This window comes from Pseudomonas sp. HC1(2025) (genome assembly GCF_058742075.1).
This window is the reverse complement of record NZ_CP196017.1, coordinates 1,439,334-1,493,950: the sequence shown is the minus strand read 5'-3', so window position 1 is coordinate 1,493,950 and position 54,617 is coordinate 1,439,334. Positions and strand designations below refer to the sequence as shown.

54 protein-coding genes, 4 tRNA genes, 3 rRNA genes and 1 pseudogene (2 of these 62 cut by a window edge) are annotated in these 54,617 nt (G+C 60.3%); 31 read left to right on the top strand and 31 right to left on the bottom strand.

The features are described 5' to 3' along the window. Together ACSSVH_RS06635 and ACSSVH_RS06630 are read left to right on the top strand one after the other, a co-directional pair. A protein-coding gene (locus ACSSVH_RS06635) for a CynX/NimT family MFS transporter (protein WP_492634244.1) crosses the window boundary here: on the top strand, positions 1 to 963 show its 3' portion. Its footprint begins 225 nt before the window's first position; only the last 963 of its 1,188 coding nucleotides appear in the window; the start codon falls outside the window, past its left edge; its stop codon occupies positions 961 to 963. Between the two features lie 137 nt (positions 964 to 1,100). Further along, positions 1,101 to 2,057, top strand: a complete 957-nt coding sequence (locus ACSSVH_RS06630) for a LysR family transcriptional regulator (RefSeq protein ID WP_169955545.1) — start codon at positions 1,101 to 1,103, stop codon at positions 2,055 to 2,057. A gap of 10 nt (positions 2,058 to 2,067) precedes the next feature. Here the strand turns inward: ACSSVH_RS06630 and ACSSVH_RS06625 are convergent, their stop codons facing one another. Further along, on the bottom strand, positions 2,068 to 2,970 hold the full coding sequence (locus ACSSVH_RS06625; protein ID WP_169955544.1) for a LysR substrate-binding domain-containing protein: 903 nt from the start codon (positions 2,968 to 2,970) through the stop codon (positions 2,068 to 2,070). 108 nt (positions 2,971 to 3,078) lie between these two features. On the opposite strand from ACSSVH_RS06625, the gene ACSSVH_RS06620 reads away from it, so the two are divergent. Together ACSSVH_RS06620 and ACSSVH_RS06615 are read left to right on the top strand one after the other, a co-directional pair. Then, positions 3,079 to 3,285, top strand: coding sequence for a hypothetical protein (locus ACSSVH_RS06620; protein WP_178121219.1), 207 nt, complete (start codon positions 3,079 to 3,081; stop codon positions 3,283 to 3,285). A 57-nt stretch (positions 3,286 to 3,342) separates the two neighbouring features. Next, positions 3,343 to 3,735 carry a VOC family protein gene (locus ACSSVH_RS06615; protein ID WP_492634243.1) on the top strand — a complete coding sequence of 131 codons (393 nt, stop codon included), beginning with the start codon at positions 3,343 to 3,345 and terminating at the stop codon, positions 3,733 to 3,735. Between the two features lie 76 nt (positions 3,736 to 3,811). Here ACSSVH_RS06615 and ACSSVH_RS06610 read toward each other — a convergent pair whose 3' ends face one another. The 11 genes from ACSSVH_RS06610 to dapA all read right to left on the bottom strand — a co-directional run bounded on the left by ACSSVH_RS06610 (position 3,812) and on the right by dapA (position 13,553). Then, positions 3,812 to 3,958, bottom strand: coding sequence for a hypothetical protein (locus ACSSVH_RS06610; protein ID WP_169955542.1), 147 nt, complete (start codon positions 3,956 to 3,958; stop codon positions 3,812 to 3,814). A gap of 163 nt (positions 3,959 to 4,121) precedes the next feature. Next, positions 4,122 to 4,237 (bottom strand): 5S ribosomal RNA (gene rrf / locus ACSSVH_RS06605). Positions 4,238 to 4,391: 154 nt separating this feature from the next. Next, positions 4,392 to 7,285 (bottom strand): 23S ribosomal RNA (locus ACSSVH_RS06600). 248 nt (positions 7,286 to 7,533) lie between these two features. Beyond that, a tRNA-Ala gene (locus tag ACSSVH_RS06595) sits at positions 7,534 to 7,609 on the bottom strand. Between the two features lie 30 nt (positions 7,610 to 7,639). Then, positions 7,640 to 7,716, bottom strand: a tRNA-Ile gene (locus tag ACSSVH_RS06590). An 82-nt stretch (positions 7,717 to 7,798) separates the two neighbouring features. Beyond that, positions 7,799 to 9,335, bottom strand: a 16S ribosomal RNA gene (locus tag ACSSVH_RS06585). The 16S, 23S and 5S rRNA genes sit together here with 2 tRNA genes alongside, the layout of an rRNA operon. Before the next feature lie 528 nt (positions 9,336 to 9,863). Beyond that, positions 9,864 to 9,953: transfer RNA gene (locus ACSSVH_RS06580), tRNA-Ser, on the bottom strand. A gap of 83 nt (positions 9,954 to 10,036) precedes the next feature. Then, complete coding sequence (gene purC, locus ACSSVH_RS06575; protein WP_003211975.1) at positions 10,037 to 10,750, bottom strand: phosphoribosylaminoimidazolesuccinocarboxamide synthase; 714 nt, start codon at positions 10,748 to 10,750, stop codon at positions 10,037 to 10,039. 28 nt (positions 10,751 to 10,778) lie between these two features. Continuing rightward, positions 10,779 to 11,537: an MBL fold metallo-hydrolase gene (locus ACSSVH_RS06570; protein WP_492634242.1), complete on the bottom strand. Its 759-nt coding sequence runs from the start codon at positions 11,535 to 11,537 to the stop codon at positions 10,779 to 10,781. A gap of 4 nt (positions 11,538 to 11,541) precedes the next feature. Next, entirely contained in the window at positions 11,542 to 12,657 is a 1,116-nt protein-coding gene (bamC, locus tag ACSSVH_RS06565; RefSeq protein WP_169956702.1) for an NlpB/DapX family lipoprotein, read from the bottom strand. A gap of 17 nt (positions 12,658 to 12,674) precedes the next feature. Next, positions 12,675 to 13,553, bottom strand: coding sequence for a 4-hydroxy-tetrahydrodipicolinate synthase (gene dapA, locus ACSSVH_RS06560; protein ID WP_169956704.1), 879 nt, complete (start codon positions 13,551 to 13,553; stop codon positions 12,675 to 12,677). 260 nt (positions 13,554 to 13,813) lie between these two features. On the opposite strand from dapA, the gene ACSSVH_RS06555 reads away from it, so the two are divergent. Both ACSSVH_RS06555 and ACSSVH_RS06550 read left to right on the top strand, forming a co-directional pair. Continuing rightward, the gene (locus ACSSVH_RS06555) at positions 13,814 to 14,374 is read left to right on the top strand and encodes a glycine cleavage system transcriptional repressor (protein ID WP_169956706.1); all 561 of its coding nucleotides are present in this window, start codon (positions 13,814 to 13,816) and stop codon (positions 14,372 to 14,374) included. 11 nt (positions 14,375 to 14,385) lie between these two features. Continuing rightward, positions 14,386 to 14,859, top strand: a complete 474-nt coding sequence (locus ACSSVH_RS06550) for a peroxiredoxin (protein WP_169956708.1) — start codon at positions 14,386 to 14,388, stop codon at positions 14,857 to 14,859. Positions 14,860 to 14,973: 114 nt separating this feature from the next. Here ACSSVH_RS06550 and ACSSVH_RS06545 read toward each other — a convergent pair whose 3' ends face one another. Beyond that, entirely contained in the window at positions 14,974 to 15,213 is a 240-nt protein-coding gene (locus ACSSVH_RS06545; RefSeq protein ID WP_169956710.1) for a sulfurtransferase TusA family protein, read from the bottom strand. Positions 15,214 to 15,308: 95 nt separating this feature from the next. Between ACSSVH_RS06545 and ACSSVH_RS06540 the strand changes: the two genes are divergently transcribed. After that, a complete protein-coding gene (locus ACSSVH_RS06540) occupies positions 15,309 to 16,742 on the top strand; it encodes a M48 family metalloprotease (RefSeq protein WP_029299078.1) in 1,434 nt (477 codons plus the stop codon). A gap of 74 nt (positions 16,743 to 16,816) precedes the next feature. Here the strand turns inward: ACSSVH_RS06540 and ACSSVH_RS06535 are convergent, their stop codons facing one another. The 4 genes from ACSSVH_RS06535 to rpoE form a co-directional block, all read right to left on the bottom strand. After that, entirely contained in the window at positions 16,817 to 18,253 is a 1,437-nt protein-coding gene (locus ACSSVH_RS06535; RefSeq protein ID WP_169956714.1) for a DegQ family serine endoprotease, read from the bottom strand. Between the two features lie 240 nt (positions 18,254 to 18,493). Beyond that, the gene (locus ACSSVH_RS06530; protein WP_170058380.1) at positions 18,494 to 19,450 is read right to left on the bottom strand and encodes a MucB/RseB C-terminal domain-containing protein; all 957 of its coding nucleotides are present in this window, start codon (positions 19,448 to 19,450) and stop codon (positions 18,494 to 18,496) included. A 16-nt stretch (positions 19,451 to 19,466) separates the two neighbouring features. Continuing rightward, on the bottom strand, positions 19,467 to 20,054 hold the full coding sequence (locus tag ACSSVH_RS06525) for a sigma-E factor negative regulatory protein (protein ID WP_492634241.1): 588 nt from the start codon (positions 20,052 to 20,054) through the stop codon (positions 19,467 to 19,469). Between the two features lie 32 nt (positions 20,055 to 20,086). After that, on the bottom strand, positions 20,087 to 20,668 hold the full coding sequence (gene rpoE, locus ACSSVH_RS06520; protein WP_003172477.1) for an RNA polymerase sigma factor RpoE/AlgU: 582 nt from the start codon (positions 20,666 to 20,668) through the stop codon (positions 20,087 to 20,089). Positions 20,669 to 21,136: 468 nt separating this feature from the next. On the opposite strand from rpoE, the gene nadB reads away from it, so the two are divergent. After that, positions 21,137 to 22,753, top strand: coding sequence for an L-aspartate oxidase (gene nadB / locus ACSSVH_RS06515; protein WP_169956721.1), 1,617 nt, complete (start codon positions 21,137 to 21,139; stop codon positions 22,751 to 22,753). Here nadB and ACSSVH_RS06510 read toward each other — a convergent pair. Both ACSSVH_RS06510 and ACSSVH_RS06505 read right to left on the bottom strand, forming a co-directional pair. Then, positions 22,722 to 23,174 carry a hypothetical protein gene (locus ACSSVH_RS06510; RefSeq protein ID WP_169956723.1) on the bottom strand — a complete coding sequence of 151 codons (453 nt, stop codon included), beginning with the start codon at positions 23,172 to 23,174 and terminating at the stop codon, positions 22,722 to 22,724. The two genes, nadB and ACSSVH_RS06510, sit on opposite strands and share 32 nt — an antisense overlap. After that, entirely contained in the window at positions 23,158 to 23,412 is a 255-nt protein-coding gene (locus ACSSVH_RS06505; RefSeq protein ID WP_017736358.1) for an FAD assembly factor SdhE, read from the bottom strand. Before ACSSVH_RS06505 ends, ACSSVH_RS06510 begins: the two co-directional genes overlap by 17 nt. A 137-nt stretch (positions 23,413 to 23,549) precedes the next feature. Between ACSSVH_RS06505 and ygfZ the strand changes: the two genes are divergently transcribed. Beyond that, positions 23,550 to 24,491, top strand: coding sequence for a CAF17-like 4Fe-4S cluster assembly/insertion protein YgfZ (gene ygfZ, locus ACSSVH_RS06500; RefSeq protein WP_492634240.1), 942 nt, complete (start codon positions 23,550 to 23,552; stop codon positions 24,489 to 24,491). Between the two features lie 36 nt (positions 24,492 to 24,527). Next, positions 24,528 to 25,349: an HDOD domain-containing protein gene (locus ACSSVH_RS06495; RefSeq protein ID WP_169956727.1), complete on the top strand. Its 822-nt coding sequence runs from the start codon at positions 24,528 to 24,530 to the stop codon at positions 25,347 to 25,349. Between the two features lie 32 nt (positions 25,350 to 25,381). On the opposite strand, the gene ACSSVH_RS06490 is transcribed toward ACSSVH_RS06495, so the two are convergent. Continuing rightward, on the bottom strand, positions 25,382 to 26,767 hold the full coding sequence (locus ACSSVH_RS06490; RefSeq protein WP_492634239.1) for a sensor histidine kinase: 1,386 nt from the start codon (positions 26,765 to 26,767) through the stop codon (positions 25,382 to 25,384). Next, entirely contained in the window at positions 26,760 to 27,431 is a 672-nt protein-coding gene (locus ACSSVH_RS06485) for a response regulator (protein ID WP_169956731.1), read from the bottom strand. Before ACSSVH_RS06485 ends, ACSSVH_RS06490 begins: the two co-directional genes overlap by 8 nt. 246 nt (positions 27,432 to 27,677) lie before the next feature. Between ACSSVH_RS06485 and ACSSVH_RS06480 the strand changes: the two genes are divergently transcribed. The 5 genes from ACSSVH_RS06480 (at position 27,678) to ACSSVH_RS06460 (ending at position 33,132) form a co-directional block, all read left to right on the top strand. Next, the gene (locus tag ACSSVH_RS06480) at positions 27,678 to 28,970 is read left to right on the top strand and encodes an OprD family porin (protein WP_169956733.1); all 1,293 of its coding nucleotides are present in this window, start codon (positions 27,678 to 27,680) and stop codon (positions 28,968 to 28,970) included. Positions 28,971 to 29,013: 43 nt separating this feature from the next. After that, complete coding sequence (locus tag ACSSVH_RS06475) at positions 29,014 to 29,997, top strand: Bug family tripartite tricarboxylate transporter substrate binding protein (RefSeq protein WP_169956735.1); 984 nt, start codon at positions 29,014 to 29,016, stop codon at positions 29,995 to 29,997. Between the two features lie 130 nt (positions 29,998 to 30,127). Further along, the gene (locus tag ACSSVH_RS06470; protein ID WP_170042871.1) at positions 30,128 to 30,586 is read left to right on the top strand and encodes a tripartite tricarboxylate transporter TctB family protein; all 459 of its coding nucleotides are present in this window, start codon (positions 30,128 to 30,130) and stop codon (positions 30,584 to 30,586) included. Position 30,587: 1 nt separating this feature from the next. Further along, positions 30,588 to 32,102 (top strand): tripartite tricarboxylate transporter permease, encoded by a 1,515-nt coding sequence (locus ACSSVH_RS06465; RefSeq protein ID WP_169956739.1) that lies wholly within the window; start codon positions 30,588 to 30,590, stop codon positions 32,100 to 32,102. After that, the gene (locus ACSSVH_RS06460) at positions 32,095 to 33,132 is read left to right on the top strand and encodes an AbrB family transcriptional regulator (RefSeq protein ID WP_169956741.1); all 1,038 of its coding nucleotides are present in this window, start codon (positions 32,095 to 32,097) and stop codon (positions 33,130 to 33,132) included. Before ACSSVH_RS06465 ends, ACSSVH_RS06460 begins: the two co-directional genes overlap by 8 nt. Before the next feature lie 63 nt (positions 33,133 to 33,195). Here ACSSVH_RS06460 and ung read toward each other — a convergent pair whose 3' ends face one another. Further along, positions 33,196 to 33,891 carry a uracil-DNA glycosylase gene (gene ung / locus ACSSVH_RS06455; RefSeq protein ID WP_170042872.1) on the bottom strand — a complete coding sequence of 232 codons (696 nt, stop codon included), beginning with the start codon at positions 33,889 to 33,891 and terminating at the stop codon, positions 33,196 to 33,198. Between the two features lie 131 nt (positions 33,892 to 34,022). Between ung and dspII the strand changes: the two genes are divergently transcribed. After that, positions 34,023 to 35,135: an enoyl-CoA hydratase/isomerase DspII gene (dspII, locus tag ACSSVH_RS06450; RefSeq protein WP_169956745.1), complete on the top strand. Its 1,113-nt coding sequence runs from the start codon at positions 34,023 to 34,025 to the stop codon at positions 35,133 to 35,135. A gap of 58 nt (positions 35,136 to 35,193) precedes the next feature. Here the strand turns inward: dspII and ACSSVH_RS06445 are convergent, their stop codons facing one another. Then, positions 35,194 to 35,553, bottom strand: a complete 360-nt coding sequence (locus tag ACSSVH_RS06445; RefSeq protein ID WP_170058375.1) for a hypothetical protein — start codon at positions 35,551 to 35,553, stop codon at positions 35,194 to 35,196. A gap of 218 nt (positions 35,554 to 35,771) precedes the next feature. Here ACSSVH_RS06445 and ACSSVH_RS06440 point away from each other — a divergent pair, with 218 nt between their 5' ends. The 6 genes and pseudogenes from ACSSVH_RS06440 to ACSSVH_RS06415 all read left to right on the top strand — a co-directional run bounded on the left by ACSSVH_RS06440 (position 35,772) and on the right by ACSSVH_RS06415 (position 38,955). After that, entirely contained in the window at positions 35,772 to 35,984 is a 213-nt protein-coding gene (locus ACSSVH_RS06440) for a cysteine-rich CWC family protein (protein WP_169956749.1), read from the top strand. Next, a complete protein-coding gene (locus ACSSVH_RS06435) occupies positions 35,984 to 36,676 on the top strand; it encodes a pseudouridine synthase (protein WP_170042873.1) in 693 nt (230 codons plus the stop codon). Before ACSSVH_RS06440 ends, ACSSVH_RS06435 begins: the two co-directional genes overlap by 1 nt. A gap of 296 nt (positions 36,677 to 36,972) precedes the next feature. Next, complete coding sequence (locus tag ACSSVH_RS06430) at positions 36,973 to 37,857, top strand: alpha/beta fold hydrolase (RefSeq protein ID WP_169956754.1); 885 nt, start codon at positions 36,973 to 36,975, stop codon at positions 37,855 to 37,857. Positions 37,858 to 37,985: 128 nt separating this feature from the next. Then, positions 37,986 to 38,059: transfer RNA gene (locus ACSSVH_RS06425), tRNA-Gly, on the top strand. A gap of 159 nt (positions 38,060 to 38,218) precedes the next feature. Continuing rightward, positions 38,219 to 38,340: pseudogene (locus ACSSVH_RS06420) on the top strand (type II toxin-antitoxin system HicB family antitoxin); the annotation flags it as partial. A 114-nt stretch (positions 38,341 to 38,454) separates the two neighbouring features. Beyond that, positions 38,455 to 38,955 (top strand): methylated-DNA--[protein]-cysteine S-methyltransferase, encoded by a 501-nt coding sequence (locus ACSSVH_RS06415; RefSeq protein ID WP_169956756.1) that lies wholly within the window; start codon positions 38,455 to 38,457, stop codon positions 38,953 to 38,955. 13 nt (positions 38,956 to 38,968) lie between these two features. Here ACSSVH_RS06415 and ACSSVH_RS06410 read toward each other — a convergent pair whose 3' ends face one another. After that, positions 38,969 to 39,115: a hypothetical protein gene (locus ACSSVH_RS06410; protein WP_169956758.1), complete on the bottom strand. Its 147-nt coding sequence runs from the start codon at positions 39,113 to 39,115 to the stop codon at positions 38,969 to 38,971. 191 nt (positions 39,116 to 39,306) lie between these two features. Between ACSSVH_RS06410 and ACSSVH_RS06405 the strand changes: the two genes are divergently transcribed. Beyond that, positions 39,307 to 39,729 (top strand): low affinity iron permease family protein, encoded by a 423-nt coding sequence (locus ACSSVH_RS06405; RefSeq protein ID WP_492634238.1) that lies wholly within the window; start codon positions 39,307 to 39,309, stop codon positions 39,727 to 39,729. Between the two features lie 53 nt (positions 39,730 to 39,782). On the opposite strand, the gene ACSSVH_RS06400 is transcribed toward ACSSVH_RS06405, so the two are convergent. The 3 genes from ACSSVH_RS06400 to ACSSVH_RS06390 all read right to left on the bottom strand — a co-directional run bounded on the left by ACSSVH_RS06400 (position 39,783) and on the right by ACSSVH_RS06390 (position 42,054). Further along, complete coding sequence (locus tag ACSSVH_RS06400; protein ID WP_169956762.1) at positions 39,783 to 40,310, bottom strand: DUF4142 domain-containing protein; 528 nt, start codon at positions 40,308 to 40,310, stop codon at positions 39,783 to 39,785. 118 nt (positions 40,311 to 40,428) lie between these two features. Then, a complete protein-coding gene (locus ACSSVH_RS06395) occupies positions 40,429 to 41,070 on the bottom strand; it encodes a LysE family translocator (protein WP_170042877.1) in 642 nt (213 codons plus the stop codon). Between the two features lie 66 nt (positions 41,071 to 41,136). Continuing rightward, positions 41,137 to 42,054, bottom strand: coding sequence for a LysR family transcriptional regulator (locus ACSSVH_RS06390; protein ID WP_407073442.1), 918 nt, complete (start codon positions 42,052 to 42,054; stop codon positions 41,137 to 41,139). 77 nt (positions 42,055 to 42,131) lie between these two features. On the opposite strand from ACSSVH_RS06390, the gene ACSSVH_RS06385 reads away from it, so the two are divergent. Continuing rightward, complete coding sequence (locus tag ACSSVH_RS06385; protein WP_169956768.1) at positions 42,132 to 42,620, top strand: DMT family transporter; 489 nt, start codon at positions 42,132 to 42,134, stop codon at positions 42,618 to 42,620. 10 nt (positions 42,621 to 42,630) lie between these two features. Here the strand turns inward: ACSSVH_RS06385 and ACSSVH_RS06380 are convergent, their stop codons facing one another. Beyond that, on the bottom strand, positions 42,631 to 43,305 hold the full coding sequence (locus tag ACSSVH_RS06380; RefSeq protein ID WP_169956770.1) for an NAD(P)H-binding protein: 675 nt from the start codon (positions 43,303 to 43,305) through the stop codon (positions 42,631 to 42,633). Between the two features lie 95 nt (positions 43,306 to 43,400). Further along, a complete protein-coding gene (gene yiaY, locus ACSSVH_RS06375; protein ID WP_492634237.1) occupies positions 43,401 to 44,549 on the bottom strand; it encodes an L-threonine dehydrogenase in 1,149 nt (382 codons plus the stop codon). A gap of 126 nt (positions 44,550 to 44,675) precedes the next feature. Between yiaY and ACSSVH_RS06370 the strand changes: the two genes are divergently transcribed. Further along, entirely contained in the window at positions 44,676 to 45,692 is a 1,017-nt protein-coding gene (locus ACSSVH_RS06370; protein WP_492634236.1) for a DUF4917 family protein, read from the top strand. 146 nt (positions 45,693 to 45,838) lie between these two features. Here ACSSVH_RS06370 and ACSSVH_RS06365 read toward each other — a convergent pair whose 3' ends face one another. Further along, positions 45,839 to 46,366, bottom strand: coding sequence for a helix-turn-helix domain-containing protein (locus tag ACSSVH_RS06365; protein WP_169956775.1), 528 nt, complete (start codon positions 46,364 to 46,366; stop codon positions 45,839 to 45,841). Positions 46,367 to 46,523: 157 nt separating this feature from the next. Here ACSSVH_RS06365 and ACSSVH_RS06360 point away from each other — a divergent pair, with 157 nt between their 5' ends. The 6 genes from ACSSVH_RS06360 (at position 46,524) to ACSSVH_RS06335 (ending at position 53,595) form a co-directional block, all read left to right on the top strand. Next, entirely contained in the window at positions 46,524 to 47,306 is a 783-nt protein-coding gene (locus tag ACSSVH_RS06360; protein WP_169956777.1) for an aldolase, read from the top strand. A 25-nt stretch (positions 47,307 to 47,331) separates the two neighbouring features. After that, entirely contained in the window at positions 47,332 to 48,219 is an 888-nt protein-coding gene (locus ACSSVH_RS06355) for a dihydrodipicolinate synthase family protein (RefSeq protein ID WP_170058367.1), read from the top strand. Between the two features lie 179 nt (positions 48,220 to 48,398). Beyond that, positions 48,399 to 48,938: an RNA polymerase sigma factor gene (locus ACSSVH_RS06350; protein WP_169956781.1), complete on the top strand. Its 540-nt coding sequence runs from the start codon at positions 48,399 to 48,401 to the stop codon at positions 48,936 to 48,938. Next, on the top strand, positions 48,935 to 49,903 hold the full coding sequence (locus ACSSVH_RS06345) for a FecR family protein (RefSeq protein ID WP_432755169.1): 969 nt from the start codon (positions 48,935 to 48,937) through the stop codon (positions 49,901 to 49,903). Before ACSSVH_RS06350 ends, ACSSVH_RS06345 begins: the two co-directional genes overlap by 4 nt. Before the next feature lie 118 nt (positions 49,904 to 50,021). After that, positions 50,022 to 52,589, top strand: a complete 2,568-nt coding sequence (locus ACSSVH_RS06340) for a TonB-dependent receptor (RefSeq protein WP_492634235.1) — start codon at positions 50,022 to 50,024, stop codon at positions 52,587 to 52,589. Between the two features lie 106 nt (positions 52,590 to 52,695). Then, positions 52,696 to 53,595, top strand: coding sequence for a DMT family transporter (locus tag ACSSVH_RS06335; protein WP_099167892.1), 900 nt, complete (start codon positions 52,696 to 52,698; stop codon positions 53,593 to 53,595). A 105-nt stretch (positions 53,596 to 53,700) separates the two neighbouring features. Here ACSSVH_RS06335 and ACSSVH_RS06330 read toward each other — a convergent pair whose 3' ends face one another. Then, a protein-coding gene (locus ACSSVH_RS06330) for a class I SAM-dependent methyltransferase (protein WP_492634234.1) crosses the window boundary here: on the bottom strand, positions 53,701 to 54,617 show its 3' portion. Its footprint extends 301 nt past the window's final position; the window shows 917 of its 1,218 coding nt (coding positions 302-1,218); its start codon lies off the right edge, out of view; the stop codon is at positions 53,701 to 53,703.

Sequence of the window (54,617 nt, the reverse complement as noted above, 5' to 3'; positions counted from 1 at the left end):
GGCGAGCATCGCAGCATTGCCCTGTCGCTGGTGGTGATTGGCATTGCCACCTTGTCGCGGCTGTTTCTCGACTCTGCCGCCGAGTTGATCCTCAGCGCCATCGCCGCCGGCGTGGGCATTGCCCTGATCCAGGCGTTGATGCCGGCGCTGATCAAGTCGCGCTTTAGTGACAACGTTTCGCTGTTCATGGGCTTGTACGTCACCGCGATCATGGGCGGCGCGGCATTGGCGGCGTCGTTCTCGCCATTCATCCAGGTACAGACTGGCAGTTGGCGGATGGGTCTGGCGATCTGGGCGGTGCTTGCCGTGTTGGCGCTGCTGTTCTGGTATGCCCAGCGCGCCGCGTTGCCACCACTGCCCCAAGCCGGCAGCGGCCCGCAGGAATCGTTTTTCGACAATCGCCGCGCGTGGTTGCTGGCGATTTTCTTCGGCCTCGGTACCGCGTCCTACACCTGTGTACTGGCTTGGCTGGCGCCGTACTACGTCGAGCAGGGCTGGAGCGAACAGAACGCCGGCCTGCTGCTGGGCTTCCTGACGGCCATGGAAGTGGTCTCCGGGCTGATCACCCCGGCTATCGCCAACCGGCGCCAGGACAAGCGCGGCGTGGTGGCCGTGCTGCTGGTGCTGATCATCGCCGGCTTCTGCGGCCTGATCCTTTCCCCGCAACACCTCACACTGCTGTGGCCATGCCTGCTGGGCCTGGGCATTGGCGGGCTGTTCCCGATGAGCCTGATCCTGTCCCTCGACCACCTGGACAACCCGCGCCGCGCCGGTGGCCTGACGGCGTTTGTGCAAGGCATCGGCTACCTGATCGCTGGGGTGTCGCCGCTGATTGCCGGGATGATCCGCGACCAACTGGGCAGCTTCGAATGGGCCTGGTGGTCACTCACCGCCGTGGTGGGGGTGATGTTACTGATAGTCCTGCGCTTCGACCCGCGCCACTATGCACGGCATATTCGTTAGGGCGTCGTGTTCCAAACAGTATCTGTCCCACAATGGACATAGAAAGGTCCGACAGACCTTTCTATTGGGACGAGCGTTCCGTTAACATTTTGTCTTGTTTGCGCTGCGGTCGCGCAACAGGCTCACGGACGGAACGAATGCTAAACAGTAACTTGCTTAGAAAGCTCGATATGCAGGATCTGATGGTGTTTATCGCTGTGTATGAGCAAAGCAGCGTCACCGATGTGTCCGAAACCCTGTTTGTCAGCCAGTCCACGGTCAGTTACAGCCTGAAAAAGCTGCGCACCAGCTTTGAGGACGACCTGTTTATCAACACCCGTGCCGGCATGCGCCCAACCTACAAGGCCAGCACCATGTACGGGCATGTGCAGAAAATCCTCGAAAGCATCAACCTGTGCCACGCGGGCGCGCAGACGTTCGATCCCACGCAAAAAGCCGTCACCTTCAACCTCTGCGCACCCGAATACTTCGAGCAACTGATCCTGCCCAGATTGTTGAAACACTTCGATCATGCCGACCTGCCGGTGATCGTCAATGTGCAGAAGCTGGAAACCGAGATCCCTGTCGAGGCGCTGCGTGACGGGCGCCTGGATCTGGTGATCTGCTTCGGTCCGCACTTTCACCGTGAGCACAAGGACCTCAGGACCCAGATGCTGCTGGAAGACGACTTGGTCTGCGTCTTCGACAAGCGTGCGGCCCCCCGGGAGCCGGCGTTCAGCCTGCAGTCCTTTGTGGCCCGGCGCCATGTGTTCCCCACGCCCTGGACCTCGGACACCAACATGATCGACGGCTGGCTGAGCCGCCAGGCTCACAAGCGCCAGGTCATCGCCCGGGCCAACAGCTACAGCGCGGCGCTGAAGATGATTGCCGGCACCGACTTTATCGTCACCCTACCCCGCCGCGTGCAACAACTGCTGGCCGTGGAACCACAGTTCGGCCATTGCGAAGCCCCCAACGGCCTGCCAGGGTTTACCCTGGAGATGCAGTGGAACGATGCCAGCGAGCAGGAAAGCGCCAACGCGTGGTTTCGCGAGCAGGTGGCGGCGGTTGCGGCCAGTTGCAAAGTGGACGTGGCAAGAGAAGCAAACGCCTAAGTTGCCGCGCTCATGCCCCCATGAACGCTTCCAGCCGCGAGCGCATCCAGCGTTCGGCGGGGTCGCTGTCAACGTGGCTGAGCCAGACCATGGACAGGTCCAGGGTCGGTGTATCGAACGGAAACGGCTCACAAAACAGGTTGCCCGCCGCCGCCATGGCTTGGGCCGTGTAGTCTGGCAGGCTGGCGATCATATCGGTGCCGGCCAGTAATGCCGGTAAGGAACTGTATTGCGGCACGGATAACACCACGTGCCGCTTGCGACCGATCTCCGCCAGCCACTCATCGGCAAACCCCGCGACGTTAGCGGTGTGAGACACCAGCACATGGGGCCGTGCGCAGTATTCGTCGAGGGTCAGCGCCTGGTCCGAGGCATCGGCGCGCAGCACGCTGGGACGGATGTGGCGCAACAGTTTGCGCTTGGCATTGGCCGGCAGGCCACGGGTCTGGGTGATGCCGACGGTGATATCGCCAGAGGCCAGCAAATCGGGAATCCGCCAGTAATCGACGTGCTGCACCACAAACACCACCTGCGGTGCTTCGGTGCGCAGGGCCCGCAACAGCGGTGGCAACAGACCGAACTCGACGTCATCGGACAGGCCGATACGAAAGGTCATGGTACTGACAGACGGGTCGAAATCATGGGTAAGACTCAACGCCGCCGACAGCGAGTCCAGGGCCGGCGACAGATGCAGGATGAGCTCCTCGGCCCGCGCCGTGGGTTCCATGCGGTGGCCGACACGGATAAACAGCGGGTCGTTGAACAGCGTGCGCAGGCGGTTGAGGGCCGAACTGACCGTGGGCTGGCCAAGGAACAGCTTCTCTGCCACACGCGTTACGTTGCGCTCGAGCATCAGTGTTTCAAAGACCACCATCAGGTTGATGTCGGCCTTGCGTAATTCATTGCGATTCATGGCAAGCGCCCCACTGCCCAAGACAGTCGGCAGTTTAGGAACACAGCGGGGCCTGCGTCTATGCGCCGACTATCCAACCCACGTATTTGGGACTATAAATCAGCTTCCATGGCAACCGAGAACATCCCCGTGCTGGTCATTCTTGCCCTGGCCATCCTGATGGCCGGGCTGTGCATCTGGAGTATCAGGTTCATCGCCCATCCAACCGCCAGGACGCTGCTGCGGGTATTTATCGGGTTGTGCCTGGCCGCCATCGTGGCGTACCTGGTCTTGGCGTCGGGGTTTCCCACGGCGCTGCTGGTATCGGCAGGTTGACGAGCCTGCTGGCACTTCCTCTAATAGGCATCTTTTTCAAGCACGGAGCGCTTAGCCATGAAATTCGCCTACACCATCGTCTACGTCCCGGATGTCGCCGCGTCGCTGCAGTTTTTTGAAACGGCCTTCGGCTTCAGTCGACGCTTCCTGCATGAGTCTGGGACCTATGGCGAGCTGGAAACCGCAGGCACCACCTTGTCCTTCGCCGCGCATGAACTGGGGGAGTTGAATTTCAAGGGTGGGCACGTCGCTGCTCATTCTTCTAAGCAACCGCTGGGGGTGGAACTGGGATTTGTGACCGATGACGTCCCGGCCGCCCACGCCAAGGCTGTGGCCGCGGGTGCGACCGAGCTATCAGCACCGAGCAGCAAGCCCTGGGGCCAAGTGGTGTCTTATGTGCGCTGCCCGGATGGGACGCTGGTGGAGTTGTGTACGCCGATACAAAACTGATAGGTGTCCTGTGAGCCGGCTTGACGGCGGGGGCCTGTCAGCGTTATGCCCATCGCGGGCAAGCCGGTTCCTACAGTTATGGCTTCAGGGGGCGTTCCTGATCGCGTTCGGATAGCTCCGTCCCGTCATCCGGATGCTTCCAGGTCTGTGGCTTCTCTTCCTCGCGACGCTGCCTGGCGCGCTCCTGCTCCGCGTCATCGCGCGGTTTGGGTTCAGTGGTCATACCTACCTCCCGTCCTTAAGAATGAGTAAAGCCAACTAAGCATAGAGCAGCAATCGCATTTGTTGCAGTTGGCGGGCGCGACCAGTTGCTTGCGGGCTTATGGGTTTTCGACCGCCCAAAACAAAACCCCAACTGCTTTCGCAATTGGGGTTTTGGAATTTAATCTTGACGATGACCTACTCTCACATGGGGAAACCCCACACTACCATCGGCGATGCATCGTTTCACTGCTGAGTTCGGGATGGGATCAGGTGGTTCCAATGCTCTATGGTCGTCAAGAAATTCGGGTACTGAGTCGTGGCAAGTGCCTCGCTTCAGAAAATTGGGTATGTGACAGCTTTCGGTGTTTTGTGAGATTCGAACTTTCGGTTCATTTCGTCTTCACACACCGCAATCTGATGCTCTTTCGAGAAACAAATTGCTTGGGTGTTATATGGTCAAGCCTCACGGGCAATTAGTATTGGTTAGCTCAACGCCTCACAGCGCTTACACACCCAACCTATCAACGTCGTAGTCTTCGACGGCCCTTCAGGGAACTCAAGGTTCCAGTGAGATCTCATCTTGAGGCTAGTTTCCCGCTTAGATGCTTTCAGCGGTTATCTATTCCGAACATAGCTACCCGGCAATGCCACTGGCGTGACAACCGGAACACCAGAGGTTCGTCCACTCCGGTCCTCTCGTACTAGGAGCAGCCCCTCTCAAATCTCAAACGTCCACGGCAGATAGGGACCGAACTGTCTCACGACGTTCTAAACCCAGCTCGCGTACCACTTTAAATGGCGAACAGCCATACCCTTGGGACCGGCTTCAGCCCCAGGATGTGATGAGCCGACATCGAGGTGCCAAACACCGCCGTCGATATGAACTCTTGGGCGGTATCAGCCTGTTATCCCCGGAGTACCTTTTATCCGTTGAGCGATGGCCCTTCCATACAGAACCACCGGATCACTAAGACCTACTTTCGTACCTGCTCGACGTGTCTGTCTCGCAGTCAAGCGCGCTTTTGCCTTTATACTCTACGACCGATTTCCGACCGGTCTGAGCGCACCTTCGTACTCCTCCGTTACTCTTTAGGAGGAGACCGCCCCAGTCAAACTACCCACCATACACTGTCCTCGATCCGGATAACGGACCTGAGTTAGAACCTCAAAGTTGCCAGGGTGGTATTTCAAGGTTGGCTCCACGCGAACTGGCGTCCACGCTTCAAAGCCTCCCACCTATCCTACACAAGCAAATTCAAAGTCCAGTGCAAAGCTATAGTAAAGGTTCACGGGGTCTTTCCGTCTAGCCGCGGATACACTGCATCTTCACAGCGATTTCAATTTCACTGAGTCTCGGGTGGAGACAGCGCCGCCATCGTTACGCCATTCGTGCAGGTCGGAACTTACCCGACAAGGAATTTCGCTACCTTAGGACCGTTATAGTTACGGCCGCCGTTTACCGGGGCTTCGATCAAGAGCTTCGCGTTAGCTAACCCCATCAATTAACCTTCCGGCACCGGGCAGGCGTCACACCCTATACGTCCACTTTCGTGTTTGCAGAGTGCTGTGTTTTTAATAAACAGTCGCAGCGGCCTGGTATCTTCGACCGGCATGAGCTTACGGAGCAAGTCCTTCACCCTCACCGGCGCACCTTCTCCCGAAGTTACGGTGCCATTTTGCCTAGTTCCTTCACCCGAGTTCTCTCAAGCGCCTTGGTATTCTCTACCCAACCACCTGTGTCGGTTTGGGGTACGGTTCCTGGTTACCTGAAGCTTAGAAGCTTTTCTTGGAAGCATGGCATCAACCACTTCGTCACCCAAAGGGTAACTCGTCATCAGCTCTCGGCCTTAGAATCCCGGATTTACCTAAGATTCCAGCCTACCACCTTAAACTTGGACAACCAACGCCAAGCTGGCCTAGCCTTCTCCGTCCCTCCATCGCAATAACCAGAAGTACAGGAATATTAACCTGTTTTCCATCGACTACGCTTTTCAGCCTCGCCTTAGGGACCGACTAACCCTGCGTCGATTAACGTTGCGCAGGAAACCTTGGTCTTTCGGCGTGGGTGTTTTTCACACCCATTGTCGTTACTCATGTCAGCATTCGCACTTCTGATACCTCCAGCAAGCTTCTCAACTCACCTTCACAGGCTTACAGAACGCTCCTCTACCGCATCACCCGAAGGTGATACCCGTAGCTTCGGTGTATGGTTTGAGCCCCGTTACATCTTCCGCGCAGGCCGACTCGACTAGTGAGCTATTACGCTTTCTTTAAAGGGTGGCTGCTTCTAAGCCAACCTCCTAGCTGTCTAAGCCTTCCCACATCGTTTCCCACTTAACCATAACTTTGGGACCTTAGCTGACGGTCTGGGTTGTTTCCCTTTTCACGACGGACGTTAGCACCCGCCGTGTGTCTCCCATGCTCGGCACTTGTAGGTATTCGGAGTTTGCATCGGTTTGGTAAGTCGGGATGACCCCCTAGCCGAAACAGTGCTCTACCCCCTACAGTGATACATGAGGCGCTACCTAAATAGCTTTCGAGGAGAACCAGCTATCTCCGAGCTTGATTAGCCTTTCACTCCGATCCACAGGTCATCCGCTAACTTTTCAACGGTAGTCGGTTCGGTCCTCCAGTTAGTGTTACCCAACCTTCAACCTGCCCATGGATAGATCGCCCGGTTTCGGGTCTATTCCCAGCGACTAGACGCCCTATTAAGACTCGCTTTCGCTACGCCTCCCCTATTCGGTTAAGCTCGCCACTGAAAATAAGTCGCTGACCCATTATACAAAAGGTACGCAGTCACCCAACAAAGTGGGCTCCCACTGCTTGTACGCATACGGTTTCAGGATCTATTTCACTCCCCTCTCCGGGGTTCTTTTCGCCTTTCCCTCACGGTACTAGTTCACTATCGGTCAGTCAGTAGTATTTAGCCTTGGAGGATGGTCCCCCCATATTCAGACAAAGTTTCTCGTGCTCCGTCCTACTCGATTTCATGACTAAGAGATTTTCGCGTACAGGGCTATCACCCACTATGGCCGCACTTTCCAGAGCGTTCCGCTAATCTCAAAGCCACTTAAGGGCTAGTCCCCGTTCGCTCGCCACTACTAAGGGAATCTCGGTTGATTTCTTTTCCTCAGGGTACTTAGATGTTTCAGTTCCCCTGGTTCGCCTCTTAAGCCTATGTATTCAGCTTAAGATAACCATCTTATGATGGCTGGGTTCCCCCATTCAGACATCTCCGGATCAAAGTCTGTTTGCCGACTCCCCGAAGCTTTTCGCAGGCTACCACGTCTTTCATCGCCTCTGACTGCCAAGGCATCCACCGTATGCGCTTCTTCACTTGACCATATAACCCCAAGCAATCTGGTTATACTGTGAAGACGACATTCGCCGAAAATTCGATAATACTCAATTTGAGTAACTCACAAATTTTACCTTAGCCTGATCCGTTACCAGTGAAAGTAACGTTCAGTCTATCTTTCTATCACATACCCAAATTTTTAAAGAACGAACTAGTCAAAGACTAGAAATCAACATTCACCATCACAATGATGGAATGCTCATTTCTAAGCTTTATACAAACAGAAGCAGTAGTGGTGGAGCCAAACGGGATCGAACCGTTGACCTCCTGCGTGCAAGGCAGGCGCTCTCCCAGCTGAGCTATGGCCCCGTATTTCTACAGGCGTTTCCCACACAAAATTGGTGGGTCTGGGCAGATTCGAACTGCCGACCTCACCCTTATCAGGGGTGCGCTCTAACCAACTGAGCTACAGACCCAATTTCGGGCTGCTTCTTTTCGTCTTCTTCAATGAATCAAGCAATTCGTGTGGGAACTTATGGAGCAGCTGATGTCGTCGATTAAGGAGGTGATCCAGCCGCAGGTTCCCCTACGGCTACCTTGTTACGACTTCACCCCAGTCATGAATCACACCGTGGTAACCGTCCTCCCGAAGGTTAGACTAGCTACTTCTGGTGCAACCCACTCCCATGGTGTGACGGGCGGTGTGTACAAGGCCCGGGAACGTATTCACCGCGACATTCTGATTCGCGATTACTAGCGATTCCGACTTCACGCAGTCGAGTTGCAGACTGCGATCCGGACTACGATCGGTTTTGTGGGATTAGCTCCACCTCGCGGCTTGGCAACCCTCTGTACCGACCATTGTAGCACGTGTGTAGCCCAGGCCGTAAGGGCCATGATGACTTGACGTCATCCCCACCTTCCTCCGGTTTGTCACCGGCAGTCTCCTTAGAGTGCCCACCATTACGTGCTGGTAACTAAGGACAAGGGTTGCGCTCGTTACGGGACTTAACCCAACATCTCACGACACGAGCTGACGACAGCCATGCAGCACCTGTCTCAATGTTCCCGAAGGCACCAATCTATCTCTAGAAAGTTCATTGGATGTCAAGGCCTGGTAAGGTTCTTCGCGTTGCTTCGAATTAAACCACATGCTCCACCGCTTGTGCGGGCCCCCGTCAATTCATTTGAGTTTTAACCTTGCGGCCGTACTCCCCAGGCGGTCAACTTAATGCGTTAGCTGCGCCACTAAGAGCTCAAGGCTCCCAACGGCTAGTTGACATCGTTTACGGCGTGGACTACCAGGGTATCTAATCCTGTTTGCTCCCCACGCTTTCGCACCTCAGTGTCAGTATCAGTCCAGGTGGTCGCCTTCGCCACTGGTGTTCCTTCCTATATCTACGCATTTCACCGCTACACAGGAAATTCCACCACCCTCTACCATACTCTAGTCAGTCAGTTTTGAATGCAGTTCCCAGGTTGAGCCCGGGGATTTCACATCCAACTTAACTAACCACCTACGCGCGCTTTACGCCCAGTAATTCCGATTAACGCTTGCACCCTCTGTATTACCGCGGCTGCTGGCACAGAGTTAGCCGGTGCTTATTCTGTCGGTAACGTCAAAATTGCAGAGTATTAATCTACAACCCTTCCTCCCAACTTAAAGTGCTTTACAATCCGAAGACCTTCTTCACACACGCGGCATGGCTGGATCAGGCTTTCGCCCATTGTCCAATATTCCCCACTGCTGCCTCCCGTAGGAGTCTGGACCGTGTCTCAGTTCCAGTGTGACTGATCATCCTCTCAGACCAGTTACGGATCGTCGCCTTGGTGAGCCATTACCCCACCAACTAGCTAATCCGACCTAGGCTCATCTGATAGCGCAAGGCCCGAAGGTCCCCTGCTTTCTCCCGTAGGACGTATGCGGTATTAGCGTCCGTTTCCGAACGTTATCCCCCACTACCAGGCAGATTCCTAGGCATTACTCACCCGTCCGCCGCTCTCAAGAGAAGCAAGCTTCTCTCTACCGCTCGACTTGCATGTGTTAGGCCTGCCGCCAGCGTTCAATCTGAGCCATGATCAAACTCTTCAGTTCAAACATCTTTGGGTTTTTAAGAAACCCTAAACTTGGCTCAGCAATCGTTGGTTACATCTTTGATTTCTCGCGGAGTAACTTGTGATGCTGATAATCTTGTTGACTATCAGTCTGACTCCACAAGCACCCACACGAATTGCTTGATTCAGTTGTTAAAGAGCGGTTGGTTAAGATCTTTCGTCTCAACCGAGGCGCGCATTCTACAGCAGCCTCATTTGCTGTCAAGTGATTATTTTCAGAAGTTTCGAGATTTTCCTCAACAACTTCAACCACTTGCGCTTTCGATCTCTCGTCAGCGGGAGGCAAATACTACAGCATTAAAATACCCGGTCAACCCCCAACTGGAAATTCTTTTCCAGAGAAAAGAACCCTGGCCGCCACTATGAAAACCTCCAAGGACCCAATACCCCTCAGACTTCATAGAACGCCTTATATAAGATGCCTAACCAGCACATAAAGGCGAAACGGAGAAACAGAACCTTCAGAATGCAAAAAGGCCCCATAAATGGGGCCTTCAAGTACAAATAATGGCGGAGAGATAGGGATTCGAACCCTAGGTACCGGTGAAGGTACAACGGATTTCGAATCCGTCCCATTCGGCCACTCTGGCATCTCTCCAACGGCGCGCATCATAACAGCCTGTTTCGTGGAAGCAAAGCGCCGAAGCAATTTTTTTCCGTGCTATCAGATGCTTGCGTCGATTACAGCGGTACGCCGAGGCGGTTGGCGACTTCTTCGTAGGCTTCAATAACGTCACCGAGGCCCTGGCGGAAGCGGTCTTTGTCCATCTTCTTACGGGTGTCCTTGTCCCACAGGCGGCAGCCGTCCGGGCTGAATTCGTCGCCCAGGACGATGGAGCCGTCGTGGAATACGCCGAATTCCAGCTTGAAGTCCACCAGCAGCAGCCCGGCGTCGTCGAACAGCTTGCTCAGCACGTCGTTGACCTTGAGCGACAACTCCTTCATGCGCGCCAGTTGTTCAGCGGTGCCCCAGCCAAATGCCACCACGTGGGATTCGTTGATGAATGGATCGCCCTTGGCATCATCCTTGAGGAACAGCTCGAACGTGTAAGGGTTGAGCTTGAGGCCCTCTTCCACGCCCAGGCGCTTGACCAGGCTGCCGGCGGCGTAGTTACGCACGACGCACTCGACCGGGATCATGTCGAGTTTCTTCACCAGGCATTCGTTGTCGCCCAGCAGTTTATCGAACTGGGTCGGAATGCCGGCCGCTTCGAGTTTCTGCATGATGAAGGCGTTGAACTTGTTGTTCACCATACCCTTGCGGTCGAGCTGTTCGATGCGCTTGCCGTCGAACGCCGAGGTGTCGTTGCGAAACAGCAGGATCAAGCGGTTGGCGTCGTCGGTCTTGTAAACCGACTTGGCTTTGCCGCGGTAGAGTTCTTCACGTTTTTCCATGATGGGCTCCGCTTGGTAAGTAGATGGGCTAGGCGATATGTCGCCAGTCGAGCCCTGAATCTTGATCGGCCAGTTGCAGCCAGTCCGGGTCGCACCCGAGGGTGTCGACAAAACATTGCCGGGCAAGCTGCGGCAGGTTGTTCTTGCTGCTCAGGTGGGCCAGGACCAGATGTTGCAGGTCTTGCCAGCCCAACTCATACACCAGGTACGCCGCCTGGTGGTTGTTCAAATGTCCCAGTTCGCCGCCAACCCGTTGCTTGAGAAAGTACGGATAGTGACCGCGCGCCAGCAGGTCTCGGCAATGGTTGGACTCGATCATCAATGCATCGAGATCCCGATAGCCTTCAAGCACCTTGGCGCAATAGGAACCCAGGTCGGTAAGCAGGCCGAAGCGACGCTCGCCATCACTGAATACATATTGCGTGGGCTCGTGGGCATCATGCGCCACGGCAATCACAGCAATGCTCAAGGCACCGATCTGCAGTTGCTCGCCACCGGCCAGGAAACCTGCGGGTTCAATGGGTTTGCGCATCCCGCGCAAGGTGCCGCGACTCAGGTACACCGGAAGATTGTAGCGCCGAGACAGCAAACCCACGCCATGCACGTGGTCGGCATGTTCGTGGGTCACTAGGATCGCGCTCAACTGCGCCGGGTGAACCCCCAGGCGCAGCAGGCGTCGCTCGGTTTCCCGCAAGGAGAAACCACAATCCACCAGGACGTACGTGTCGTCGTGGGCTACAAGCGTGCCGTTCCCTTGGCTACCGCTGCCGAGAACAGCAAAACGCATCGGATCAGCCCAGGTTGTCCTGAATCACGCCCAACACTTTGCGCGCCGTTTCTGCAGGCGCTACGGTGTTGATGTTCTTCTCGACGGTGACTTGCACGTTGTCGCCAACCTTGCTCAGGCGAACCTGATAACGCTCGGCGCGAGTCTCGATCTCTTCCTTGGTCGGCTCGCTGCCGAACAACTTGCTGAAGAAACCACGCTCTTCGTCTTTCTTCTCGGCCTTTTCAGCCACGTTGATGTAGTACAGGCCCAGGCTGCGGTTGATGTCTTCAACGCGCCATGGACCTTGCTCCAGGGCACGGCCGACGCTGGCCCAGGCTCGATCCAGGTCTTCACCCAGGTTGAGCACGACGTTGCCGCTACCGTCTTCGGTGAGGCTGACACGGTTAGGGGTGTCGTAATCACGGGCAGCGAGCAGGGATACGGAACCGCCCTTCTCGGAAATACGGCTCATGCTGGCAAGCATCTCGTCGACCAGCGCAGCATCGACGCCACTGTTGACCGAACGATTGGTGAATTCGACGTTGGCGGTACTGCCGGCAGGACGCTCGGCACTGACCACATAGACTTCACTGGTGTTGCGCTGTACGCCTGGCTCGATGCGTACGCGGATGCGGCTTTCGCCATCAGCGGCGACGCCACCGGCCTGCAGGCGCTTGGCCATGTTGGCCGACAGTTCGTTCGACTGCTGCCATGCAGTGGTGAACTCACCGGTCTGCGGGCGTTGCTCGTCGATACGGAAACCGTTGTCCTGGAAGAACTGCACAGCCACCGGCCAGACTTCGGCAGGTGGGCGCTGGGCCATGATCCAACGCGAGTCGCCGCTTTTCTGCAGGCTGTAGTCACTGGCATCGGCCAGGGCCGAAATCGGCTGTGGACGCGGTACTTCGTACTCGCCCTTGACGGTGTCGTCGGCCACATTGCGCGGAATCGGCAGCAACGGGTCAAGGCGCTTGGCGACGTTGACGTCCGGCGGCAATTGCATCGGTGCGGTTTGTTGTGCTTCCAGGTAATCGCTACCGCGGTCACGGAAGTAGCCTTCCGGGCCCCAGATCCAACCGCAGCCACTAGTGCTGGAGATAATCAAGGCAAGTGCGGAAAGTCCGGCCAATCGCTTCATGCGTAGTGCTTCCTCAATTAAACCAGGACGCCGGACTGGCGCAGGGCCTGTCGCAGCGGTTCGTGACAGGCTGGGCTGAGTTGGGTGAGCGGCAGACGGATACCGTCCGGCATCAGGCCCATCTCGTGCAGCGCCCATTTCACGGGAATAGGGTTGGATTCGATAAACAGGGTTTTGTTGAGCGGCATCAGCTTTTCGTGAATCGCACGGGCCTTGACGGCATCACCGGCGATTGCAGCTGCACACAGTTCGCTCATGGCACGCGGAGCCACGTTGGCGGTCACCGAGATATTGCCCTTGCCACCCAGCAGGATCAGCTCCACAGCCGTGGCGTCGTCGCCGGAGTACAGCAGGAAGTCGCTGCTCACGCCGGCCAGGATGTCCTTGGCGCGCTGCAGGTCGCCCGTGGCTTCCTTGATACCGATGATGTTCGGCACGGTCGACAGGCGGATCACGGTCGCGGCCTGCATGTCGCACGCCGTGCGACCTGGCACGTTGTAGAGGATCTGCGGGATGTCGACAGCTTCGGCGATGGCCTTGAAGTGCTGGTACAAGCCTTCCTGGGTCGGCTTGTTGTAGTACGGCGTCACCAGCAGGCAAGCATCGGCACCGGCTTTCTTGGCGTTCTTGGTCAGTTCGATCGCTTCGCGCGTCGAGTTGGCGCCCGTACCGGCAATCACCGCGATACGCCCTGCAACGCGCTTGACCACAAACTCGATCACCTCGATGTGTTCTTCCACATCAAGCGTGGCCGATTCACCCGTGGTGCCGACGGCCACAATGGCGTTGGTGCCTTCTTGCAGGTGAAAGTCCACCAGTTTGCCCAGGCTGTCCCAGTCGAGATTACCTTGTGCATCCATGGGTGTGACCAGTGCCACCATACTGCCCGCAATCATGCAACCGCTCCTGCCGGAAAAAGAGAGCCGTAATGGTACTGGCGCCAAGATGCTTGCACAAGCGAAGTACCCTCCGAGGACGCGTTCTGGATCAACTTAGTTGCCGGCAATGCCATCATTGGGCCAAAGCACGGCCAACTGCCACTGAATATGCAATGAAAACGCCACGTCCTAGCCCTTGGCGGCGCTTTTCGCTACCCTTGATCCTTTGATCGGTACCGCACGTTCGTATCGACCGCTCATCGCTTTAGGAATGCTGCATGTCCACCCCCACAGTCCGCGAACAATTCCTTGTTATCAGTGCCCTTGGCGCCAACCCCATGGAGCTGACTAACGTCCTGTGCCGCGCCAGCCATGAAAACCGCTGCGCCGTCGTGACCTCACGCCTGACTCGCCATGGCGAGTGCAGCGCGCTGGTCCTGCAGATTTCCGGCAGCTGGGACGCCCTGGCGCGCCTGGAAGCTGGCTTGCCGGCCCTGGCCAAGAAGCACGATTTCACCGTCAATGTGGTACGCAGTGCCGCCCTGGAGAACCGTCCCCAGGCGCTACCGTACGTGGCTTATGTCAGTTCGGCGTACCGTTCGGACATCGTTAATGAACTGTGCCAGTTCTTTATCGACCATAACGTCGAGCTGGAAAACCTGACCTGCGACACCTATCAGGCCCCCCAGACCGGCGGCACCATGCTCAACGCCACCTTTACCGTGACCTTGCCGGCCGGCGTGCAGATCAGTTGGTTGCGCGACCAGTTCCTGGATTTCGCCGATGCGCTGAACCTGGATGCACTGATCGAGCCCTGGCGCCCACAGAATCCAATGTAAGGAAGTTTTTCATGGCGGTAGTCATCGACACACCGGTCGCCGATTTCCAAGCCCCGGCGACCAGCGGGCAGACGTTCAGCCTTGCCGGCCTCAAGGGCAAGCAAGTGGTGATCTACTTTTACCCTAAAGACAGCACCCCGGGCTGCACCACCGAAGGCCAGGGGTTTCGCGATCACTACGCCGCGTTCCAGGCCGCCAACACCGAAGTGTTTGGCGTGTCCCGGGACAGCGTGAAGTCCCACGAGAACTTCAAGGCCAAGCAAGCTTTCCCCTTTGAGCTGATCAGCGACAAGGACGAGGCAGTTTGCCAGCTGTTTGATGTAATCAAGCTGAAGAAGTTGTACGGCAAGGAATACCTGGGCGTTGATCGCAGCACCTTCCTGATCGACAAGGAAGGCGTGCTGCGCCAGGAATGGCGTGGCGTAAAAGTGCCGGGGCATGTGGAGGCGGTATTGGCCGCGGCACAGGCACTGGACAAGGCTTGATGCGGCTGGTGGCAGTTAGATAGCTATCGCAGGCAAGCCAGCTCCCACATGGGTTCGGTGCTCGACCAGACAACTCGGTAAGTGCGGGAGCCGGGCTTGCCCGCGATGGGGCCATCAGGCCTTGCGCAACCAGTAACGATAGACGCCGTTATCGGCCTCCTCGTGCAACAGCGCATGCCCCGCCAGCTTGGCAAACGTGCGGAAGTCCCGCTGCGAACCCGCATCCGTGGCGATCACCTTGAGCACCGCACCGCTGGCCAGCCGATTGAGTTCCATCTTGGCCTTGAGCAGTGGCAACGGGCAGTTGAGGCCGCTGGCATCGAGCTCGGCGTCGTGGTTTACAGCAGCGGTCATGGTTTTGCTCCAGGCGGCGTCAAGGGGCGCTTAGAATATCTGGTCCCGAGCTCAGTGTCCGGCTACAGTAATGTCTTTGTCGAAAGGCTTTGTGCATGACTTTTTTGCGCCCTACCCTGCTGACGCTGGCTTGCCTGCTTGCCTCTCCAGGCTTCGCCGACGACCTGCCGTCACTTGGCGACGCCAGTTCTGCCATTGTCTCGCCACAACAGGAACACCAACTGGGCCGGGCGTGGCTGGCATTTCTGCGCGGCCAGGTCTCGGTCCTCAATGACCCGCAACTCAAGGATTACGTCGAGACCAGCGTCTACAAACTGGTGGAGACCAGCCAGGTCAATGACCGGCGCCTGGAGTTCATCCTGATCAACAGCCCTCAGCTCAACGCATTTGCTGCGCCGGGCGGGATTGTCGGGGTCAACGGCGGCCTGTTTCTCAATGCCCAGACCGAAGGCGAGTACGCCTCGGTGATGGCCCACGAACTGGCGCACTTGTCACAGCGCCACTTCGCCCGGGGCGTGGAAGCCCAGCAACGGATGCAGATCCCGATGATGGCCGCGCTGCTCGGCGGGATTATCGCTGCTGCCGCCGGCGCCGGGGATGCCGGGATTGCCGCGATTGCCGGCAGCCAGGCCGCCGCGATCCAGGAGCAGCGGCGCTTCTCCCGGCAGAATGAGCAAGAGGCCGACCGCATCGGCATCCTCAATATGGTCAAGGCCGGCTACGACCCGCGCTCGATGCCGACCATGTTCGAGCGCTTGATGCGCCAATACCGCTTCGATGCCAAGCCTCCAGAATTCCTGCTGACACACCCGGTCACCGAATCGCGGATCGCCGATACGCGCAACCGCGCCGAACAGGCCAAGACCGGCGGCACCGAAGACAGCCTGCGCTATCAACTGATTCGCGCCAGGGTCCAGCTGTATTACGAAGATACGCCCGGCTTGGCCGCCAAGCGCTTCCGCGCCCAGCTGGATGAGAACCCGAAGAGCGATGTGGCGCGTTATGGCCTGGCCATCGCCCAGATCAAGGGCACCCAGCTCAACGAGGCACGGGAAACCCTCAAGCCGCTGCTGGCCAAGGCGCCCAACGACATCACCTATAACCTGGCGCAGATCGAGTTGGATATCACCAACAATCGCATGCCCGACGCGCAGCAACGCACCGACCGCATGCTGGCCCAATACCCCAGCAACTACCCGCTGAACCAGGTGCGCGTGGACTTGCTGCTCAAGCAGAACCGCACCGCCGACGCGGAAAAAGCCCTGGAAGGCCTGCTCAAGTCGCGCTCCGACGATCCCGACGTGTGGTACCAGGTCGCCGAAACCCGCGGGCTATCCGGCAATATCATCGGCCTGCATCAAGCCCGCGCCGAGTACTTTGCGTTGGTCGGCGACTTCCAGCAGGCGATCCAGCAACTGGACTTTGCCAAGCGCCGGGCCGGCAGCAACTTCCCGCTGTCGTCACGTATTGATGCGCGCCAGCGAGAGCTGATCGAACAGGAACGCATCGTCAAAGGCATGATGAGCTAAATCCAGCGCCCACAAAAAAGCCCCGCTCTCGACTATCAAGAGCGGGGCTTTCTTATTGACCGACTGCTAGCGGATTACTCGGCCAGCTTGAAGGTGATGAAGCTGGCACGCCCTTGACGCAGGACCCGCATCGACACCGAGCGATTCTTCGGCAGCGCCTTGGCGATGTCGGTGAATTCCTTGGTGGAGTTGATGGCCTGGTTGTTCAAGTGGGTGATCACGTCGCCTGGTTGCAGGCCAATCAGGGCGGCCGGGCCGTCCTGGACTTCCTTGATCACCACACCGCTCTTGAGGTCGAAGCTCTTCTTCTGCTCGTCGGTCAACTCGACGACGGCAATGCCCAGGCGGTTGCTGCTGCGCTCGGCACCCGATTTACCACCCAGCGCGCCAAGCTCCTGGCCTTCTTCAGGGATCGCGCCCACGGTCAGCTCGACGTTCTGGCGCTTGCCTTCGCGGATCACTTCCAGCTTGGCCTTACTGCCCGCCTTGAGTGCGCCGACCAGATGCGGCAGGTCAGCCGACATGACAATTGGCTGGCCGTTCATGCTCAGGATCACATCGCCAACCTGCAAGCCACCTTTAGCCGCCGGGCCGTCGTCCTGGATCTGCGCAACCAGGGCGCCGGCAGGCTTGTCCAGGCCAAAGGATTCGGCCAGGTCTTTGTTCACTTCCTGGATCACCACGCCCAACCAGCCACGGCTGACCTTGCCACCCGCTTTAAGTTGGTTGGAAACGTCCATGGCCACATCAATCGGGATGGCGAAGGAGACGCCCATGAAACCGCCGGAACGGGTGTAGATCTGCGAGTTGATCCCCACCACTTCGCCCGCCAGGTTAAATAGCGGACCACCGGAGTTACCCGGGTTGATCGGTACGTCGGTCTGGATGAACGGTACGTAGTTCTCGTTCGGCAGGCTGCGGCCGATGGCACTGACGATGCCTTGGGTCACGGTGTGGTCGAAGCCAAACGGCGAACCAATGGCTACCACCCACTGCCCGGCCTTCAGGTCCTGGGACTTGCCCAGTTTCAGCACGGGCAGGTCCTTGCCTTCGATTTTCAGCAAGGCCACGTCGGAGCGTGGATCGGTGCCGACCAACTTGGCCTTCAGTTCACTACGATCAGCCAGGCGCACGAGGATCTCGTCCGCGTCGGCGATCACATGATTGTTGGTCAGGATGTAGCCGTCAGGCGAAATGATAAAACCCGAGCCCAGGGATTGGGCTTCGCGCTGGCCACCACCACCGCCACGGGGCGAACGGGGCTGGGGCATGCCACGCTCGAAGAACTCCCGCAGCATCGGCGGTAGGCCTTCGAGATCAGGCATCTGCTGGTTCGAGACTTTACGATCCGGCAGCTTCTGGGTGGTACTGATATTCACCACGGCAGGCGAGGCCTGCTCTACCAGTTGGGTGAAGTCAGGCAACTCCGCCGCTTGCGCGGCAACGGCCTGACCCAGCACCAGCACCGTGGCGACTATGGATAGGTAAGATTTCAAACGTGGTATCGACATACAGCTCCCGTTACGACGAGCAGGGTTGGGCGACAGGGTTCAATAAACGCCGAAGACTACTACTAGCGACGTCAATATTGCGTGAACAACGCAAGGCCAGAGCCGAGAAGCTCTGACCTATAAAAAACATAAGGAGATTTTGCAAGTGAAAATACTCTCCAGACATTTCATGTTCTGCGCAGCAAAGCAGGCATTTCCTGCATCACTGTGAACGATCTGGATGAGCATAGGATTAACGGCTCACGGCTTTTCGGGTGCCGGGCCACTGCGAACCGACAGGGCGATGCGTTCGGCGGTGCCCAGGGGAATCTCACCGACCACCGTGGCCACGACCTCGCCCTCAGTGGTGGTCATGCGGCGAGAGACAGCAACCGTAGGCCCCAACTGCACCCGGCTTTCGGTCGCGGCTTCGCCACTGACGGGCTCGAGGAACAGCGAAAAGCGCGCCAGCCCGTCCTCATACATCAGGCTGGTGACCACCACCTGAGTCTGGGAGTCCTTGCGCGCCGTGCTGCGGGCCAACTGGAAGCCGGGCGGCAGCCAGCTTGGATGCCAGGCCTGGGGCTCTATTACTTCATCGGCCTTGCTGCTGGCGACCGACAGTGGCTTGCAGTCCTGGCCGGGCTGCAAATCGCTTTCATCCGGGGTTTTGGTGCTCAGTTGAGTGAACTGGAAACGTTCCAGCAACTGGCCTTTGTCATTGATCAGCAATGACTTGAGCGGCAGCGCGGTTTCACGGTCCAGATGCAGCTCGAACCCGTAACGATATTGATCACGTGGCGCCAACGAGACGATCACCGCCTTGCGACCAGCCACACGCGATTTACCAATAACGGCAAGTTCGTAAAAAGAACTGAGTTTTTGTGGATCAAGGACTTGGGCCGGAGCGCCGGGCAGACTGCCCAGACCCGCCACCAGGCTGCCACTGACGCACTGGGTGCGCCCATCGACCCGGACAACTTCCTGGGCCGAGCCATCGAGCTGCAGCAGTCGTTCGCTAACCTGGCCATTCTGGACACGATGCCAGATGTCATGGGTAGAGAAACTACCGTTACGCTCGTAGATAAACGTGCCTTGGTAGCTTTGCTGCTGCTCTGCCCGCCCAAGACGCTTCAGCCAATCCTGGGCTTCATCGGCATGGGCAGGTACTGCAAACCAGCCACTGAGCAAAAGCGCAAGGAGCGGTATGGCGCGCATAAGGCTCCTTAGCGGTCTAGCGGTTTTCCAGGCTTGCAGCGCGAGCGTATGGCAGTGCGCTTTCGGTACCCTTTACAGCCGACTCTTGAGCGTGCTGGCGCAGATAACCTGGCAGACGCTGGTCCTGCCAGCCGGATTGCCCTTGAAGCACGCCGTTGGCCATTGGGCCTGTCGCGTCAGAGCTTTCCTTGTAGCCGGCCAGGACAGCCGGGCCCTTGACTTGCGGACCAGCCATGACCGGCTGCTGGATTTGCTGGGCCAGTTCGGCACCGGCGATTTCGTCCTGGTTGTACAGGCGTACACCGGCCAGTACGGCCACTGTCACCGAGGCAGCGACCGCCAGGCGACCGAGGCTACGCCAAGGACCGCGGGTGGCTTTTGCCGGAACGGCTTCATCGGCCAGCGCAGCAGAAACGGCCGCAGCAATATCCAGACGAGGGATTAGTAGATCCTTATGCATCACCGCCCGAGCGACTTGGTAACGAGACCAGGTATCACGGGTTTGGGCATCATCAAATGCATTGAGCACTCGACGAAGTTCCAGTTCATCCGCTTCGTTATCCATCACTGCGGACAGCGATTCCTGCAGGGCATCACGACTCATGGCGGTTCCTCTCTTGGCTGTCGCCGCTGTCTTTAGTTTTCCTGCAACAACGGTTGCAGGGCTTTATCGATGGCTTCCCGAGCCCGGAAAATCCGGGAGCGTACGGTCCCCACCGGACATTGCATGACGCTCGCAATGTCCTCGTAACTCAGACCATCGAATTCACGTAAAGTTAATGCCGTACGTAAATCTTCTGGCAGTTGCTGAATAGTGCGATGGACAGTGCCTTCGATCTCGTCGCGCAGCAATGCACGCTCCGGCGACTCGAGATCCTTGAGGCCGTGATCACCATCGTAGAATTCTGCATCTTCCGAACTCACATCACTATCAGGTGGGCGGCGTCCGCGAGACACCAGATAGTTCTTCGCCGTGTTGATGGCGATGCGATACAGCCACGTGTAAAACGCACTGTCACCGCGAAAATTACCGAGTGCACGGTAGGCCTTGATAAAGGCTTCCTGTGCAACGTCCTGCGCTTCATGGGTGTCGTGCACGAACCGCACGATCAACCCGAGAATTTTGTGCTGGTATTTCAGCACTAGCAGATCAAATGCGCGCTTGTCGCCGCGTTGAACGCGCTCGACCAGCTGCTGATCCTCTTCCTGGGTTAGCATGAACACTCCTCGTTGTACTTGAAGGAGGCTTGCATAACTAAACGATCAGGCTTGCAAACATAGACTAGGACTTTTCGCAAAAGTTCTCCCCCTTCAAGCAAGTTTCCGGTGGGCTCTGTTTTGGCACACACGAAAAACGCAGCGCGGGCATAGCCGGCTGCGTGAATAATCTTGTCGCCGGTTTTCTGACACTCCCATGTTCCAGGCCAATCAGTAAAACCAACGTTTTCCCAGCTTTCGGGCATCCTGTTATGGAGTCGGGCGTGATGCAAAAGTTCCCATCTCGACACCGGACCGCCTCATCAAAGCCGTGCAGTTCGTTCACCATAGTTTCACAATGCCACGAATGCCCGGCTATTGTGCCGATAGCCCCCTCTATATACTAGTGGGCCGTGTGACCCTTTGATTCGCCGATCCAGGCGTCCTGTTTGCGCCACCCCTCGGATCGCTTTTTGCGGAATCCCATAAATGAGCCAACAGTTTCAACACGATGTCCTGGTGATTGGTAGCGGTGCCGCCGGCTTGAGCCTTGCGCTGACCCTGCCGAGCCATCTGCGCATAGCCGTACTGAGCAAGGGCGACCTGGCCAACGGCTCGACGTTCTGGGCCCAGGGCGGGGTTGCCGCCGTGCTGGATGACACCGACACGGTGCAATCCCACGTTGAAGACACCCTCAACGCCGGCGGCGGCCTGTGCAATGAAGAAGCGGTACGTTTCACCGTCGAACACAGCCGCGAAGCCATCCAATGGCTGATCGACCAGGGGGTTCCATTTACCCGCGATGAACATGCCGGCAGTGATGACGGTGGTTTCGAGTTCCACTTGACCCGCGAAGGCGGCCACAGTCACCGGCGCATCATCCATGCCGCCGATGCCACCGGCGCTGCGATCTTCAAGACCTTGCTCGCCCAGGCCCGGCAACGACCGAACATCGAACTGCTCGAACAACGGGTCGCCGTCGACCTGATCACCGAAAAACGCCTGGGCCTGGCAGGCGAGCGCTGCCTCGGGGCCTACGTGCTCAACCGCGCCAGCGGCGAAGTCGATACCTACGGCGCACGCTTTACCATCCTCGCTTCAGGGGGCGCCGCCAAAGTCTATCTCTACACCAGCAACCCCGATGGCGCCTGCGGGGATGGCATCGCCATGGCCTGGCGTTCGGGCTGCCGGGTGGCGAACCTGGAGTTCAACCAGTTCCACCCCACCTGCCTGTATCACCCCCAGGCCAAGAGTTTCCTGATCACCGAGGCCCTGCGCGGTGAAGGTGCACACTTGAAACTGCCGAACGGTGAACGTTTCATGCAACGCTTCGACCCGCGCGCCGAACTGGCCCCCCGGGATATCGTGGCCCGCGCCATCGACCACGAAATGAAACGCCTGGGCATCGATTGCGTCTACCTGGACATCAGCCACAAGCCCGCCGACTTCATCAAGACCCACTTCCCGACGGTCTACGAGCGCTGCCTGGCCTTCAATATCGATATCACCAAAGGGCCGATCCCAGTGGTCCCGGCGGCGCATTACACCTGCGGCGGGGTGATGGTCGACCAGCACGGGCGCACCGACGTGCCTGGTCTGTACGCCATCGGCGAGACCAGCTTCACCGGCCTGCACGGCGCCAACCGCATGGCCAGCAACTCACTGCTCGAATGCTTCGTCTACGCCCGTTCCGCCGCTGCCGACATCCTCGAGCAACTGCCGCGCATCCCGGTGCCGGCCGCCCTGCCCCGCTGGGATGCCAGCCAGGTCACCGACTCGGACGAAGACGTGATCATCGCCCACAACTGGGACGAACTGCGGCGCTTCATGTGGGACTACGTGGGGATTGTGCGCACCAACAAGCGCTTGGCGCGGGCGCAGCACCGGGTTCGATTGCTGCTCGATGAGATCGATGAGTTCTACAGCAACTACAAGGTCAGCCGTGACCTGATCGAGTTGCGCAACCTGGCCCAGGTCGCCGAGCTGATGATCCGCTCGGCCATGGCGCGCAAGGAAAGCCGCGGCCTGCATTACACCCTCGACTACCCGCAGATGCTGCCCGAAGCCCTCGACACTATCCTGGTGCCAACCACCTACGGCGGCTGAACTTCAAGCGCACGCGCAGGCGTCGATGCACATCGGCGGCCTGCGAACCGCGCGGCACACACACCGAGCGTACCCGCCACTCCCCCGGCAACCGGTAGCGCAGCACCACGATCAGCGGCAACGCCAGGCTGTCGGGGCGCAACTGCACAGCGTGCCAACCCCGCGCCGCGCTCCACAGTTGCCAGCCGTCGGCATTGCGCCGCAGGCCACGAACCGACGAATGGTGAGTCAAGCGAACCTGGCGCGGCAGCGCCCACGCGGCATGGGCCAGGCACACCAGCACACCGAGTGCAGCCATCGATAAAGGCACAGCCAGCAGGCACAGCGCACCGAGTGCAAGCACCTGGGCGAGGAGATACGCCGCCAGCAGAAGCCCGCAGGCCTGCCAGCGGCATTCGAAGGTATTACTTGGGCTGGACACGATCCAGGATCATCCGGACCATGCGCTGCAGCTCCGGATCTTCTGATTCGGCACGCTCCATGAACCAGCCGAACATATCCTGATCTTCGCAGGTCAGCAGCCTGACGTAGAGGTCGCGGTCCACCTTATCGAGGGTGGCGTACACCTCTTTGGTGAACGGCACCAGCAACACATCCAACTCCAGCATGCCGCGACGGCTGTGCCAGTACAGACGATTGATTTCTACATCTTCGACCATGGAGCGCTCCTCAAATAGGGCGCAAGTATACAGGCCCACGCCCCTCGGAACAGTCGGCTTTGGTCGGGCTTATGAAACTACCCATTTGCCGGGCGCCCCTCTATGATGCACCCATGACTTTCCAACTGCGATGACCCATGGCTGACTCTGCTTTCTTCTGCCCCCTGTCCCACGAAGGCGTCCTGGCCGTTCGCGGCGCTGACGCGGCCAAGTTCCTCCAGGGGCAACTGACCTGCAACCTCAACTACCTCGACGACACCCACGCCAGCCTCGGCGCGCGCTGCACCCAAAAGGGGCGCATGCAGTCGAGCTTCCGCATCGTGCTGCAAGGTGACGGCGTGCTGCTGGCCATGGCCAGCGAACTGCTTGAACCACAGCTGGCGGACTTGAAGAAGTACGCGGTGTTTTCCAAGTCCAAGCTGACAGACGAAAGCGCCGCCTGGGTCCGCTTCGGCCTGGCCGACGCCGATCAGGCAATCGCCAGCCTGGGCCTGGACTTGCCCGTCGAGACCGACAGTGTGGCGCGCCATGCAGAACTGATCGCCATTCGCGTCTCCCCCGGCCGCGCCGAACTCTGGGCGCCCGCCGCGCAAGCCGACACCCTGCGCAGCCAACTGGGCGCAACACTCATCCAAGGCGACCTCAATAGCTGGCTGCTGGGGCAGATCCGCGCCGGCATCGGCCAGGTCATGGCCCAGACCCGCGAGCTGTTCATCCCGCAGATGCTCAACCTGCAAGCGGTCGGTGGCGTGAGCTTCAAAAAGGGCTGCTACACCGGCCAGGAGATCGTCGCCCGCATGCAATACCTGGGCAAGCTCAAGCGCCGCCTCTACCGCCTGAGCCTGGACGGCAGTGCATTGCCCGAGCCTGGTACGCCACTGTTCGCGCCCAGCCACAACAGTGCCATCGGCGAAGTGGTGATCGCTGCGCGGGCCGACGAAGGGATTGAACTTCTGGCGGTGCTGCAAGCCGAAGCAGCCGACAGTGGCGACGTGCATTTAGGTACGCTGGAAGGCGCGGGCCTCAAGTTGCTTGACCTGCCTTACCAACTGGACCGTGATCGCGAGATCCAGCGGTAATCGCCGGACCCTTTTGCAACACCCTAGAGAGCATGAATGAACAAACTGGCGGAAAAAGTCCAACAGGCGTTGGTGATGGCCATCGATAACGATGACCTGGTTCTGCCCACGTTACCGGAAGTGGCCCTGAAAATTCGTCAGGCCGCCGAAGACCCCGAAGTCAGCATCAGCCATTTGAGCAAAGTCATCGGCCGCGACACCGCCCTGACGGCGCGACTGATCAAGGTCGTCAACAGCCCATTGTTGCGGGCCTCCCAGGAGGTGACCGACCTGCATACCGCCATCACGCGCCTGGGCACCAACTACAGCAGCAACCTGGCGATTGGCCTGGTGATGGAACAGATATTCCACGCCCGCTCAGAAGCCGTGGAACAAAAAATGCGTGAAGTATGGCGCCGCAGCCTGGAAGTGGCCGGCGTCTGCTACGCCTTGTGCCGTAACCACAGCCAGCTCAAGCCGGACCAGGCCGCACTCGGCGGGCTGGTTCACCAGATCGGCGTGCTGCCGATCCTGACCTACGCCGAAGATCACTATGAACTGCTCTCCGACCCGGTCAGCCTCAACCATGTGATCGATAGCATCCACCCGCTGCTGGGGGACAAGCTCTTGCGCGGCTGGGACTTCCCGGAAATGCTGGTGAATGTGCCCGCACACTACCAGGACCTTGAGCGCGACTCGGCCAGCCTGGATTATGTCGACCTGGTGCAAGTGGCCGTGCTGTATTGCCACAAGAACACCCATCACCCGTTGGCCAACACTGCGCTGTCGAACTTGCCGTCATTCAAGAAACTGCGCATCGACCCGCTCAACGCAGCGGTACGTACCGAGCTGGACGAAGCGCGCTCGATGTTCTACTGAGCCGGCTTGCCGGCAATAGCGGTGGATCGCTCTCAGCCGGCGATAAAACTCACCCGCACCTTGAGCCCTTTCAGCTCGCCATCATGCAGGCTGATCTGGGCCAGGTGCGCGCGGCAGATTTCACCGACAATCGCCAAGCCCAGCCCCGACCCCGCGCCCTGCTGGTTACGCCGATAGAAGCGCTCGAACACCCGGTCGCGCTCATCCTGCGGAATACCCGGGCCGTCGTCTTCCACTTCCAGTACCGCTGGCGCCGTCACCCGCAGGATCACATTGCCGCCTGACGGCGTGTGTGCCAGGGCGTTATCCACCAGGTTGCTCAACAGCTCGTTCAGCAAGGTCGGCTCGCCGCGCAGCCACACCGGCTCATCCGCCTCCAACGCCAGCGCCACACCCCGCGCATGGGCCAGGGGCGCCATGGCCATGCCCAACTCACGGGCCAGTTGACTGAGGTCGAGCAACTGCGCGCCACCTTCGGCAATTGCCCGCGCCCCGTTTTCGATGCGTGCCAGAGACAGCAGTTGATTGGCCAAGTGGGTCAAGCGATCCGTGCCTTGTGCCGCCGTTTCCAGGGTACTGCGCCAAACCGCCGGATCCTCGGCGCGCAGGCCCAATTCCAGCCGGGCCTTGAGGGCGGCCAGCGGAGTGCGCAACTCGTGGGAGGCGTCGGCAATAAACTGTGCCTGGCGCTCGAACTGCCCGCGCAGGCGCTCGGTAAAGTGGTTCAACGCCCGCACCAGCGGCCCGAGTTCGTGTTGCACTTCAACCAGCGGCAGCGGCCGCAGGTCATCCGGCTGACGCTCCTCCACCGCCGTGCGCAAACGCTCCAGCGGGCGTAGCGCCGCACTCACCGCAAACCACACCAGCAGCAAGGCGCCGATGGCCAGCATGCCCAGGCGCAACAGGGTGTCGGCCATCAGGCTGCGGGCCATGCTGACGCGGGCTTCGTCGGTTTCGGCCACGCGGATTTCTGCCATGCCGTTCATGTTCGGCTCCGACACTGCCTTGAGCAGGCTCACCACCCGTACATTCTGCCCCTGGTACTTGGCGTTATAGAACCGCGCCAAGGCCGGGTAATCGTCGGTGCGCGGCGTACCGGGCGGCGGGCCGGGCAGGTGTTCGTAGCCAGAAATCAGCTTCTGGTGAATATCATTGACCTGGTAGTAAATCCGCCCGGCACTGTCATAGGCGAATGTGTCCAGCGCCACGTAGGGCACATCGGCACTCAAGGTGCCGTCGCGCTGGGACAGGCCGGCGGCGATGGTGCGTGCCGAGGCCAGCAGGGTGCGGTCGTAGGCGGTGTCTGCAGCCTCGCGACCGTTCCAGTAGGCGCTCAGGCCGCTGGCCAGCATCAGCACTACCAACAGCAGTGCCAGGTTCCACAGCAGGCGCCAACGCAGGCTGCTGTGCTTACGCATCGCGCGCTTCCAGCAGGTAGCCAAGGCCGCGGAAGGTGACGATGGCGACCGGCTGGCCATCGAGCTTCTTGCGCAAGCGGTGCACATAGATTTCGATCGCGTCGGGGCTCGCTTCCTCGTCCAGGCCGAACACCTGGGATGCCAGTTGCTCCTTGCTCATGACCCGGCCAGGGCGGGCGATCAACGCTTCGAGCACGGCCTGCTCGCGGGAGGTCAACGTCAGCAGTTCACCGGCGAGGGTAAAACGCCGGGTTTCCACGTCATACACCAGCACACCACAGGTCTGCTGCCGCTCGCCGCCCAGCACGCTGCGGCGCAACAGCGCCTTGACCCTGGCTTCCAGTTCGGTCAATTCGAAGGGCTTGGCCAGGTAGTCGTCGGCGCCCAGGTTAAGGCCATGCACCCGATCCTTTACATCGCTGCGGGCGGTGAGCATCAACACCGGCAGATTTTTCCCACGAGCCCGCAGGCGCGCCAGTACCTCGAAACCATCCATGCGCGGCAGGCCCACATCGAGAATCGCCACGGCGTATTCCTCGCTGCTCAAGGCCAGGTCCGCCGCCACGCCATCGTGCAACACGTCCACCGTCAACCCCGTGCTCTTGAGCGCCTGGGCCACACTTTCGGCCAGTTGCAGATGGTCTTCGACGAGCAGGACACGCATGGATTCATACCTCGTTAAGGGGTGGCCGATGCCGCCCTCTGTTTACCAACTCGCGGCGCAGTTTACAGCCGCGGCCTCTGCTGTGAAGCCCGAAAACATTGAAAGGACGCTGAAAGGTTAGTGAAAGGTTCGCCCATTAGCATCCAGAAACGGACGGTTACACCTTCCGAGCTATTTCACCCATAGCGCCCGAAAAACGCCTCGAAGCGTTTTCGCCCCATAAGAACAATAACGGAGTGCATCACGATGCTGTCGACACAGCCCCAGGCTTGCCCGCCTGTTCGTTTTTCCCGCCTGACCCAGACCGCCCTCGCCAGTGCCGCTGCCCTTGCCGGCTTTTCGCCGCTTAGCCAGGCTGCCTTCTTCGAAGACAGTAGCGCGACCCTGGAAACCCGCAACATGTACTTCAACCGCGACTTTCGCGACGGTACCAGCGCGCAACAATCCAAGCGCGACGAATGGGCCCAGGGCTTCATGCTCAACCTGCAATCGGGCTACACCGACGGCACCGTCGGTTTTGGCGTGGATGCGCTGGGCATGCTCGGGGTCAAGCTCGACTCCAGCCCAGACCGCACCGGCACTGGCCTGCTGCCCACCCACGATGATGGCCGCGCCGCTGACGAGTACTCGAAGCTGGGGTTGACCGGCAAAGTGAAAATCTCCGCCACCGAGCTGAAAATCGGCTCGCTGATCCCCGAGCTGCCAATCCTCAAGCCCAACGACGGGCGCATCCTGCCGCAGACCTTCAACGGCGGCCTGCTGACCTCCAAGGAGTTCAAGAACCTGACCTTCACCGGCGGGCGCCTGGACAAGGCCAAGGACCGCGATGACACCAACTACGAGGACATCGCCCTCAACAACAAAAACAGCCGCTTCGTCGGCGGGGCCACCGGCAAGCACTTCAACTTCGGCGGCGTGGACTACAAGTTTGCCGAGAAGGCCACCGCCAGCTACCACTTCGCCCAACTGGACGACGTGTACCGCCAGCACTTCCTCGGCCTGGTCGCCTCCACCCCGATGGGTCCCGGCACCTTCGGCACCGATCTGCGCCTGGCCATCAGTGACGACACCGGCAGCGCACGCGGCGGCAGCATTGACAACAAATCCCTCAACGGCATTTTCAGCTACGCCCTCAACGGCCATAAACTGAGCGCCGGCTACCAGCACATGTCCGGCGACAGTGCATTCCCGTATGTGGATGGCAGCGACCCGTACCTGGTCAACTTTGTCCAGATCAACGACTTTGCCGGCGCCGAGGAACGCTCCTGGCAGGCGCGCTATGACTATGACTTCGCCAAGCTGGGGATCCCCGGCCTGAGCTTCATGAGCCGCTACCTGTCCGGCGACAACATCCAACTCAAGAACGGCGACACCGGCAAAGAGTGGGAACGCAACACCGAGATCAAATACGTAGTGCAAAGCGGCACGCTCAAGGATGTGGCCGTGCGCCTGCGTAATGCCACCTACCGCTCCAACTACTCGGCCCGGGACGCAGACGAAGTGCGCGTGCTGGTCAGTTACAGCGTCGCCCTGTGGTAACCCTGAAAGTCATACCCCAATAACAACAATGACGGAGTTCCCCATGTCCTCATCCCTGCGTAAATTTGCCCTGGCCGCCGGCTGCATGCTGTTTGCCGGCCAGCTGCTGGCGGCCGAAGAACCCAAGCGCCCGGAATGCATCGCACCGGCCTCCCCCGGCGGTGGTTTTGACCTGACCTGCAAACTGGTGCAAAGCGCACTGGTCAACGAAAAACTGCTGAGCAAGCCGATGCGCGTGACCTACATGCCCGGCGGCGTGGGCGCGGTGGCCTATAACGCCGTGGTGGCCCAGCGCCCTGCCGATGCCGGCACGCTGGTGGCGTGGTCCAGCGGTTCGCTGCTGAACCTGGCACAGGGCAAGTTCGGGCGGTTTGATGAAAGCGCGGTGAAATGGCTGGCGGCGGTTGGCACCAGCTATGGCGCGATTGCGGTGAAAGCCGATTCTCCCTACAAGAGCCTGGATGACCTGGTACAGGCCCTGAAGAAAGATCCGAGCAAAGTGGTGATTGGTTCCGGCGGCACCGTGGGCAGCCAGGACTGGATGCAAACCGCGCTGATCGCCAAGGCTGCCGGAATCAACCCCCGTGACCTGCGTTATGTGGCCCTCGAAGGCGGCGGTGAAATCGCCACGGCCCTGCTCGGTGGACATATTCAGGTGGGCAGTACCGACATCTCCGACTCCATGCCACACATCCTCAGCGGCGACATGCGCCTGCTGGCGGTGTTCTCCGAAGAGCGCCTGGACGAGCCGGAAATGAAGAATATTCCGACCGCCAAAGAGCAAGGCTACGACATCGTCTGGCCGGTGGTGCGTGGCTTCTACCTCGGGCCAAAAGTCAGCGATGCCGACTACGCCTGGTGGAAAGAGGCGTTCGACAAACTGCTGGCCTCCGAAGAGTTCGCCAAGCTGCGTGACCAGCGCGAGTTGTTCCCGTTCGCCCTGACCGGCCCGGAGCTGGACACCTACGTGAAGAAACAAGTGGCTGACTACAAAGTGCTGGCCAAAGAGTTCGGCCTGATCCAGTAATCGCCCCTCTGTGGGAGCGGGCTTGCTCGCGAAAAACCGCAACGATGACGCGTGCTGCCTGGATACACGCGATGTCCTTGCGTTCTTCGTGAGCCAGCTTGCGCCTACAAGAGTCGCAAAGGAGTTTCCTATGCTCTTACAACGCATTTTCGCCGCGGTGTTGCTGCTGGCCTGCGCCTGCCTGGCACTGATGGCCTGGCCGTACCAGGCGTCATTTTCCTACGAGCCGGTGGGACCTCGGGCCTACCCGCTGTTGATGCTCGGGCTGATGAGCCTGGCATTGATCTACATGCTGATTCGCCCGCAGCCGACCAAGCACACCGAAGAAGAACCCGCGCTGGACCGCCAGACCCTGGTCAAGATCGGCATCTGCGTGGCACTGCTGATCGTGTTCGCCGGCACCTTCGAACCCTTGGGTTTCATTCTCAGCAGCATGCTGATCGGCATCCCCATGGCGCGCCTGTATGGCGGCCGCTGGATGCCCAGCGTGGTGATCGTCAGCCTGATGGCCATCGGCCTTTATCTGCTCTTCGATAAAGCCATGGATGTTCCGCTGCCCCTCGGCCTGCTCGACGTTCTGGAGAACTGATATGGATACTTTTGGCTATTTGGGCCAGGGTTTCGGCGTCGCGCTGAGCCCCTACAACCTGGTGACCGCACTGTGCGGCACCCTGATCGGCACCGTGGTCGGCCTGTTGCCGGGCCTAGGCCCGATCAACGGCGTGGCGTTGTTGATCCCCATCGCCTTCGCCCTGGGCCTGCCGCCGGAATCGGCGCTGATCCTGCTGGCAGCCGTGTACCTGGGCTGTGAATATGGCGGGCGTATCAGCTCGATCCTGCTGAACATCCCCGGCGAAGCCTCCACCGTAATGACCACCCTCGACGGCTACCCAATGGCCCGCAAAGGCCTGGCCGGCGTGGCGCTGTCGTTGTCGGCATGGAGTTCGTTTATCGGCGCGTTTATCGCCACCTGCGGCATGGTGCTGTTTGCCCCGCTGCTGGCCAAATGGGCGATTGCCTTCGGCCCGGCGGAATATTTCGTCCTGATGGTATTTGCCATTGTCTGCCTGGGCGGCATGGCCGGTGACAAACCGCTGAAGACGTTTGTGGCCGCGCTGATCGGCTTGTTTCTCTCGGCAGTCGGTATCGACGCCAACAGCGGCGTGTACCGTTTTACCGGGGACAACATTCACCTGACCGACGGCATCCAGTTTGTAGTGCTGGTCCTGGGCCTGTTCTCCATCAGCGAGATCCTGTTGCTGCTGGAAAAAACCCACCGCGGCCAGGAAGCGGTCAAGGCCACCGGGCGGATGATGTTTAACCTGAAGGAAGCGTCTTCGGTATTCGTCGTCAATATCCGTTGCGGCCTGCTGGGTTTCATCATGGGCGTACTGCCCGGTGCGGGCGCCACCTTGGCGTCAGCTGTGGCCTACATGACCGAGAAACGCCTGGCCGGTGCCAGCGGCAAATTCGGCCAGGGCGACATGCGCGGCCTGGCTGCGCCGGAAACCGCCATCGGCGCTTCCGCCTGCGGCGCCCTGGTCCCCATGCTGACCCTCGGCGTACCCGGTTCGGGCACCACCGCCGTGATGATCGGCGCGCTGTCGCTGTACAACATCACGCCGGGCCCACTGTTGTTCCAACAGCAACCGGATATCGTCTGGGGCCTGATCGCCTCGTTGTTTATCGCCAACATCATGCTGGTGATCCTCAACATCCCGATGATCCGCATCTTCACCCGCATCCTTGCCGTGCCGAACTGGGCGCTGGTGCCGGTGATCGCCATCATCACCGCGATTGGTGTGTACGCGGTCCACGCCACCACCTTCGACCTGTTCCTGATGGTGGGCATCGGTATCTTCGGCTACATCCTGCGCAAGCTGGACTTCCCGCTGTCGCCGGTGTTGCTGGGCTTTATCCTCGGCGGCCTGATGGAGCAGAACCTGCGCCGGGCGCTGTCGATCTCCAACGGTGACCTGCAGATCCTCTGGTCGAGCCCGATCACCTTTGGTGTCTGGGTACTGACGGCATTGATGCTGGCCTTCCCGCTGATCCGCATCTACCGCAAACGGGCCCTGCAGCGTCGCGCCGTGGCCGATGTCTGAAGTCACCTTTAAACAATGGTGGGGAACACCGCTGGTCGGCCTGGCCGGCGGTTACCTGGCCAGCCTGATCGGCTGGCCTTTGCCGTATATGGTCGGCTCGCTGCTGGCGATCATCCTGGTGCGTTGCCTCACACCCTGGCAGTTGGCCGAAATTCCCGGCGGGCGCAAATGCGGCCAATGGGTGGTGGGCATCGGCATCGGCCTGCACTTCACCCCGGTGGTGATCGAGCAGGTGATGAGCCACTTTGGCCTGATCTTCTTCGGCGCGCTGGTCACCAGCCTGTCGAGCATTGTCGGCGTGTGGTTGATGCGCCGCAGCGGTGAGGATCGCGCCACGGCGTTTTTCTCAAGCATGCCGGGCGGGTCCGGGGAGATGGTCAACCTCGGCGCGCGCAATGGCGCGGTGCTCAGTCGCGTGGCGGCTGGCCAGAGTCTGCGGGTGTTGCTGGTGGTGCTGTGCGTGCCGGCGATCTTCAAGTACTTGCTGGGCGGCGGTGCGCCACAGTTTCACCCGGCTCCCGTGGATTGGGCCTGGCTGGCCCTGCTGTTTCCGATCGGCGCCCTGGTGGCCTGGGGCTGGCAGCGCCTGCGCCAACCCAACCCCTGGTTGTTCGGGCCGTTGCTGGTCAGTGCCATCGCCAGCATCACCTGGGATCTGCACATCGGCCTGCCCGATGGTGGCAGCCAGATCGGCCAATGGTTGATCGGCAGCGGCCTGGGCTGCCACTTCAACCGGCAGTTCTTCCGCCGGGCACCGTCGTTCATGGGCCGTACGGTGATCGGCACGCTGCTGACCATGTTGATCGCCACCCTGGCGGCGGTGGGCCTGAGTGCGTTGACGCAGTTGGATTTGCGTTCGCTGACCCTGGGGATGATGCCAGGAGGAATTGCCGAGATGAGCCTGACGGCGGAAACCTTGCAACTGTCGGTGCCGTTAGTGACGGCGATGCAAGTGATGCGGCTGTTGTTTGTGTTGTTCCTCGCGGAGCCGTTATTCCGCCATTGGAACCGCCAGCCGGGCACCCTCTAAAACCTGGCACAACCCTAAAGCGGGAGCGGGTTTGCTCGCTCCCACCTCCTCAGGTGTTGAACTTCAGAGCGGCGGCACTCGCCACTCGATCGGCGTCTCGCCGTTCTGCTCAAGAAACTTGTTCGTCCGGCTGAAATGCCCACACCCCAAAAACCCGCGATAAGCCGATAACGGTGACGGATGCACCGAGGTCAGCACCAGGTGTTTGGTCGCGTCGATCAGCTTCTGCTTGCCCTGAGCATGGGCGCCCCACAGCAGGAACACCAGGTGCGGCTGATGCTCGCTGACCAACTCGATCACCCGGTCGGTGAAGAACTGCCAGCCCTTGCCCGCATGGGCGTTGGCATTCGCGCGCTCCACGGTCATGGTGGTGTTGAGCATCAATACACCTTGGTCGGCCCAGCTTTGCAGGCAGCCGTGGCTGGGGATGTCGATATTGAGGTCGCGCTTGAGCTCTTTATAGATATTGACCAGGGACGGCGGCGTCGGCACGCCCGGTTGTACCGAGAAGCACAGGCCATGGGCCTGGCCGGGGCCGTGGTACGGGTCCTGGCCGAGGATCACCACCTTGACCTTGTCCAACGGCGTGGAGTTGAGCGCATTGAAGATCAGCGGGCCCGGCGGGTAGATTTCCTTGCCCGCCGCATGTTCCTGGCGCAGGAACTCACGCAGCTCGGTCATGTACGGTTGCTCGAACTCTTCGCGCAGGGCGTGTTTCCAGCTCGGTTCGAGTTTGATACGGTCGTCGGCAGTCATCAGAAACACATCATGTAAAAAGAATGGGCGAACCCTAGGAAAGCCCACTCCACTTGTCAATTGATCTGACGCAGAACCGGCACTTTCCCCCGAAGGGATCATACTCAACGTTCAATTTACCGATTGAGGTCATGATGAATCTGCACTTCGAAGAGCTCACTGGCACAGACGGTGCCCGTATCGGCATCGCCAGCCTGGACGCGGAAAAGTCCCTCAATGCCCTCTCGCTCCCGATGATCCAGGCCCTCGGCGAACGCCTGGACAGTTGGGCGCGCAATCCGCAGATCGTCTGCGTGCTGCTGCGCGGCAACGGTGCCAAGGCGTTTTGCGCCGGCGGTGAAGTGCGCAGCCTGGCCCAGGCCTGCCGAGAGCACCCGGGTGAAGTGCCGGCGCTGGCCGCGCAGTTTTTTGCGGCCGAGTACCGCCTGGACTACCACCTGCACACCTACCCCAAGCCGCTGATTTGCTGGGGCCATGGCTATGTGCTGGGCGGGGGCATGGGGTTGCTGCAAAGCGCCGCTATCCGCATCGTCACCCCGAGCAGCCGCCTGGCCATGCCGGAAATCAGCATCGGCCTGTACCCGGATGTGGGCGCCAGTTGGTTCCTCTCGCGCCTGCCCGGCAAACTGGGGCTGTTCCTGGGCCTCACCGGCGCCCATATGAATGGGCGCGACGCCCTCGACCTGGGCCTGGCCGACCGTTTCCTGCTGGACGAACAACAGGGCGAAATGCTCGAAGGCCTGTTGCAATTGAACTGGCAGGAGCAGACCGCGATGCAGCTCAACAGCTTGTTCAAGGCCCTGGCCCAGGAAGCTGCCAGCCAGCAGCCAGAACCACAGTGGCTGCCGCGACGCCCACAGATCGACGAATGGCTGGATGTAGGCGACGTGCAGTGCGCCTGGCGCGCCTTGAGCCAACTGCGCGAGCATGCCGACCCGCTCTTCAGCCGGGCCGGCAAGACCTTGAGCGAGGGCTGCCCGCTGACCGCGCACCTGGTGTGGGAACAGATCCGACGGGCGCGGCACCTGTCCCTGTCAGAAGTTTTCCAGATGGAATACACCTTGAGCCTCAATTGCTGTCGGCATCCGGAATTCAGCGAGGGAGTACGGGCCCGCCTGATCGACAAGGATCAGCAGCCCCACTGGCATTGGCCGGATATCAAGCGCATTCCCGAGGCCGTGGTCGAGGCGCACTTTCACAAGGCCTGGGAAGGACGGCATCCGCTGGCAGATCTGTCGGATCGATGACATGTGGCGGCCAGCCACAAAAAACGGCGCATGACGCGCCGTTCCAAAGATAAGCGGATTACCTGTGCCCGCCACGGCCTCCTCCATGATCACCACCCCGGCCACCTCTATGCCCCTGGCCACCATTGCCCCGGTGGTCACCCCAACTCTGGCTGGGGTATGGCCGGTAACCCGGCCTTGGCCCGGCTTGATAGTAACGGGGGGCCGGCTGGTAATAGCGCGGCGCCGGGTAATAGCGTGGTGGCGGTGCGTAATAGCCCCGCCGGTACTGGTAGGACGGGCCACCGCCGTAGTAATAGACCGGCGCGGGCGCGGTATAGACTTCGGATCGATAGTAGCTGGAGCCTCCATCGTAATAAGGCACGCAGGCAGAAAGGGTCAAGCCGAGTACAGCGCTGAGGAGCAATCGACGATACATGGCGGCCTCCTGGACCGCGGAAGAGCACACACCAGCGACGCTGGGGGGCGCCACACAGCTTTTGCTGAATGACAGAAGATCAGACATCAAAAACCGAATCTGGTGCGACTTGGACATAGATTGATACATCTGTGGCGCAATAAACCGCCCAGGCCTGTATCGTGCCAGGGACACCGGGTTTCACTGGGATCTTGACTGAATTACGCCTGAACCGACCGATGACCACTCCCACACTTTGCCCCGCCTGCGGCGCCCGCAACGACTGCACCTTGGCCGACCCGCGCACCGCTGACCGTGCCTGCTGGTGCTACAGCGTCACCATCGACCCCAAGCTGCTCGAAGCCCTGGCGCCGGAACTGCGCAACACGGCCTGCCTGTGCCCGCGCTGTGCCCAGGTCGACGCCCAATTGCGCGGGGTCGAGCCCCGGTAATGCGTATCGACCGCTTCCTCAGTAACCTGCCCCGCTTCAATCGCCAGCAAGTGCGCCTGCTACTGGCAGAGCGCCGGATCAGCGTCGATGGGCAGCCGGTTACCGACCCGCGCCAGGACGTTCGCGAGTTCAGCCGTGTGGAGTGTGATGGCCAGATCCTGCAAGCGGGCAAACCCGCACGTTATTTCATGCTGCACAAGCCACAAGGCTGCGTGAGTGCCACTGTCGATCCCCAGCATCCCACTGTCCTTGATCTGCTGGATGAGCCGGACAAGAGCGACCTGCATATCGCTGGCCGCCTGGACTTCAACACCACCGGGCTGATGCTGATCACCAATGATGGCCAGTGGTCCCGACGCCTGACACAGCCCCACACCAAGCTGCCCAAGGTCTACTACGTCGAGACCGAACAGGAGATTGGCCCGGAGTATGCCGCGACGTTCCGCGCCGGCCTGTACTTCGCCTTCGAGGACCTGACCACCCAACCGGCCGACCTGCAAGTGCTGGGCCCCAAAAGCGCGCGCCTGAGCATCATTGAAGGGCGTTATCACCAGGTAAAGCGCATGTTCGGGCACTTCGACAACAAGGTGATACGCCTGCATCGCGAATGCATGGGGCCGCTGGTGCTGGATGAACGGCTCGCTCCCGGCCAGTATCGGCCGCTGAGCGACGCGGAAATCTGCCAGATATGACCGTTCAGCCGGTGATAGCCCAAACTGCGGGGTGAAGCTTGCGACCTGGCCCGCCTCCTGCTTGAATCAAAACGCCAGCCGCATTCTGACTGGCGAGTCACCCAACCTTCCAAGAAACACTGTGCCTGCCCACACCGCTTGACGTGCGGGCCATGGCAAGTTGCCCGCCATAACAACACCCGTCGGCCAGTTTCATCGGACCGACATGGGCCTCCTTTCAAGGCGTATGCCTACCTGTCACAAAGCTCGTGCAGAGTGATCTGCGCGCACCACCCGCTTGCCAGGAGTCTTACGACATGAGGCCAGAAATCGCTGTGCTGGATATACAGGGTCAGTATCGGGTTTACACGGAGTTCTATCGCGCGGACGCTGCTCAAAAGACCATCATCCTGGTCAACGGCTCCATGGCCACCACTGCGTCTTTCGCCCAGACCGTGAAAAGCCTGTACCCGCAATTTAATGTGGTTTTGTACGATCAGCCCTACGCCGGTCGCTCCAAAGCCCACAACCGCCACGAGCAAATGCTGACGAAGGACATTGAAGGCCAGATCCTCCTGGAACTCATCGACCACTTCGCCGCCGAGCATGTGCTGTCGTTTTCCTGGGGCGGCGTCGCCACCCTCGTCGCCTTGTCCCAGCGCCCTCGCCGCGTGGAAAAAGCCGTGATCAGCTCGTTCTCGCCGCTGATCAACGCGCCGATGCGCGACTACCTGGAACGTGGCGTCGACTACCTCGGCAACCTCGACCGCCACAGCGTCGGCAACCTGGTCAACAGCACCATCGGCAAACACCTGCCGCCGCTGTTCAAGCGCTTCAACTATCGGCACGTCAGCACCCTGGCCGAGCACGAGTACGGGCAGATGCACTATCACATCAGCCAGGTGCTCAATAGCGACCGCCAGTGCTACCTCAAGGCTGCACGGCAGATCGACATTCCAGTGCTGTTCTTGAACGGCGAGTGGGATGAATACACCAGCGCCGAAGACGCCAAACTGTTCGGGCAACATGTGGCCAAAAGCAGCTTCGGCACCATCCAGGCCACCGGGCACTTCCTGGACATGGAGCACAAGGCCGCGTGCAACGACAGCCGGCAGGCATTGATGGGCTTTTTGAAACCGGAACAGTCGGTGAATCGACTGCGGTATCACCAGGGCCAGGCCCTGCATGCACTTGCGATTTGAATGCGACCTGGGTGGGCACGACTGCCCAGGGTTGCCTGAACATTTCGGCTGACGCTCGCAACTTGCACATTTTTCAAAGAAAAACTTCAAATCGCCGCGCAGTTCTGGTACAAAGTCAGCCGCTCTGAGCGGGTATAGTTTAGTGGCAAAACGAAAGCTTCCCAAGCTTTAGTTGAGGGTTCGATTCCCTCTACCCGCTCCACTCAATTGCCCTCCTCCACCTGCTTCGCCGGGGTTGGGGATGAAGAAAAAACCGGCCCATGTGGCCGGTTTTTTTATGCCTGGAATTTGCCAGTAAAACCCGCAATCCCCCCTCCTGCAGCCTTGTCCCGCGCTCATACACTGCTTTCAGCATCTGCCGGCGCAGAAGCTCAACATCACGCTGCCTGGCTATTTGCTCAACCGAATTGATGCGTACTGCATCCCCCGGAAGAAAAAAGCCGCTCGGGGTTCCTCGCGTCGCCAGCGTTGAAGTTACTGTAACAACAGCGGTGACACCGCCGAATTTGACCGCAAGAAACGTAGTTCACCCACCCGCGATGAGCGCTAAAGTGCAGGCCTGTCCGCTAAATGATCCGCGCAACAAGGAGCCCACTCATGCCGTGTGAATACAAACTGATGCCCTCCCCCGTCGGCCAACTGACCCTGGTTGCCCGCAACGGCAAGCTCGCCGCCATCCTGTGGGAAACCGAGCGCGCCAACCGTGTGCGCCTGGGCGAACTGGTAGAGGTCAACCACAGCCCGGTGCTGCTGGAGGCCGAGCGACAGTTGAACGAGTATTTTGCCGGCACCCGCGACCGCTTCGAGCTGGAACTGGACTTTGACGGTACCGAGTTCCAGAAAAAAGTCTGGAGCGCACTGTTGACCATTCCTTTCGGTGAGACCCGCAGCTACAGCCAGATCGCTACGCAGATCGGCAACCCCAAGGCCGTGCGCGCGGTCGGTGCGGCGAACGGGCGCAATCCGATTTCGATCGTCGCGCCCTGCCATCGGGTGATCGGTGCTTCGGGCGGGCTGACCGGGTTTGCCGGCGGGCTTGAAGCCAAGCAGTATTTGCTGACCCTCGAGGATGGCGAGGCTACAAGGTCGTTGTTCTGACAGCCACCAAGCGCTAGGGCTGATCAGCCTTGGAATCCTTCAACTGCACCGAGGATTTGCTGCCGTCGGTGTTGTCTTGGGTTTCATTGTTAGAACTGTCGAAACAGCCTTGCAACAACACCAGGCAGCAGGCCAGGCAGAGAGTACGAGAGAGGCTCATGATCACGCTTCCATTTTGACGGGGTGATGAAATAGTGACCGGCCTACACCAGCAGGGTTCGATGCCTGCGCCTCGAACCTGCCCAACGGTTGCACAGCCCCGTCAAATTCATGCAGGTCAGCAATTGTAAAAAGAAATTTCAGCGTGCCGCCACGGTCAGTACTTCATCAGCACCTAACTGGAGCATCACCATGAAGTTCTCGACCCTTTCCCAATCCCTTGCCCGCTGGGCAGGCAGCGCCCGTACCTTCTTTGCGGCAGTGGTGTTGATTGTGCTGTGGGGCGTCAGCGGCCCTTGGTTTCACTACAACGACACATGGCAATTGGTGGTCAACACGTCCACCACCATCATCACCTTCCTGATGGTGTTCCTGATCCAGAACACCCAGAACCGTGACAGCGACATGTTGCATATCAAGATTGATGAGTTGCTGCGGGTGACCAAGGATGCACAGAACGCGGTACTGAGCCTCGATGGCCTGGACTTCAAAGCCCTGGAAAAACTGCGCAGCGAATACCGTACCCTGGGCGAGCGCCAAACCGTCAGCCTCGGCGGCGACAGCACAGCAGCGGCCCCAGGCGACTCAGTCAAGACCGACCTGAACCAGGCATAAAAAAACGGCGGTTGGATCAGCTCCAACCGCCGCTTGCATGACCAGGCCCGCGATCAACCGTCGCCGTTACGGCTCTTGCCATAGGATGAAGCCAGCGCCCGGGCTTTTTCCAGGCGGGTTTCCAGCTTGGGCAGGGTTTCGTCAACCAATGCCTTTATTTCGGGGATGTCCGACGCCGCGCCTTCCTGCTTGAACAGCGCGATTGCATCTTCGTTGGCCTTGACCTGCTGGGCTGTGTAGGCGGCGTCGAAGGAATCGCCATCGGTCAGTTCAGGCATCAGGGTTTCGGCCTTGTCGACGATCTGGTCGCGAGGTGCCACTGGCAGGTCGAGTTTTTTCGCAATGGCCGCCAAATGTTGATTGGCCAGGGTGCGTTCGTTGATGACCTCGATGGTGTAGTCCTTGATCTCCTGGGACGAGGTCTTGGCGTGGGCCATGCGGCTGGTTTCGATATCGGCCATGCCCTTGGCCGAGGCCTGTTCGATGAATTCGGCGGGCCCTTGGGCGAAAGCATTGCTGGCGCCGAGGCCCAGCAGCATCGCGAAAGTGGCGGTGCGTAACCGGATAGCCATGCGGCTCATGATGGGTTCCTCCAGGTAATAAAGACATGCCGGGGAACGAGCCCCGCCCTGAATCTGAATTTTCAGGGCGGCAAAGGTTTAGAAAAAACTTGCTGGTGCGACGAACGGTCGTCGCTGCTCAGGAGGTTTTACTGCCCAGCAAGCCCGGCAGTGCGTGAGCCAGGGCATTGATCGCAAAACCGATGAACATCACGCCGCACAGCTTGGTGATCAACACTTCATGGCGCTGATACACCGTGCGCACCTGCCGCGCGCCCACCACGCCGATCAGGATCCCGTAAGCCAGCAGGCCACCGAAAAAGCTCAGGACAATCAACCACGGCAACATGCCCCAGGTCAGCAACTCGGCCCGGCTCGACAGCAACGCGGTGAACGTAGCCACGGCTACCGGGTACGCCTTGGGGTTGGTCAGGCCAAACAAAATGCCATGCCAGAACGGTTGGCGCGCGGCGCCCTGGGCAGCCTCGCCGCTGCGGCTGCGGGTTCGAATCGCCCGAATGCCCAGCCAAAACAGATACAGGGCGCTGAGCACACCCAACACATCAAACGCACTGCTGCCGATTTCCCGGGCACCGACAATCGCCACCAACGCGGTGCTACACCACACCACATCACCCAACAGGTGCCCGCACAGAAAACCCGCGCCGGCCCGACGCCCGCGCGCCGCCCCAATGCCAAATACCGCCAGCACCCCGGGCCCCGGCGTGATGCCATAGATAAAGCCCGAGGCGATGACGGCAAACAGCAATGATGAAGTCATGGGTAACACGCTCAGATAAATAAGAGGGGCGCGTCGATTGTGCACAATCCATCCGGCACTGCAATGCTAGGCCGCGCGTTTGGCCAACACGTCTTGCACTTGGGCGATCAACCACTGCAAGGCGCCATCCCCGCCACGGCGTTTATGCCAGGCCAAGACAAAACCGAAGGACGGGATATGGAACGGCGGCGGCACCACCAGCAAGTGCCGGGAGTCGATGTTCAGCAGCCCCTGGGAAGACACGGTGAGGATCAGGTCAGTGCCCTGGATCAACTGCGGTGCGATGCCCCAGTGGGGCAGGCTGATTGCCACGTGGCGCCGTTCACGGATCGCGGTCAGTGCCCGTTCGATTTCCGGGGTGCCGCTACCGCGCATTTCCAGCAGCACATGGGGCCGCGCGAGGTAAGTGGGCAAGTCGAGCACACCGCCTGCGGGCAAGCTGTCGCGGTCGACCAGGCAGGCGTAGTGCTCCTCGAACAACGGCGTGCTGCGCAGCTCGGCGGGCAGGTCGGGAAATACCCCGGCCGCGAGGTCGATCTCACCACTGAGCACCCCTTCCTGCATGCCTTCGCGACTGGCGTGGGTGATGGCCAGGTCAATCCCCGGCGCCTGCTCGCGCAGCGCCCGTACCAGCCCGGGCAACAGCAGCGCCGCGCCGTAATCGGACATGGCCAGGCGAAACGTACGCCTGGCCGACGCCGGGTCGAAGCGGTTCGGCGCCAGCAACGACTGGACCTGGGCCAGCGCATCGGCCAGCGGCGCCGCCAGCTCCAATGCGCGGGCGGTGGCGACCAGGCCGCCACCCTGGCGCACCAGCAATGGGTCGCCCAGCAGATCCCGCAACCGCGCCAGCGCGTGGCTGACCGCCGGCTGGCTCAGATGCAGGCGCTCGGCGGCGCGGGTGACGTGCTGCTCGCTGAGCAGGGCGTCCAGGATCACCAGCAGGTTGAGGTCGATGCGGCGCAAATCATTCATGGCATGCATGTTCAGCATAAGAACTTGGAATTTAAATCTGCGCGACGAATACCGTACAGTCCAGTAAAACCTTTGGGAGATTGATCATGACCACGTTGCATTGGCTGGGCTTGTTGCTGTTGGCGGTGATTGCCGGGGCGGTGGTGCCGTTTCAAAGCGCGATCAATGCCAACCTCGGGCGCGGCCTCGGGCATCCGTTGTGGGCGACCCTGGCCTCACTGCTGGTGAGTATCCTGGTGCTGTTGCCAGTGATCCTGGCGCTACGCCTGCCGCTGCCAAGCCTCGGTTTTATCAGCAAGGCGCCGCTGTGGATGTGGACCGGAGGCGCATTCGGTGTGTGTTTTATCTCCCTGGCCCTGGTCCTTTTGCCCAAACTCGGGGCATCGGGATTTATCGCCCTGGCCATGACCGGGCAAATCCTCGCCTCGTTGTTACTCGATCACTTTGGCTTGTTTGGCTTGGTGGAACGACAACTGACCGCGCCGCGCCTGCTCGGCGTGCTGATGCTGATCGGTGGGGTGGCGTTGATTCAGTTCAGCACCGCGCCCGCCAAGGCCCTGGCCGCTGCGGGCTGAGCCACAGCCATCACCGCCCCTCGGCGGCCAGGCGATGGATGTCGGCAGGCTCGATCACCGGTTGCGGTGCGCCATGGCGGACCACACTGAGCATCGCCCGGCCCACGGTCTCGGTACTCACCACCCAGGCCGGCCGCACGCGACGCACCAGTGACAGCAGCGGCCCGATCAGGTTGTAGATCGTCTGGTACAGCGCGGTTTTCGAACGCACGCCATGCAGCGGCTGGATGATCCCCGGCCGGAACACATACACCGCTTTGAACGGCAGGCGCAGCAAGGCATTCTCGGTCTTGCCCTTGACCCGCGCCCACATCACCTTGCCCTGCTCGGAACTGTCGGTGCCGGCACCGGACACGTACACAAAGGTCATCTGCGGATTGAGCCGCGCCAGGGTGCTGGCAGCGACCAGGGTCAGGTCATAGGTCTGGCGGGTGTAGGTGGCTTCATCCATGCCCACCGACGACGTCCCCAGGCAAAACAGGCAGGCATCAAAACCTTGCAGCAGATGCTCCAGGGGTTGGAAGTCGAACATATCGGCATGCAACACCTGGTGCAGCTTGCCATGCTCCTGAGTCAACGCCGTGCGCCCTACGGCCACTACTTCCTGCACATCAGCGGCCAGCAGACACTCACGCAACACGCCCTGGCCGACCATGCCGGTGGCGCCGAATAGCAGAACTCTCATAGGGGGCCTCAGTGGCGAGCTTCAAGTTAAGCGCTGTAAGAGGTGCTCAGGTTAACAGCTTGTCGCTTGAAGCTTGCTACTTGCCGCTGCCCCGCTCAAAACGCGCTACGGAAAATCTCCTCGATCTGGCGCTGATCCGCCCGCCGTGGGTTGGTCAGGCCGCACGCGTCCTTGAGGGCGTTGGTCGCCAGCAGCGGGATGTCTTGCAGCTTGGCGCCCAGTTCGCGCAGACCGGCGGGGATGTCGACGTCCTGGGACAGGCAGCGGATCGCCGCGATGGCCGCTTGTGCGCCCTCTTCGAAGGTGGCGTGTTTGTCGGTCACGCCCAGGGCGCGGCCAACGTCACTCAGGCGTGCCGCGCTGACGCTGGCGTTGAAGCTTTGCACATGGGGCAACAGCACCGCGTTGCACACGCCGTGGGGCAGGTCGTAGAGGCCGCCCAACTGGTGAGCCATGGCGTGGACAAAACCCAGGGAGGCGTTGTTGAAGGCCATGCCAGCGAGAAATTGCGCGTAGGCCATGTTTTCCCGGGCGGCCATATCGCTGCCGTCGCGCACGGCCAGGCGCAGGTTGGCGCTGATCAGCTCGATGGCCTTGATCGCGCAGGCGTCGGTGATCGGGTTGGCCGCCGTGGACACATAGGCTTCGATGGCGTGGGTCAGCGCGTCCATGCCGGTGGCGGCGGTCAGGCCCTTGGGCATGGCGACCATCAGCGCCGGGTCGTTGACCGACAGCAGCGGCGTGACGTTACGGTCGACGATGGCCATTTTCACGTGGCGGGTTTCGTCGGTGATGATGCAAAAACGCGTCATTTCGCTGGCGGTGCCGGCGGTGGTGTTGATCGCGACCAAAGGCAGCTGCGGCTTGCTCGACTGGTCGACCCCTTCGTAGTCGCCGATATGCCCGCCATTGGTGGCACACAGGGCAATGCCCTTGGCGCAGTCATGGGGCGAACCACCACCCAACGACACCACGAAATCGCAGGCACTTTGCTGCAGCAACGCCAGGCCGTTCTCGACGTTCTCCACGTTGGGGTTGGGTTTGGCGCCGTCGTAAATCACCGAGTCGATGTCCTGCATTGCCAGCTTCTCGGCAATCATGCTGGCCACGCCCGCCCTGGCCAGGCCGGCGTCGGTGACAATCAGCGCCTTGCGAAAGCCGTAATTGCGGATCGCGCTCATGGCTTCGTCGAGGCAGTCGATGCCCATGATGTTGACGGCGGGAATGAAGAACGTGCTGCTCATGATGAACCCTCGGGGATACGTTGATGCCTACAGCATCAACCCCACCCGCCTGCGGCATCTTGACCAAGATCAACGCCCGCCCGTGATAAAGTCACCACCCAGCCGTTTTTGAGTAGACCCGCCGCAATGAAGGATTTCCAGGATATCGACGCCACCCTTGAAGACTGGAACGCACTGCGCAACAGCATCTCCTTCGACGCCATCCTGATCGGCAACGGTGCCAGTCGCGCGGTGTGGGAAGATTTTGCCTACGACTCGCTGTTTGAAAACGCGCGCACCGTCGAAGAAAAGCCCCTGAGCGCTTCCGAACTGAGCGTGTTTGACGCGATGCAGACCCGCAGCTTCGAGCAGGTGCTGGGCGCCCTGAAAACCACCAGCCGCGTCAACAAAGCCCTGGCCGTCAGCTCCGCCGCGCCGCGCAATCGCTACTACGCGATCAAGGAAGCGCTGATCAATACCATCCACGCCGTGCATATCCCCTGGCGCCTGGTGCAGCCGTCGACCCTGGCCACGATCAACCAGGACCTGGCGAGCTACAAGACGGTGTTCACCAGCAATTACGACCTGCTCAACTACTGGTCGATTCTGCACACACCGGGCATCGACGACCTGTTTCGCGGCGCCGAATCACGTTTTGACCTGCGCGATACCGCTACCGCCGCGACGCGCATCCTGTACCTGCACGGCGGCCTGCACCTGGTGCGCAACCTGGATGGCTCGGCGCGCAAATTGCCGTCCACTGACAGCACGTTGCTCAGCAGCTTTGCCATCAACAACACGATCAAGACCCTCGACGATGTACCGCTGTTCATCAACGAAGGCCCCAGCAGCGAGAAACTCAAGAGCATTCGCAGTTCGGATTACCTGGCGTTCTGCTATGAGCAATTGCTGGGACAGGCAGGTGCGCTGTGCATCTTCGGCCATCACCTGAGCGAACAGGACGGGCACCTGGTGGAGGCGATTCGCCGGTCGAAGATCAAGACCCTGGCGATCTCGGTATTTGGCCGCAGCGACGGGTTTATCCAACAGCAGAAACGCAGGTTTGCCGGGCTGTTTGAGGGGATGGAAGTGGAGCTTAGGTTCTTTGCGGCGCGCAGCCATGCGCTGGGCAACCCGGCATTGTCGGTGCCGGTCGAGCACTGATCCCAGCCTAACTGGATACCCCATGTGGGAGCGGGCTTGCTCGCGATAGCCGTGGGTCAGACGCTGGATGTGTTGAATGACACACCGCTTTCGCGAGCAAGCCCGCTCCCACACAAGCCAGCTCCTACATTGACCGCGTTCCAGGCCTATTCTTCGGCGCTGTGCACCACCACCAGCAACTGCGCCTGCACCTCGCCCACCGAGCGGATCCGGTGGGGCTTTTGCGCATTGAAGTGCAACGCATCACCGCGCTCTAGCAGCACCCGTTCGTTCATGAAGTCCACTTCCACCCGGCCTTCATGCACAAACAGAAATTCCTCCCCCAAATGCTCCTTGAAGGTCTTGTCGCTGAATTCTGCCGGCGGGTAGATGATGAACGGCAGCAGGCTGCGCTCGCTGACCTGGTGGGCCAGCACCGCGTAACCCGGTGCAGTGTCGGGCCGCTCGTGGCTGCGCACCAGGCTGTAGCTGTCGAGGCTGACGCTGTCTTCGCTGAACAGCTCCTCAACCTTGACGTTCAGCGCCTTGGCCAGTTTCAGCGCAGCGGCAATCGACGGGGTGTTCAAGCCACGTTCGACTTTGGACAGGTAGCTCTTGGTCATCCCGGATTTTTCGGCCAATGCCTCCAAGGTGACACCGAGTTTTTTTCTCAATAATTTCAAACGGATAGACATGCGCAGCGATTAATCCAAGCAGGAGGCGATGATTATTGCTTGCCAATGACACATTGTGTCATATAGCCTCTTTAGTGTCATTTGCAGAACCCAACGACCTTGCGAGCAGCGGGAACCAGCAAATCGACGTCCAATGAACCACCCAAAGGACACCGATATGGCCAAGACATTAGCACTCCCCAAAGAACAACTGGTCAAGCAAGCGCTGACCCAGATGCAAAGTACCCTGGCGGATAATACGTGGACCGACCGGCAAAAGCTGGCCCTGACCTGCCGTATTCTGTTCGAGAACGGCCACGACTCGGGCCTGGCCGGGCAGATCACCGCCCGCGGCCCGCAGCCTGGTACCTACTACACCCAGCAACTGGGCCTGGGTTTCGATGAAATCACCGCCAGCAACCTGCTGCTGGTCAACGAAGACCTGGAAGTGTTGGAAGGCCACGGCATGCCCAACCCGGCCAACCGTTTTCACAGCTGGGTGTACCGTGGCCGGCCGGATGTGAACTGCATCATCCACACCCACCCGACCCACATCGCCGCGCTGTCGATGCTCGAAGTACCGCTGCAGGTGTCACACATGGACCTGTGCCCGCTGTACGAAGACTGTGCGTTCCTCGAAGCCTGGCCGGGTGTGCCGGTGGGTAACGAAGAAGGCGAAATCATCACCGAGGCCCTGGGCGACAAGCGCGCCATCCTGCTGTCGCACCACGGCCAGTTGTCCACCGGAAGCACCATCGAAGAAGCCTGCGTGATCGCGCAATTGATCGAACGGGCGGCCAAACTGCAATTGCTGGCCATGGCCGCCGGGACCGTCAAGCCGATCCTGCCGCAGTTGGGACGCGAGGCCCATGACTGGATCTCCAAGCCCAAGCGCCACGGCGCCGCGTTCAACTACTACGCTCGGCAGAACCTGCGCCAACACGCCGATTGCCTGAACTGAAGCCTTTTTCGACCGGAGACATTCCATGTCCAGCCCTACAATTCACGGCATCATCGGCTACACCATAACCCCGTTCAGCGCCGACGGCAGCACCCTTGACCTCGACGCCCTGGGCCACTCCATCGACCGTTTGATCGACAGCGGCGTGCATGCCATCGCGCCGCTGGGCAGCACCGGTGAAGGCGCCTACCTGAGCGATGCCGAGTGGGATGAAGTCAGCGCCTACAGCATTCAAAAAGTCGCCAAGCGCGTGCCGACCATCGTCAGCGTGTCCGACCTGACCACCGCCAAGGCCGTGCGCCGCGCACGTTTTGCCGAAGCCGAAGGTGCCGATGTGGTGATGGTGCTGCCAACGTCGTACTGGAAGCTCAGTGAAGCGCAGATCCTCGCGCACTACGCGGCCGTCGGCGACAGCGTTGGTGTGCCGATCATGCTCTACAACAACCCGGCCACCAGCGGCACGGATATGTCGGTGGAGTTGATCCTGCGCATCGTCAACAGCGTTGATAACGTGACGATGGTCAAGGAGAGCACCGGCGACATCCAGCGCATGCACCAGTTGTACCGCCAGGGTGAGGGCCAGGTGCCGTTCTACAACGGCTGCAATCCACTGGCCCTGGAAGCGTTCGCCGCCGGGGCCAAGGGTTGGTGCACCGCTGCGCCGAACCTGATCCCGCAGCTCAACCTGGATCTGTACCAGGCAGTGCAGGCCAACGACCTGAACCGGGCACGCGAACTGTTCTATCGGCAGTTGCCGGTACTGGACTTCATCCTCAAGGGTGGCTTACCGGCGACAATCAAGGCCGGTTTGCGCATGACCGGGCTGGAGGTGGGAGATCCGCGGTTGCCGGTGTTCCCACTGGACATGGCGGGTCAGGCGCAGTTGCAGAAGCTGCTGGCCGCGTTGCGCTAAAACACCCCCTGTAGGAGCGGGCTTGCCCGCGATAGCGGTGGATCAGACACACCGCCATCGCGGGCAAGCCCGCTCACACAGGGGATTGCATGCATTGCCAAATTTACGGAGACAAATAGCAATAATTCTCGATATCATTCGCGACTTTTCTGCAGCGTGCTGCGTCAAGAAGGATATCCATGTCTCGTTTCAAGCCCGACCCGTTGTCGGCCGACGCCTTTCGCGGGTTTTATGCAGATATCCTGCATTACCTGCGCAAACGCACGGACAACGCCAGCGACGCGGCGGACATGACCCAGGATGTCTTTACCCAATGGCTGGACTACCGCGACCGGAGCAAGGTCGAGCAGCCACGGGCCTTTTTGTTTCAGATGGCGCGCAACCTGCTGCGCGACCACTGGCGCAAACAGAAGGTGCGGCACAGCGTCCATCATGAACAGGGCGAATGGGATGCCGAGCCTGTCACCGACGAGCAAAACGATCCTATGGCCGCCGCCCTGCGCCTCCAACGCCTGGAACAGTTGAAAGAAGTCCTCGCCGAACTCTCGCCCCGCAGGCGAGAAGCCCTTATGCTGCACCGCTTCGAAGGCCTGAGCCAGGCGCAGATTGCCGAGCGCATGGGCGTTTCGATCAGCATGGTGGAAAAGCACATTGCCTTTGCCCTGCTGCACTGCAAGCAGCGACTTCAAAAAGACCCGGGCAAGGAGCAGCCAGAATGACCCGCTTGAGCAACCGCGACGGCCACGAAATTGATGAGCACGACACCATCGATGCCCAGGCTGCCAGTTGGTTTGCGCGCAATCGCAACGCAAGCAGCACGCAGGAGCGCAAGGCCTTCGCCACCTGGCATGCCGTGCCGGCCCATGCGCGCGCCTACGCCGAATTCGAACAGCTGTGGACCGACCTTGGCGAACTGCAGCAACTGAATAAACCCGTGCCCTTGCCCACGCGCCAGCCCGCGCCCTGGCGCCCCGCCCTGGCAGTGGCGGCCGCGCTGGTCTGCGCCTTGCTCGCCAGTAACCTGGGCGCCCCGCGCGGGCTCTACCACACCGAGGTCGCGGCACAGGACAGAGGCATGCGCACCCTGGACCTGCCGGACGGCAGCACCTTGTACGTCAACGCCAGCACGCAGTTGCGCGTGGACTTCGATGCCCATCGCCGCGTGATCCATCTGGACCAGGGCCAGTTGTACGTGGAGGTGGCGCCCGACAAGGAGCGGCCATTGTTCGTGCGCGCTGGCGAGGCCGATGTGCGGGTGGTGGGCACCGCGTTTGATGTGCGCCGCAGCCAGCAGCAGTTGGTGGTCAGCGTGGCCCACGGGATGGTTGCCTTCGCCCCCGACCAAAAAGCCAGCGCCGTCATGCTCGGCGCCCAGCAGCGGGCAACCTACAACTACGCCAAGGGCTCCGTGCAGCAACAACGCCTGGCCGTTGGCGAAGTCGCCGACTGGCGCAGCGGGCACCTGTCCTTTCGCAACCGTGAACTGGCCAGCCTGCTGGATGAGCTGAGCCTGTACCGGCCCAAGGCCGTGGTGTTGGCCGATGGCCCGGTGGCGCAACTGAAGGTTTCCGGCAACCTCGATGTGAATGACCCGGACGCGCTGCTCAACGCCCTGCCTGCCTTGTTGCCGGTGAAAACCGTGCCCCTGGCCGACGGCAGGATCCGCATCGAAGCACGCAAATAGCACCACTTGAGAATATTTTGCATTCGCATGTGAGGATTTTTTTTCCTGCCGCGTCTTCCTCCGGTCTGCGTTTGATACGCATGCCTTTTTTGGCTATTTAGCCGCCTTGGGGGATTTCATGTTTCGCGCGCCTTGCCTTGCCCAGCACCTGTTTGTTCGACCGACACTCATCGCCGCCTGCCTGACCGTCAGCCTCACGGCCCAGGCCGAGTCGTTCACCCTGCAACTGCCGGCCCAACCCTTGGCCACGTCCCTGAGCCAGGTTGCGCAACAGGCAAAAATCCAGCTGCTGTTCGATGAAGACCTGCTCAAGAATATCCAGGCGCCCGCGCTCAACGGTGATTTCACCCCCGAAGTGGCGATCCGTACCCTGCTCAAGACCGGCGAGTTCACTCTGATCAAAGTAGGCAGCACCTATGTCGTGCGCCCCGAGGAAAGCCGCACCACCAACAGCGCCAGCGTGCAGTTGGACGCCTTGAGCGTGATCGGTACCGGTAACCAGGTCGACGCCAGCACCGTCGGCCGCTCCACCCTGTCCCAGGCCGATATCGACCGCCTGCAGCCCAACAACATCGCCAGCCTGGTGCAGACGCTGCCGGGGGTGACCATGGGCGGCTCGATGAAACCGGGCGGGCAGATCATCAATATTCGCGGGATGGGCGAGGCCGAAGACGTACCGATGACGGTCGATGGCGCGACCAAAAGCGGTTTCGAACGCTATCAGCAGGGCACCGTGTTTATCGAGCCCGAGATGATCAAGAGTGTCGAGGTGGAAAAAGGCCCGCACTCGGCCTTCACCGGTAACGGCGGGTTCGGCGGTACGGTCAACATGGTCACCAAGGATGCGCCGGACCTGCTCAAGGACGGGCGCAACAGCGGTGCGATGCTCAAGTACGGCTATGCCAGCAACGACCACGAACAGGTCTACAGCGGCGCCGTGTATGGCCGCACCGATGACGGGCGCATCGACGCCCTGGCCTACCTGACCAAGCGTGACGGCGGCGACATGAAGCTGGCCGCAGCGCGCGACTATGACAGCAAGGAATACCCGATCAACCCGCAGCGCCTGCCCAACAGCGCCCAGGATGTGGACGGTCAACTGTTCAAACTGAACATGTACCTGACCGATGAGCACAGCCTCGGTTTCTCCTACTCCCGGGCCAACAGCGAACGCTGGACACCTTTCTCGGCCAGAAGCTACCCATCGCCACCGCGCAAGACCGATATCGACCGCTATGGCTACGACGCGGCCGTAAGACGGTTCCTGGCCAACCGCCACACCGTCGATACCACGTGGTCAGGCAAGTACGAATACCAGCCCCTGGATAACCCGCTGATCGACATGAAGCTCAGCTATTCGGAGTCCAATACCGACCAGACCGACGAACGCGACGCCACGGCCGTCGTCGGTCTGTCCACCGGCGGGCGCAAGATGGACACTGCCTACACCGACAAGATCCTGGAGCTGCGCAACATCAGCCGCTTCAACAGCGGCCCGCTGGACCATGCCTTGACGACCGGCGTACAGATCCGCAAGCACATCCGCGACACAGAAAGCTGGATGCCCGGCGCAACCTACAACACGCCCAAATACAACTACGGGCATTTCCAGCCGGCCTTCATGCCCCACGGCAAAGTCGACACCAACGCGTTCTACATCCAGGACGCGGTGACCCTGGGCGACGTGACCATCACCCCGTCCCTGCGTTATGACCACGTGGTCAACCGTGGCAAGGCCAACGATGCGCCGTACTACAGCAACCCCGACCCGGCCTACGGCCACGACTACAGCGACCGCACCTATGCCGGCTGGTCGCCGCGCCTGGCAGCGTTCTGGAAAGTCACCCCGGACGTGGTGATGTTCGCCAACTGGAGCCGCACCTGGCGCGCCCCGGTGATCGACGAGCAATACGAAGTCCAGGGCCTGGGCAGCCGCACCTCCACCAGCCGCAATCTGGACCCGGAACGCATCACCGCCATCACCGTGGGTAACGTCACCAGCTTTGCCAACGTGATGGCCAGCGGCGACAGCCTGCAACTGCGTACGACGTTGTTCCACAACAAGATCGAAGACGAGATCTTCAAGGCCACCGGGATTGGCTGCAAGGAACAAAACTCCCAGGTCGGCTCCATCGCCGATGTCTGCACCGACATGGCGTCAAAGACCAACTACCGCAACATCGGCAGCATGACCATCAAGGGCTTCGAGCTCGAAGGCTACTACGACTCGACCTATCTGTTCGGCTCCCTGAGCTACTCGTGGGCCACCGGCAAACGCGAAAACCCCTACACCAACCCGTGGGCCAGCGACATCCACGTCTGGGCCCGGGACATTCCACCGGCCAAGTGGGTTGCTGTGCTTGGCACCAAGATTCCCGCCTGGGACGCACAAGTGGGCTGGCAAGGCCAGTTCGTGCGCAAGACCGATCGTTTGCCCAGCGACAAATATTCGAGCGGCCTGAACAGTGGCTTTGGCGACCTGTTTTACGACCAGTACGCCAACGACAGCTACGACACCCAGGGCCTGTTCGCCAAATGGACGCCGCAACAGGCGTACCTCAAGGGCACTGAAGTCAACTTCACCGTCGACAACCTGTTCAACCGCAGCTACATGCCAGCCTTGAGCGGCGACAGCGCCACCAGCGTCGGGCGCAACGCCAAGATCAGCGTGACCCGCTTCTTCTAACCGCCCAACTGTACGGTTCAATCTGCACCCAGCTGTAAGCCCGCGTCCTGCGGGCTTTGTGGCTAGATGGGCAGCACCTGCCTGCCCATTCAATCCGGTTGCTCCCATGAATTCGCGCGAAAACACCGGCATGGCCCTCGGCCTGCTCGGCGTCATCATCTTCAGCCTGACCCTGCCCTTCACCCGCATCGTGGTGCAGGAAATCCATCCGTTGCTCAATGGCCTGGGCCGCGCCTTGTTCGCGGCTGTGCCGGCGGCCCTACTGTTGCTCTGGCGCCGCGAAGCCTGGCCGACCTGGCGCCAGGTGCGCGGCCTGGCGCTGGTGATTGCCGGGGTGATCCTCGGCTTCCCGGTGTTGTCGGCCTGGGCCATGCAAACCCTGCCCGCCTCCCATGGCGCCCTGGTCAACGGCCTGCAACCGCTGTGCGTGGCACTGTATGCGGCGTGGCTGTCCCATGAGCGTCCGTCAAAAGCTTTCTGGGCCTGCGCGGCACTGGGCAGCGCGTTAGTGCTCGGCTATGCGTTGATCACGGGCGCCGGCAGCATCCAGGCTGGCGACCTGCTGATGCTCGGGGCGATTGCCGTGGGCGGCCTGGGGTATGCCGAAGGCGGCCGACTGGCCAAGGAGATGGGCGGCTGGCAGGTGATCTGCTGGGCGCTGGTGCTGTCGACGCCGCTGTTGATCGGGCCGGTGACGTACCTGGCGCTGCAACATGAAGGCGCAATCTCGGCGCGCACCTGGTGGGCGTTTGGCTACGTCTCGCTGTTCTCGCAGTTCCTGGGGTTCTTTGCCTGGTATGCCGGGCTGGCCATGGGTGGGATCGCGCGGGTCAGCCAGATCCAGCTGTTGCAGATCTTTTTCACCATCGCCTTTTCCGCGCTGTTTTTTGGCGAGCACATCGAGCCGATTACCTGGCTGTTTGCCTGCGGGGTGATCGTCACGGTGATGTTGGGGCGCAAGACAGCTGTGCAGCCTGCACCGGTCTCCAAGGCGAGCACGATCTGATGTGGGAGCTGGCTTGCCTGCGATGCAGGCACCTCGGAGTATCAGGTCAAGCGAGGTGATGCTATCGCAGGCAAGCCAGCTCCCACATTTTGATTTGCGTCATTCTCAGGCCAGGTAACCATCCACCCGCAGCAGGGTTTCCAGGCAGTGTTCGGTGATGTTGTAGAACGCCTTGAGCTCCTGGATTTTCTCCAGGAGTTGAGCGTTGTCCACCTGCTCGGCACGCTTCACGGCCAGGATCATCTTGTTCTTGTTGGTGTGTTCCAACGAGATGAACTCAAACACCTTGGTCTCATAGCCGCACGCCTCAAGGAACAACGCACGCAAGCTGTCGGTGACCATCTCGGCCTGCTGGCCCAGGTGCAGGCCGTATTGCAGCATCGGCTTGAGCAGTGCCGGGCTCTGGATCTGCAAGCGGATCTGTTTGTGGCAGCACGGCGAGCACATGATGATCGACGCCCCGGAGCGGATGCCGGTGTGGATTGCGTAGTCGGTGGCGATGTCGCAGGCATGCAGGGCGATCATCACGTCCAGCTCGCTGGGCGCCACGCTGCGCACGTCACCGCACTTGAACACCAGCCCCGGGTGCTCCAGGCGGGCGGCGGCGTTGTTGCACAGGGTCACCATGTCTTCGCGCAGCTCCACGCCCGTCACCTGGCCTTCGGCCTTGAGGGTGTTGCGCAGGTAGTCGTGGATGGCGAACGTCAGGTAACCCTTGCCCGAGCCAAAATCCGCGACGCGTACCGGCCGGTCCAGTTGCAAGGGGGATGAGGTCAGCGCGTGGCTGAACACTTCGATGAACTTGTTGATCTGCTTCCACTTGCGCGACATCGCCGGGATCAGCTCGTGCTTGGCGTTGGTCACGCCCAGGTCGGCGAGAAATGGCCGGCCAAGGTCGAGAAAGCGGTTTTTCTCACGGTTGTGCTCGGCCGATGGCGCTTCACGCAACTGCTGGGGTTTGCTTTTGAACAGCGAACTTTTGTTCTTCTTGCTGTATTCCAGCTGCGCTTCGTCGGTCAACG

What these genes read in the sequence shown, in the direction of transcription:
- ACSSVH_RS06505 (WP_017736358.1), bottom strand. Translation starts at nt 23,412, where the DNA reads ATGGTCGAAGATGTAGAAATCAATCGTCTGTACTGGCACAGCCGTCGC.
- ACSSVH_RS06485 (WP_169956731.1), bottom strand. Translation starts at nt 27,431, where the DNA reads ATGCGTGTCCTGCTCGTCGAAGACCATCTGCAACTGGCCGAAAGTGTG.
- ACSSVH_RS06415 (WP_169956756.1), top strand. Translation starts at nt 38,455, where the DNA reads ATGCCGTGTGAATACAAACTGATGCCCTCCCCCGTCGGCCAACTGACC.
- bamC (WP_169956702.1), bottom strand. Translation starts at nt 12,657, where the DNA reads ATGAAGCGATTGGCCGGACTTTCCGCACTTGCCTTGATTATCTCCAGC.
- ACSSVH_RS06525 (WP_492634241.1), bottom strand. Translation starts at nt 20,054, where the DNA reads ATGAGTCGTGATGCCCTGCAGGAATCGCTGTCCGCAGTGATGGATAAC.
- ACSSVH_RS06470 (WP_170042871.1), top strand. Translation starts at nt 30,128, where the DNA reads ATGCTCTTACAACGCATTTTCGCCGCGGTGTTGCTGCTGGCCTGCGCC.
- ACSSVH_RS06390 (WP_407073442.1), bottom strand. Translation starts at nt 42,054, where the DNA reads ATGCATGCCATGAATGATTTGCGCCGCATCGACCTCAACCTGCTGGTG.
- ACSSVH_RS06615 (WP_492634243.1), top strand. Translation starts at nt 3,343, where the DNA reads ATGAAATTCGCCTACACCATCGTCTACGTCCCGGATGTCGCCGCGTCG.
- ACSSVH_RS06345 (WP_432755169.1), top strand. Translation starts at nt 48,935, where the DNA reads ATGACCCGCTTGAGCAACCGCGACGGCCACGAAATTGATGAGCACGAC.
- ACSSVH_RS06445 (WP_170058375.1), bottom strand. Translation starts at nt 35,553, where the DNA reads ATGTATCGTCGATTGCTCCTCAGCGCTGTACTCGGCTTGACCCTTTCT.
- dspII (WP_169956745.1), top strand. Translation starts at nt 34,023, where the DNA reads ATGAATCTGCACTTCGAAGAGCTCACTGGCACAGACGGTGCCCGTATC.
- ygfZ (WP_492634240.1), top strand. Translation starts at nt 23,550, where the DNA reads ATGGCTGACTCTGCTTTCTTCTGCCCCCTGTCCCACGAAGGCGTCCTG.
- ACSSVH_RS06350 (WP_169956781.1), top strand. Translation starts at nt 48,399, where the DNA reads ATGTCTCGTTTCAAGCCCGACCCGTTGTCGGCCGACGCCTTTCGCGGG.
- rpoE (WP_003172477.1), bottom strand. Translation starts at nt 20,668, where the DNA reads ATGCTAACCCAGGAAGAGGATCAGCAGCTGGTCGAGCGCGTTCAACGC.
- ACSSVH_RS06545 (WP_169956710.1), bottom strand. Translation starts at nt 15,213, where the DNA reads ATGACCGCTGCTGTAAACCACGACGCCGAGCTCGATGCCAGCGGCCTC.
- ACSSVH_RS06355 (WP_170058367.1), top strand. Translation starts at nt 47,332, where the DNA reads ATGTCCAGCCCTACAATTCACGGCATCATCGGCTACACCATAACCCCG.
- ACSSVH_RS06540 (WP_029299078.1), top strand. Translation starts at nt 15,309, where the DNA reads ATGACTTTTTTGCGCCCTACCCTGCTGACGCTGGCTTGCCTGCTTGCC.
- ACSSVH_RS06465 (WP_169956739.1), top strand. Translation starts at nt 30,588, where the DNA reads ATGGATACTTTTGGCTATTTGGGCCAGGGTTTCGGCGTCGCGCTGAGC.
- ACSSVH_RS06550 (WP_169956708.1), top strand. Translation starts at nt 14,386, where the DNA reads ATGGCGGTAGTCATCGACACACCGGTCGCCGATTTCCAAGCCCCGGCG.
- ACSSVH_RS06535 (WP_169956714.1), bottom strand. Translation starts at nt 18,253, where the DNA reads ATGTCGATACCACGTTTGAAATCTTACCTATCCATAGTCGCCACGGTG.
- ACSSVH_RS06555 (WP_169956706.1), top strand. Translation starts at nt 13,814, where the DNA reads ATGTCCACCCCCACAGTCCGCGAACAATTCCTTGTTATCAGTGCCCTT.
- ACSSVH_RS06620 (WP_178121219.1), top strand. Translation starts at nt 3,079, where the DNA reads ATGGCAACCGAGAACATCCCCGTGCTGGTCATTCTTGCCCTGGCCATC.
- ACSSVH_RS06400 (WP_169956762.1), bottom strand. Translation starts at nt 40,310, where the DNA reads ATGAGCCGCATGGCTATCCGGTTACGCACCGCCACTTTCGCGATGCTG.
- ACSSVH_RS06530 (WP_170058380.1), bottom strand. Translation starts at nt 19,450, where the DNA reads ATGCGCGCCATACCGCTCCTTGCGCTTTTGCTCAGTGGCTGGTTTGCA.
- nadB (WP_169956721.1), top strand. Translation starts at nt 21,137, where the DNA reads ATGAGCCAACAGTTTCAACACGATGTCCTGGTGATTGGTAGCGGTGCC.
- ACSSVH_RS06610 (WP_169955542.1), bottom strand. Translation starts at nt 3,958, where the DNA reads ATGACCACTGAACCCAAACCGCGCGATGACGCGGAGCAGGAGCGCGCC.
- ACSSVH_RS06365 (WP_169956775.1), bottom strand. Translation starts at nt 46,366, where the DNA reads ATGTCTATCCGTTTGAAATTATTGAGAAAAAAACTCGGTGTCACCTTG.
- ACSSVH_RS06475 (WP_169956735.1), top strand. Translation starts at nt 29,014, where the DNA reads ATGTCCTCATCCCTGCGTAAATTTGCCCTGGCCGCCGGCTGCATGCTG.
- ACSSVH_RS06440 (WP_169956749.1), top strand. Translation starts at nt 35,772, where the DNA reads ATGACCACTCCCACACTTTGCCCCGCCTGCGGCGCCCGCAACGACTGC.
- ACSSVH_RS06430 (WP_169956754.1), top strand. Translation starts at nt 36,973, where the DNA reads ATGAGGCCAGAAATCGCTGTGCTGGATATACAGGGTCAGTATCGGGTT.
- ACSSVH_RS06490 (WP_492634239.1), bottom strand. Translation starts at nt 26,767, where the DNA reads ATGCGTAAGCACAGCAGCCTGCGTTGGCGCCTGCTGTGGAACCTGGCA.
- ACSSVH_RS06380 (WP_169956770.1), bottom strand. Translation starts at nt 43,305, where the DNA reads ATGAGAGTTCTGCTATTCGGCGCCACCGGCATGGTCGGCCAGGGCGTG.
- purC (WP_003211975.1), bottom strand. Translation starts at nt 10,750, where the DNA reads ATGGAAAAACGTGAAGAACTCTACCGCGGCAAAGCCAAGTCGGTTTAC.
- ACSSVH_RS06340 (WP_492634235.1), top strand. Translation starts at nt 50,022, where the DNA reads ATGTTTCGCGCGCCTTGCCTTGCCCAGCACCTGTTTGTTCGACCGACA.
- ACSSVH_RS06385 (WP_169956768.1), top strand. Translation starts at nt 42,132, where the DNA reads ATGACCACGTTGCATTGGCTGGGCTTGTTGCTGTTGGCGGTGATTGCC.
- ACSSVH_RS06360 (WP_169956777.1), top strand. Translation starts at nt 46,524, where the DNA reads ATGGCCAAGACATTAGCACTCCCCAAAGAACAACTGGTCAAGCAAGCG.
- ACSSVH_RS06630 (WP_169955545.1), top strand. Translation starts at nt 1,101, where the DNA reads ATGCTAAACAGTAACTTGCTTAGAAAGCTCGATATGCAGGATCTGATG.
- dapA (WP_169956704.1), bottom strand. Translation starts at nt 13,553, where the DNA reads ATGATTGCGGGCAGTATGGTGGCACTGGTCACACCCATGGATGCACAA.
- ACSSVH_RS06625 (WP_169955544.1), bottom strand. Translation starts at nt 2,970, where the DNA reads ATGAATCGCAATGAATTACGCAAGGCCGACATCAACCTGATGGTGGTC.
- ACSSVH_RS06435 (WP_170042873.1), top strand. Translation starts at nt 35,984, where the DNA reads ATGCGTATCGACCGCTTCCTCAGTAACCTGCCCCGCTTCAATCGCCAG.
- ACSSVH_RS06495 (WP_169956727.1), top strand. Translation starts at nt 24,528, where the DNA reads ATGAACAAACTGGCGGAAAAAGTCCAACAGGCGTTGGTGATGGCCATC.
- ACSSVH_RS06405 (WP_492634238.1), top strand. Translation starts at nt 39,307, where the DNA reads ATGAAGTTCTCGACCCTTTCCCAATCCCTTGCCCGCTGGGCAGGCAGC.
- ACSSVH_RS06480 (WP_169956733.1), top strand. Translation starts at nt 27,678, where the DNA reads ATGCTGTCGACACAGCCCCAGGCTTGCCCGCCTGTTCGTTTTTCCCGC.
- ACSSVH_RS06370 (WP_492634236.1), top strand. Translation starts at nt 44,676, where the DNA reads ATGAAGGATTTCCAGGATATCGACGCCACCCTTGAAGACTGGAACGCA.
- ACSSVH_RS06460 (WP_169956741.1), top strand. Translation starts at nt 32,095, where the DNA reads ATGTCTGAAGTCACCTTTAAACAATGGTGGGGAACACCGCTGGTCGGC.
- ACSSVH_RS06570 (WP_492634242.1), bottom strand. Translation starts at nt 11,537, where the DNA reads ATGCGTTTTGCTGTTCTCGGCAGCGGTAGCCAAGGGAACGGCACGCTT.
- ACSSVH_RS06395 (WP_170042877.1), bottom strand. Translation starts at nt 41,070, where the DNA reads ATGACTTCATCATTGCTGTTTGCCGTCATCGCCTCGGGCTTTATCTAT.
- ACSSVH_RS06335 (WP_099167892.1), top strand. Translation starts at nt 52,696, where the DNA reads ATGAATTCGCGCGAAAACACCGGCATGGCCCTCGGCCTGCTCGGCGTC.
- yiaY (WP_492634237.1), bottom strand. Translation starts at nt 44,549, where the DNA reads ATGAGCAGCACGTTCTTCATTCCCGCCGTCAACATCATGGGCATCGAC.
- ACSSVH_RS06410 (WP_169956758.1), bottom strand. Translation starts at nt 39,115, where the DNA reads ATGAGCCTCTCTCGTACTCTCTGCCTGGCCTGCTGCCTGGTGTTGTTG.